The sequence below is a fragment of the Mucilaginibacter antarcticus genome, from assembly GCF_042686155.1.
GTDB lineage: Bacteria > Bacteroidota > Bacteroidia > Sphingobacteriales > Sphingobacteriaceae > Mucilaginibacter > Mucilaginibacter antarcticus.
In genome coordinates this window covers 1-55,759 of sequence record NZ_JBHUON010000027.1, presented here as the reverse complement: position 1 = coordinate 55,759, position 55,759 = coordinate 1, and the positions used below count along the sequence as shown (strand labels likewise).

At 41.4% G+C, this 55,759-nt stretch carries 37 protein-coding genes and 1 pseudogene; 24 read left to right on the top strand and 14 right to left on the bottom strand.

Annotation, left to right across the window (positions count from 1 at the left end; all coding sequences use genetic code 11):
* Window positions 1-231 precede the first annotated feature (231 nt).
* The 6 genes from ACFSYC_RS17515 to ACFSYC_RS17490 all read right to left on the bottom strand — a co-directional run bounded on the left by ACFSYC_RS17515 (window position 232) and on the right by ACFSYC_RS17490 (window position 13,256).
* Window positions 232-2,172 (bottom strand): outer membrane beta-barrel protein, encoded by a 1,941-nt coding sequence (locus ACFSYC_RS17515; RefSeq protein ID WP_377130143.1) that lies wholly within the window; start codon window positions 2,170-2,172, stop codon window positions 232-234.
* 105 nt (window positions 2,173-2,277) lie between these two features.
* Complete coding sequence (locus tag ACFSYC_RS17510; protein WP_377130142.1) at window positions 2,278-4,362, bottom strand: InlB B-repeat-containing protein; 2,085 nt, start codon at window positions 4,360-4,362, stop codon at window positions 2,278-2,280.
* A 115-nt stretch (window positions 4,363-4,477) separates the two neighbouring features.
* Entirely contained in the window at window positions 4,478-5,044 is a 567-nt protein-coding gene (locus tag ACFSYC_RS17505; RefSeq protein WP_377130141.1) for a helix-turn-helix domain-containing protein, read from the bottom strand.
* A gap of 564 nt (window positions 5,045-5,608) precedes the next feature.
* Window positions 5,609-6,376 carry a DUF4382 domain-containing protein gene (locus ACFSYC_RS17500; protein WP_377130140.1) on the bottom strand — a complete coding sequence of 256 codons (768 nt, stop codon included), beginning with the start codon at window positions 6,374-6,376 and terminating at the stop codon, window positions 5,609-5,611.
* 294 nt (window positions 6,377-6,670) lie between these two features.
* Window positions 6,671-12,148: a carboxypeptidase-like regulatory domain-containing protein gene (locus ACFSYC_RS17495; protein WP_377130139.1), complete on the bottom strand. Its 5,478-nt coding sequence runs from the start codon at window positions 12,146-12,148 to the stop codon at window positions 6,671-6,673.
* Between the two features lie 118 nt (window positions 12,149-12,266).
* Window positions 12,267-13,256, bottom strand: a complete 990-nt coding sequence (locus ACFSYC_RS17490; RefSeq protein ID WP_377130138.1) for a YihY/virulence factor BrkB family protein — start codon at window positions 13,254-13,256, stop codon at window positions 12,267-12,269.
* A gap of 373 nt (window positions 13,257-13,629) precedes the next feature.
* Here ACFSYC_RS17490 and ACFSYC_RS17485 point away from each other — a divergent pair, with 373 nt between their 5' ends.
* The 4 genes from ACFSYC_RS17485 to ACFSYC_RS17470 all read left to right on the top strand — a co-directional run bounded on the left by ACFSYC_RS17485 (window position 13,630) and on the right by ACFSYC_RS17470 (window position 21,783).
* Window positions 13,630-14,733 (top strand): sensor histidine kinase, encoded by a 1,104-nt coding sequence (locus ACFSYC_RS17485; protein ID WP_377130137.1) that lies wholly within the window; start codon window positions 13,630-13,632, stop codon window positions 14,731-14,733.
* Window positions 14,734-15,100: 367 nt separating this feature from the next.
* Window positions 15,101-16,633 carry a sensor histidine kinase gene (locus tag ACFSYC_RS17480; protein ID WP_377130136.1) on the top strand — a complete coding sequence of 511 codons (1,533 nt, stop codon included), beginning with the start codon at window positions 15,101-15,103 and terminating at the stop codon, window positions 16,631-16,633.
* Between the two features lie 8 nt (window positions 16,634-16,641).
* Window positions 16,642-17,085, top strand: a complete 444-nt coding sequence (locus tag ACFSYC_RS17475) for a response regulator (RefSeq protein ID WP_377130135.1) — start codon at window positions 16,642-16,644, stop codon at window positions 17,083-17,085.
* Window positions 17,086-17,121: 36 nt separating this feature from the next.
* Entirely contained in the window at window positions 17,122-21,783 is a 4,662-nt protein-coding gene (locus ACFSYC_RS17470) for a PAS domain S-box protein (protein WP_377130134.1), read from the top strand.
* A 292-nt stretch (window positions 21,784-22,075) separates the two neighbouring features.
* On the opposite strand, the gene ACFSYC_RS17465 is transcribed toward ACFSYC_RS17470, so the two are convergent.
* Window positions 22,076-22,219 carry a sensor histidine kinase gene (locus ACFSYC_RS17465; RefSeq protein ID WP_377130133.1) on the bottom strand — a complete coding sequence of 48 codons (144 nt, stop codon included), beginning with the start codon at window positions 22,217-22,219 and terminating at the stop codon, window positions 22,076-22,078.
* A 302-nt stretch (window positions 22,220-22,521) separates the two neighbouring features.
* Between ACFSYC_RS17465 and ACFSYC_RS17460 the strand changes: the two genes are divergently transcribed.
* The 4 genes from ACFSYC_RS17460 to ACFSYC_RS17445 all read left to right on the top strand — a co-directional run bounded on the left by ACFSYC_RS17460 (window position 22,522) and on the right by ACFSYC_RS17445 (window position 28,661).
* Window positions 22,522-24,483, top strand: a complete 1,962-nt coding sequence (locus ACFSYC_RS17460; protein WP_377130132.1) for a tetratricopeptide repeat-containing sensor histidine kinase — start codon at window positions 22,522-22,524, stop codon at window positions 24,481-24,483.
* 66 nt (window positions 24,484-24,549) lie between these two features.
* On the top strand, window positions 24,550-25,197 hold the full coding sequence (locus ACFSYC_RS17455) for a response regulator (RefSeq protein WP_377130131.1): 648 nt from the start codon (window positions 24,550-24,552) through the stop codon (window positions 25,195-25,197).
* Window positions 25,198-25,275: 78 nt separating this feature from the next.
* Window positions 25,276-27,066 (top strand): hypothetical protein, encoded by a 1,791-nt coding sequence (locus ACFSYC_RS17450; RefSeq protein WP_377130130.1) that lies wholly within the window; start codon window positions 25,276-25,278, stop codon window positions 27,064-27,066.
* A gap of 29 nt (window positions 27,067-27,095) precedes the next feature.
* Window positions 27,096-28,661, top strand: a complete 1,566-nt coding sequence (locus ACFSYC_RS17445) for an IPT/TIG domain-containing protein (RefSeq protein ID WP_377130129.1) — start codon at window positions 27,096-27,098, stop codon at window positions 28,659-28,661.
* Window positions 28,662-28,874: 213 nt separating this feature from the next.
* Here the strand turns inward: ACFSYC_RS17445 and ACFSYC_RS17440 are convergent, their stop codons facing one another.
* Window positions 28,875-30,662, bottom strand: a complete 1,788-nt coding sequence (locus ACFSYC_RS17440) for a hypothetical protein (RefSeq protein ID WP_377130128.1) — start codon at window positions 30,660-30,662, stop codon at window positions 28,875-28,877.
* A 155-nt stretch (window positions 30,663-30,817) separates the two neighbouring features.
* Between ACFSYC_RS17440 and ACFSYC_RS17435 the strand changes: the two genes are divergently transcribed.
* From ACFSYC_RS17435 to ACFSYC_RS17385, 11 genes are all read left to right on the top strand, one after another.
* Window positions 30,818-33,205 (top strand): heavy metal translocating P-type ATPase, encoded by a 2,388-nt coding sequence (locus ACFSYC_RS17435; RefSeq protein ID WP_377130127.1) that lies wholly within the window; start codon window positions 30,818-30,820, stop codon window positions 33,203-33,205.
* Entirely contained in the window at window positions 33,202-33,387 is a 186-nt protein-coding gene (gene ccoS / locus ACFSYC_RS17430; protein WP_377130126.1) for a cbb3-type cytochrome oxidase assembly protein CcoS, read from the top strand. Before ACFSYC_RS17435 ends, ccoS begins: the two co-directional genes overlap by 4 nt.
* A 58-nt stretch (window positions 33,388-33,445) precedes the next feature.
* The gene (gene ccoN / locus ACFSYC_RS17425; RefSeq protein WP_377130125.1) at window positions 33,446-35,569 is read left to right on the top strand and encodes a cytochrome-c oxidase, cbb3-type subunit I; all 2,124 of its coding nucleotides are present in this window, start codon (window positions 33,446-33,448) and stop codon (window positions 35,567-35,569) included.
* A gap of 12 nt (window positions 35,570-35,581) precedes the next feature.
* Window positions 35,582-35,773, top strand: coding sequence for a hypothetical protein (locus ACFSYC_RS17420; RefSeq protein WP_377130124.1), 192 nt, complete (start codon window positions 35,582-35,584; stop codon window positions 35,771-35,773).
* Entirely contained in the window at window positions 35,770-36,666 is an 897-nt protein-coding gene (locus ACFSYC_RS17415; RefSeq protein ID WP_377130123.1) for a cbb3-type cytochrome c oxidase N-terminal domain-containing protein, read from the top strand. Before ACFSYC_RS17420 ends, ACFSYC_RS17415 begins: the two co-directional genes overlap by 4 nt.
* A gap of 6 nt (window positions 36,667-36,672) precedes the next feature.
* On the top strand, window positions 36,673-38,046 hold the full coding sequence (gene ccoG / locus ACFSYC_RS17410) for a cytochrome c oxidase accessory protein CcoG (RefSeq protein ID WP_377130122.1): 1,374 nt from the start codon (window positions 36,673-36,675) through the stop codon (window positions 38,044-38,046).
* A 5-nt stretch (window positions 38,047-38,051) separates the two neighbouring features.
* Window positions 38,052-38,477 carry a FixH family protein gene (locus tag ACFSYC_RS17405; protein WP_377130121.1) on the top strand — a complete coding sequence of 142 codons (426 nt, stop codon included), beginning with the start codon at window positions 38,052-38,054 and terminating at the stop codon, window positions 38,475-38,477.
* A complete protein-coding gene (locus tag ACFSYC_RS17400; protein ID WP_377130120.1) occupies window positions 38,474-39,163 on the top strand; it encodes a sulfite exporter TauE/SafE family protein in 690 nt (229 codons plus the stop codon). Before ACFSYC_RS17405 ends, ACFSYC_RS17400 begins: the two co-directional genes overlap by 4 nt.
* 58 nt (window positions 39,164-39,221) lie before the next feature.
* A complete protein-coding gene (locus ACFSYC_RS17395; RefSeq protein WP_377130119.1) occupies window positions 39,222-39,953 on the top strand; it encodes a YoaK family protein in 732 nt (243 codons plus the stop codon).
* Window positions 39,954-40,294: 341 nt separating this feature from the next.
* Entirely contained in the window at window positions 40,295-40,753 is a 459-nt protein-coding gene (locus tag ACFSYC_RS17390; RefSeq protein WP_377130118.1) for a 5-fold beta-flower protein, read from the top strand.
* 26 nt (window positions 40,754-40,779) lie between these two features.
* A complete protein-coding gene (locus tag ACFSYC_RS17385) occupies window positions 40,780-42,804 on the top strand; it encodes a copper-translocating P-type ATPase (RefSeq protein ID WP_377130117.1) in 2,025 nt (674 codons plus the stop codon).
* Window positions 42,805-42,841: 37 nt separating this feature from the next.
* Here ACFSYC_RS17385 and ACFSYC_RS17380 read toward each other — a convergent pair whose 3' ends face one another.
* The 5 genes and pseudogenes from ACFSYC_RS17380 to ACFSYC_RS17360 form a co-directional block, all read right to left on the bottom strand.
* Window positions 42,842-46,030, bottom strand: a complete 3,189-nt coding sequence (locus ACFSYC_RS17380) for a chemotaxis protein CheB (RefSeq protein WP_377130116.1) — start codon at window positions 46,028-46,030, stop codon at window positions 42,842-42,844.
* A gap of 117 nt (window positions 46,031-46,147) precedes the next feature.
* Window positions 46,148-46,381: a hypothetical protein gene (locus ACFSYC_RS17375; protein WP_377130115.1), complete on the bottom strand. Its 234-nt coding sequence runs from the start codon at window positions 46,379-46,381 to the stop codon at window positions 46,148-46,150.
* Between the two features lie 413 nt (window positions 46,382-46,794).
* Window positions 46,795-47,118 (bottom strand): hypothetical protein, encoded by a 324-nt coding sequence (locus ACFSYC_RS17370; protein WP_377130114.1) that lies wholly within the window; start codon window positions 47,116-47,118, stop codon window positions 46,795-46,797.
* A gap of 281 nt (window positions 47,119-47,399) precedes the next feature.
* Window positions 47,400-47,771, bottom strand: a pseudogene (locus ACFSYC_RS17365) (response regulator); the annotation flags it as partial.
* Complete coding sequence (locus ACFSYC_RS17360; RefSeq protein WP_377130113.1) at window positions 47,764-48,954, bottom strand: PAS domain-containing sensor histidine kinase; 1,191 nt, start codon at window positions 48,952-48,954, stop codon at window positions 47,764-47,766. The gene ACFSYC_RS17360 and the pseudogene ACFSYC_RS17365, both read right to left, overlap by 8 nt.
* Before the next feature lie 215 nt (window positions 48,955-49,169).
* Between ACFSYC_RS17360 and ACFSYC_RS17355 the strand changes: the two genes are divergently transcribed.
* The 5 genes from ACFSYC_RS17355 (at window position 49,170) to ACFSYC_RS17335 (ending at window position 55,427) form a co-directional block, all read left to right on the top strand.
* Window positions 49,170-50,360, top strand: a complete 1,191-nt coding sequence (locus ACFSYC_RS17355) for an acetate/propionate family kinase (protein ID WP_377130112.1) — start codon at window positions 49,170-49,172, stop codon at window positions 50,358-50,360.
* A 3-nt stretch (window positions 50,361-50,363) separates the two neighbouring features.
* Window positions 50,364-52,748 carry a phosphoketolase family protein gene (locus ACFSYC_RS17350; protein ID WP_377130111.1) on the top strand — a complete coding sequence of 795 codons (2,385 nt, stop codon included), beginning with the start codon at window positions 50,364-50,366 and terminating at the stop codon, window positions 52,746-52,748.
* Window positions 52,749-52,805: 57 nt separating this feature from the next.
* On the top strand, window positions 52,806-53,264 hold the full coding sequence (locus ACFSYC_RS17345; protein ID WP_377130110.1) for a hypothetical protein: 459 nt from the start codon (window positions 52,806-52,808) through the stop codon (window positions 53,262-53,264).
* A gap of 13 nt (window positions 53,265-53,277) precedes the next feature.
* The gene (locus ACFSYC_RS17340; protein WP_377130109.1) at window positions 53,278-54,090 is read left to right on the top strand and encodes a DUF6544 family protein; all 813 of its coding nucleotides are present in this window, start codon (window positions 53,278-53,280) and stop codon (window positions 54,088-54,090) included.
* Between the two features lie 299 nt (window positions 54,091-54,389).
* Window positions 54,390-55,427: a zinc-dependent alcohol dehydrogenase family protein gene (locus tag ACFSYC_RS17335; RefSeq protein WP_377130108.1), complete on the top strand. Its 1,038-nt coding sequence runs from the start codon at window positions 54,390-54,392 to the stop codon at window positions 55,425-55,427.
* A 73-nt stretch (window positions 55,428-55,500) separates the two neighbouring features.
* Here the strand turns inward: ACFSYC_RS17335 and ACFSYC_RS17330 are convergent.
* Window positions 55,501-55,759: hypothetical protein (locus ACFSYC_RS17330; RefSeq protein WP_377130107.1), on the bottom strand; the 259-nt coding region annotated here is incomplete at its 5' end.

Below are 55,759 nucleotides of genomic sequence, written 5' to 3'. Positions count from 1 at the left end.
CCTGGTCGTTACAGACAAATTTGTTATTAGCGCCTCGGGAATGAAGCCTAAGAGCTGTTTTACATTGATGGTATGATCTTTAAATATGGCCATATCTGATATTCAGATATCTATATCAAATAAAACCAAATCCTTCAAAACAAAAAAGTCGGAAGATTAATCTTCCGACCATGACTGGCCTTTCAGGTGGCTTTTTAGTTTACAAGCTATTGTACTTGTATTAATTTTTACTTACTTAATAATATCAATGATAACCGTACGGTTATAAAAGCGCTCTTCAGGTAAGCTGTTATCAAACGGCGAATGACCGGTATCTGCACCGAAACCAGATGTGTCAAACTTAACATTACTTATACCCTTTGCAGCTAACGCAGCTTCAATAACCTTTTGGGTTTCTTGCGCACGGCTTTCAGATAGTTTTTGGTTGTAAACCGGTTCGCCAATAACATCGGTATGGCCGTGTATTAACACATTTGCGCCATCAGTAATCAATGGTGCTACCTTGTCTGTTAAAAACTTTTTGTATGACGCTATGGTTGTTGCTTTATCAAAGCTAAACATAATGCTGTACTTAAGTCCCTTTAAAACAGTTTCATCCTGGCGTGTTAAATGCACAGTATTTTCCTTTTTAACAGCAAGGCCGTTAGTGGTTTCGCCCGTCATGGTTACTGTATAATCGCCGGTCGGGCTATTGCCTAATATGGTATTACCCGGTATACTTACCATGTCCGCATAATAAGGGCCATAGTGTTGTGTAGTACCACTGGTTGATGTCACGTCAACAGACCATGATTTAAGTAACTGCTTAGCAGAATCAACCGTTAAAACAACGTGGCTGTCAAGCGGATCGGCCTGTGAATTGGTGTATTGTACAGGTTTCATCATGCCACCGCCAACTTCAGCCAGTAATGCTGTTGATTTGCTTTCAATATCAACTCTGCGATTTTCTGCACTTAACAGGTCAAGATCTTTTGTACCACCTATTTTTTCTGACGGTGGGTGCGGTTTAAAGCTGCCTTGTACAGCAATGCGCGAGCCATCAATACCAAATACGTTAACCAGGTAATCTTTTACAGACGATGCCATTGCTTTACCATCTGCAGGGCCGGCGGCCGATGCTCCGTTTAAAACAATAACTGCGCCTGGATTTAAACGCATTCTGTCGCCAACAACATTTAAAATGTTATGGTAAACATTTAGCTGGCCGGCAGAACGGCCCGGCGTATTTGTAGATTTTGGCTGTTGTAATTGCATTTCATTAAACGCCGTAGCTTCACTATTAGTGAGCAATATATACCTGCTCGGTATAGACGTTGATGCCGCATCAAAAAATACTGCATTAAGTAATGGCAGTGTTTCGCTTACCTCGCGTGCAGCAGCAGTTTTAGGTGCGCGCACAGCTAAATTAAACTCATGCGCCCGCGGTGTTACCACCATTGGCAATGGCGCAGCCTCTCTTACAACTGCCTGATGTGCCTTACCAAATTTTAATGCCATGCCTATCCGAACAGTTTGAATGGTCATACTTTCAATACTGCGGGGTTGTTGGCCAAAATATGGTTGGTATGAAATAAAGGGCGACAAGCTAACCTGGTGTAGGTTTGATGGTTTTGACATCATGATATCATAACCCATACCCACCTGGCCAGAAAACTGGTATTGTTTGGTGTCGCTAAAATCAGCAACAGTATTTGGTTGTTTTAACTGCGTATATTTAAAATCTTTATTGATGTTGTATGCCACGCGCGGACCAGCAAAAAAGTACAGGTTGTTTGATTTAAAACCTAAACGCAAGCTGGGTTCGATAGAGATATAGTTTAAATCTGAATGTAAGGTAACCGGGCAGTTGCAGGGTGCAACAACATCGTCAAATTTTGCCCCGCGGCCATCATAAGCCAGGTTTAACATCAGGCCCCAAATTGGCGTAGGGCGATATTCTATTAAAAATGATGCGTATGGACGCACGCCAAATGCTTTATGCAAAGCAGTAGGTGCAATTAAAGTGTTGTTTAATGTTTGGGTTGTACCGTCATAAAAATTAACATTGGCCGCACCGGATACGCCTACCCACCATGTAGGCGGGGTGTTTTGTCCCTGTACATTGCTACAGGCAAAAATTAAAACCATAAAAGCTATGGTTAATTTTTGTAATGATATATAAGTTTTTAACATAATATTTTGATTTGAAATTAATGTGGAGTTATGTAGATCAATGACCACCCTCATCTCAAAAAACTTTTCGAAATGAGGGGGTATTGATTAAGCAATAGCGATATCTTATGGATTATTAATGGTAGTGTTTACCATGGTAACCGAAGCTACCAATGATATTGCCCTGCCATTAAGCACGGTTTGTACCGTGTTGCCCGCTGTAGAGAAAGTAACACCAGCTGATGATATAATAGTACCTACCATAACACCGCCACCGGCGCCATTAATTGTAGCGGCAGTACCTACATACCAATACACATTTTCTGGTTTAGCACCACCTGTTAATATAATACTGCGTGCGCCCAAAGGACCTGCAATACCTACTGTTAACGATGTGGGTGCCTGGAATACCCATACGGCATTTGGATTGCCTTGCGCGTCAAGCGTAAGGTTGCCGTTAGTGATTTTGAACGTACCGCTTGCAGATTTGTAGGTGCCTGGTGTTAATGTCAAGCCTCCTAATTCGCCTGCACCCGGATCAGTACCACCTGGCCTGTTAGCCGGCGATATACTGATATAGAATGCATTGGCCGCAGCCAGCGCAAGTGTTGCAATGTTGAATTTTGGTGCCGTACCCGGGAATGGAGGGGCAGAATAAAGGCCGCCTGTTACTAAACCCACGTTTAACGGTGTTTCTGTATAAACATCACCGGTTAGGCCGTCATGGAAACCTGTAATTGCAGTAGAAACCGCTGTGGTACCTAATGAACCGTTATTGATTACTGTATTTATGCCCTGATTTGTTACACCTGCCGTGCCGCCAAAGGCGCCAAAGATAGATGAGAACAACGGTGCCACGGCCGGGGTGGCTATAAAGTTTGCCGTAATGTTTTTATTGCCATTCATGTTAACAGTCAATGGGTTTACACTACCACCGGCGTCTCCGCTCCATGATGAGAATACAAAACCGGTATTAGGCTTTGCTGTAAGCGTAACCAAGCTACCCGAAAGATAGGTAGCCGTGTTAGGGTTTTTATCAACAAGGCCATTTACTGCGGTAACATTTAGCGTGTATGCGTTTTGAGTAAAGTTGGCTACCAACGTACGGTTATTAGTTAACGGGAAGGTGTAAGCCGCACTTGTTGATACAATTACGTTATTATCTGTCCAGTTTGTAAAGGTATAGCCGGTATTGGTAATAGCGGTTGCTGTTACTGACGTGCCCGACGGGTAAGAGTTTGAGCCCGTTGTTGAACCGCCTGCAGGTGGCGCCGACGATAATACTAATACAAATTGAGAAGCCGGAACTAAGGTAAAGTTAGCTACCAATGTTTTGTCTGCAACCAATAAAAACGTATAAGTAGGGCTGGTAGAAACTACGGTTCCGCCAACTGTCCAGTTAACAAAGCTATAGCCGGCTGTAGGGGTAGCCACTACAGTAACATTAGTACCCGCGTTATATGAGCCACCGCCCGTTGTTGTGCCGCCTGGTCCAGGATTTGAAGAAAGTACTACCGCGAATTGACCTACCGGAACGACTGCGAAGTTCGCAATCAAAGCCCTGTTGCCCGCCATTTTAAACGTGTAACTTGAACTTGTTGATACCACGTTACCGCCTTCTGTCCAATTGGTAAAGATGTAACCTGCATTAGGTGTGGCCGTAACCGTAACACTAGCACCTTGTGCAAATGTTCCTGCACCACCTGTAACACCACCAATAACCGGGTTGGCTGATAATGTAACCTGTGGTATTGTAGTAAAAGACCAAACGTTATCATTTGTTAATGCTGTACGGAACCTATCAGCGGCGCCTGTGGTTATCGTTGCTGTGTATACGCTAAACGGCGCTAATGCAACCGTTGGAGTAAAAGTAAATACCGCCGGGTTTGATGTAGTTTTAATTTGACCGGCTACCACTGTTGCGCCTTGCTTAACTATGAATGTTTTGCTATTAATAGTGGTGCTATCCATAGCGGTATTAAAAGTTGCTGTAATTACTTTGTTAAGCACTACATCCACTGCTTTATCCATAGGGTCAGTTACCACAGTTGGGCAAACGCCCTGTACAGCTGCAAACTTGTCTTTTTTACAGCCTGCTGTAAAAAGTAACGCAAGCAGGGCCAGGTACCACGTAGCGTTGAGTAATTTTGAATAGCCATTACCTTTACGTAGTGGCGATTCAGTTAGGGGTGGGGTAAAATTTTTTTTCATGTTATCTTATTTAAAAAACATAGCTGTATGAAGCCCTTTATTGGGCAAAATTTAGCACGATACAAACATAGCCCCGTAATAAGGGCCAGCTGTTACATAATTTTTCTAATAAGTTTTATAATTCACACATTGGCGAAGGTAACAGGCCGTTGCATTCCAGATGTTTGAAGCGTGAGGGGGTGATGCCGGTTACTTTTTTAAACTGCGTTGATAGATGCGCAACACTGCTGTAGTGCAGTTTCCAGGAAATTTCAGTAAGGTTAAGTTCTTTATTGCAAATCAGTTCCTTTACTTTTTTTATCCGGTTAGTTATTACGAAATTTTCTATAGTTGATCCCTGTGTTTCAGAGAATACGTTAGCAAGGTAAGTATAATCGAGATTAAGCTTTTGACTTAGGTAGTACGAGAAATTAGTTTTTAAAATAGTGTCAGGCTTGCTAAATATTTCTAAAACAGCGTGCTTGATCTTTTCTATCAGGATAGTCTTTTTATCATCAATTAGTTCTAACCCCGCCTTTTGTAAAGCAATTTTTATTTTTTCCATTTGCACAGCAGATACGGGTTCGCAGGTCTCAAGCCAACCCGGTCCAATAGTCGTACAATGGATATCAATATTTTCAAGTTCAAATTTCACTACCAGTTGGCAGCTAATACAAACCATTTTTTTTATAAACAGTTTCATCTGTATTGGGTGTGCAAAGCAAGTGCCCCCATTTGAAATTATGTTTTTTGAGTAGGATTAGCTTAATTTGGTAATACATAACTCACTGGTAATCAATTATATATTGCCTTTTTAGTTGATGTTTTTCGACTCTAGCAATTGCTAAATAAATGCCTTGCAATACAATTTATAAACCTCTTAATTATTAAATAATGTATGGCGAAAGTATTAATCGTTTAAAGAATAATTCGGTAGATATTCTTGTTTTCGTTATAGTTTTTGAACTTAAAATAAATAAATACAACCAAGGGCTATAATTGCCTGCCGACATAAGGTGTGCTTTTGCTTACTATAACAGATTAATGTATCTTTTTAACTAATAATACGACCCAGGCTTGCAGGTGCCAGGAAACTGGAACAGCGCTTTAACTCGTTAAAATTACCGGATAACAAAATCTAGCTCGAAAGAATAGAAGTTGTCAAATGATATGTAAAGTAGACCATAAGCGCTGGCTTTAAATTAACTTAATAAAAAAGGGAGCTAAACTAGCTCCCTTTATCTGTTTGAATATAATGGGGGTATTATTATTGTGAAATGCTGATAGTGCCCATGTCATTTATGGCGCCTTTGCTTACGGTAACACCATTTACAATTTTAGCAGCATATGGGCTAACCGGTAAAAAATGAACGCTGTAAGTGCCTGTAGGAAGACCCGGGAAATAAAAGCGGCCGTTTACATCTGTCAGTGTACCTACAGTATCTGTACCCATAATAGCCAGCACTTTAGGAAATGATAAAGCCGGGTTTACACTGCCTGAGATTACACCCGACACTGCAGTAGCTATGCCACGTATAACCGGTTTAAGTATATATTTACCATTACCGGTAGTTACTATAGACTGAGCTGCATCAAAGTCGAGCAATAGGGTGTAGCCAACGCCTGCAGTCAGGTTATCGTTAAATTTCAATTTAACACCTGATGTTTGGCCACTTGGGGTAGTAAGATCATATGCAACACCGTTAATTACCACTTTATTGCCGGTTGGGTTCAATACCAAACGTACTTGTTGAATAGTGCCGGCAGGGATGTCTTGTTCAGCCAATACAGTATCCTTGCCTAAACGGAACCGCAAAATGTCAATGGGCCCGCCACCCACATTTAGGGTATGCTCGCCGTTGCCTGTAACTACAACAACACTTTTTATACTAAGTATTACAGCATCGTACGCGCCGGGCGCGTCGGTCATCTTAACCGTAACACGGGATGAAGTTGTTGAAGCGTTATCGTTCTTTTTGCAAGAAGCTAATCCCAGACCTGCAAGAGCTAGTGTCAGGAACATTAATTTTTTCATAATCGTTGTGTTTAAATATTGTGAATGTTAATGTAGCGGGTAGTCCATTAACCTTGCCAACCAGGGTGATGTACCGATGAAGGTATCCTATGTATCGACAAACGATGCTGTAAAGGAGGAACTACGTAGATAAAGGGAGCAGGTTACTAATAAGTGGGCCGAAGTGTATAGAATAGAAAACTGCCGGTATTTAGCCGAAGTTATAGACGCCTGTTGTTTCTCTGCGTTATAAAGAGCCGACTATCGCTATCAACAAACAAACCAGAAAAAAGATAAAGTATAAAATTATAGCCTTCATGGTTTAGTATTGCCGATGTTTAACTTTATCATACCGTCGCCCACATTTCCATTGCCATCCATTCCCGCAATTTTAATGGTGTACTTGTCTACACTGTCTGATGTGTAGAAGGATACGGTGGCTTTACCTTCATTATCGGTTATGATGTTAGGTTCCCAAAAAATGGTTGGACGATCATCTACTTCGGTCACCGGTAGTTTTATGTGGTATTTCGGGCTGTAAAATTGCTGAGGATACAACAGAGGCAGCGGCCGGTAAGTAACAGTACCGGTTTTGGGTAATAAATACCAACCGCGGCCGTTTTTGGTGGTAAGGTGTACACCCACAGAAGGCGGGATGTCGGCGGTACCCGGAAATGCCGAAAATTCAAGGCCCGTTAGGGTAACTATCTTTATATCACTCAATTCGGCAATCAATTCTTCCACCGAATAGCGGTCATCAATATGTAAGGGTAAAGGCCAGCCATCTATCATAACGGATACAGGCTCTTTATTCCTCATCATCATAGCCCTGCCCGCATAGTGTCTCGACCAATTATTGGCTACCCTAAGTCCCGGAATTTTTTGTTTTAGTAACTCGTAAATGTTTGATGTGGCCGATTCCTTAATGTCTTGTTCGTCATATACAAAATCTGCTTCACCGTCTGAAAAAGAATTTTTAATGATTTTGGTTTGCTTTATTTTAACCTCTTTTAGCACATTGCCGGTTATAGGCCGGTTCGCGTCTTCTTCCTTTTCAATTTTACGTTTTATGGCGCCTATAATACTACTGTCGCTGTTAACATACCAGGGCACCACCGGCATTTTATAAGGGGCTACGGCCGGCGGCACAAAGTTTTGTACGTTGATGTTGCCAAAGCTTATCTTCTTCCCATTTTTATTGTTGGCCTGTATAAAAAACGATCCGCTGTCTATTACAGGCAGGTTTTTAAAAATGTAGATACCGGCCGAGTCGGTACGCGTAGATGCCAGGAAAAATGGTTTTTGCGACGAGATAATAACCTCATTGTTGATAAGTGGTTTCTTACTGACGTTTGACACCAGCCCGGTTATTTTGAGGCTTTTCTCCACCTCGAAAGCTGGCTTTTGTGGTGATGCCAGCACGGCGGACCAGCTATAGCCCGTCCACCCCTGGGTAAGCATGAGGTTGTCTAACGCCTGCCACGCTTTTTTATCTTTACGGTTGATGTAATAGCCCGGATCTTCTATGTAGCCGTTTAATTCGGCGTTAAGCAGTAAGCTGGTCGCGATATCGTTATTGCCCAGGGTATCTGGCCTAACCTGGTCGTTATCCGTAACGGCTAACGAGAAATTACCCTTTACCGGGAAACCCTGCTTATCCTTAATCTCAATATTCAGATTTACACTATCACGCTTGGTATAAGTGGTTTTATTAGGAACAATTTTAATGTTTAACCGATCATGATGGTCAATAAATATCGCTCGTTCGTTAAGCGGCTGCGCGCCTTTAAACAGGGTAAAACGCGCCATGCCTGTTGGTAAAAGGTTTTTTGCCACAGATATATCAGTTTGGCTAGCCTTAATCGCCTGCGAATAATAAATGGTACCGCTTGATGTAACCACCAAATAGCACGAATCGTTAAAGGCAAAATTGGCCGTATGGCTCAGGTTTACGCTGATCTCGTCGGCTTGCTCGGAGTTAGTGATGTGTATTACAGTACCGTTTGGTTTTATCAGCGGCAGCTCGAAAGCTTGGTTATTTGGTTGTGTTAAGCGGGCGGTGTATGTATGCCCGGTCTGCGGCGTAAATTCAAACGAACCCATACCATTATGCAGGGTAGCGAAGTTGGCTATCTGATTAGCTGCCTCGTCAAATATAGCGCCGGTTACCGCTGTACCCCTGCCATTATCGGCCAGCGCCTTGAAGCCGACGGTGGATTTTAAACCGGCTACAAGGTTACCCCCCTCCGGTAAAAATTGCAGGTCTATTTTTTTTATGATGGTTAACGGCACTTGCATTATTTTGCCTTCGTCGGCTTTTTCAAGGCTGGCAATTTGAACATGCATGCTACCCACGTCGGTTTTTTCTTTTAACAGTTGGCTAAATTTAATACTGCCGTCAATACCGGTCTGATGGTTCTCTTTGTAAATGTAATGCCAGTCGTCAAAGAGTTTTACCTGCATTTTTTTAAGCGCCACCGGCGAGAAAAACTTATCCGTATGGTTAAGTTTGATATCTACCAGCACCTGGTCCTGAAGGCCTAGCTTATTGATTGATGCACCCGAAGTAACCAGCCATTTGGTGTTTGATAATGTGCCCAGGTAAATGCGCTGTTTAAAAAGATAATCGTCCCCAAAATTTTGCATCCAGTTGGTGTAGGCGCGCAGGGTTAAAGCCCCCACTCTGAATATTTTTTTTGAAAGCGGTATTTGCCCCCAGGCCATGCCATCTTTAATAGGTAAGCTTACCCGCCGTACGTTTGAAAGGGTATCATCGTTGAATTCGACATACAGTAACCCGCTCATACGCGATGGCCGGTTTTGGCCGTCAACCACGTAGGCTTTAAACCACAAAGTGTCGCCTATATTGTAATATGGCTTATCGGTTTGCAGGTACACTTTTTCTACCGGCAGGCGTTTATTATAATCATTAAATGGCGTACTGATGTAGCCCATTTTGTTACTAGCTGGGCGAAGGGCAGGGGCCACCACTTCGGCAGGGCTGCTATCAACGGTATAGCGATAAACCTGGCGGCCCAGTTCGCCGTCGGCATTTATACCTTCTACGATGATCTTATAACTGGCCGGACCATCGGCATTAAAGAAGTTAAACGCGGTTTTGCCGTTGGCGTCGGTTTTTAAATACGGGTTCCAATAAACGGTTGTACGCAGGTCAGGTAACTTGATTGAGCCCAGTTTATCATACCGGGGCGAATAAAACTCGCGCACCTTATTGAACCCTTTAGGGCTAATGTTAGCAACGCTTGGATTGTAGTTTTTGCGGACATAGTCACGTTTAGTATATATCAGTATAGCAGGACCTCTTAATATATGTTGTAGGGCTGTGTTGGTTGTTACCAACTCAAACTTGTAAATTGACTCTGGCTGAACCTGAAAGCCAGTAAGGATCTCTACCACCTCATCCGGGTCTATAATTTCTCTGCCATCAAGATATAACTTCATTGGTACCAATACTCCTCCTTTAGTCAGATCCCTTGCCCATGGATAAGTAGGTATATTAAGATGCGGCATAATTCTTACGCCTTTTAGTCTATGCACTAACCAATCGCTTATGGCTGTTTTTACAGTGTCCTCGGGCCGCATCATTATGGTTTGATCGGATAAGCCCTCAGGAATCTTCACCATTTGGTTAGCGTAGGGCGGCGGGGTAGGTTTGCGCGCTTTAATCCGTACCTCGCGCAGTCGGTGCACTTTGTCCAACTGACCGGTCCGCATGTAGATATCATCCAGCTTTTTGCCATTATCAATGTATTCTTTTAAGGTGCCGGTAACATCGGTGCTTACATCGCCACGGTTAGGATTCGGTGTTATTGCCTGTTTACGCACACTATCAACTAATACTTTAACTCTATCACTGCCTTTTGCTCCGCGAGCTTGCACCGCAAATTTCAGGCTGTCGGTCAAAAATATACCATCAAAAACAAATCTGCCATCAGCCCCGGTTTTGGTAAACTTAGTTACACCAGCTACAACCGAATTTAAAATTACATCAGCATTTGGCAATAATTGGTTGGTTAAGGTTGCTACCCTACCGGTTATTTTAGCACCGAGTCCCTCTACCTCAAATTTAGGCTTAGCCCGGGTAAGGCTATCTAACGTATTCCAAACAAAACGGCGGTAGCCCTGGGTAAGCATCAGGTTGTCTAAGGCTTTGTTTACCTCCTCTGTTTCTTTAGTGAAATAATAGTTAGGGCGTTCTATATACCCTTTCAGATCAGACGAAAGCAAGATACTAGAAAAAATAGTACTCTCCTTACTCTCCTCAACAGGCATTTTTCCTTCGTCTATCACCGTCACAGAAAAATTGCCTGTTGTAGGTTTGCCTTTACTGTCCTTTGCTGCAAGCTCTATTTTAACATGCTCTTTGCCTTTATAATTGTCTTTTGCCGTCTTCATATCCAGCTCCATCAAATCTTTACTGCGGATGAAAGCTATCCGCTCATTGATGGGCTGCCCGGTATTATCAAACAAGGTAAATTGAGCAATCCCGCTGGGGAAGTCTTTTTTAGTAAGCCAAACAGATGTAATTGGCTTGGTTATGTTTAAAGTAGATGAGAATATATTCTCGCCGCCGGTATGTGCTAACAGGCTAACACTTTGAGGTTGTTTTATCAGATTTGCCGATGCGTTGATTCTAATAAGTACGCTATCCTTACCCGGTTGATATACGCTTAATGTATAACCTTCATCAGCAGCTTTAGGTAAGGCCATGGTTTTAATGCCACCATCGGGCATAGTGACTTTTGCCAGGTACCTTTTGCCAGCCTGTGGTTTTAACATAAAGCTACCCATACCTGCATGCAGGGTACTTATTTGGGCCACTACTATATCGGTATCATCAACCACAACGCCTTTTATGCTGATGCCAAGCCCGTCAACGCCGATAGCTTTAAAGCCTATTTTTGATGCTATACCGTTAACAATGCTGCCACTTTCGGGGAAGAACTGGACATCGCTTTGCGCCTTCTCTGCTTTTATCGCGAAGTCTCTGGTGATTGGATAGTTATTAGCGCTTTCAATAGTAGCACGTATGTATGCCCCTGTTAGGTTTGTTTTGCCTGCATTATCAATTTTTATGCTTGCACTTCCTAAGGCATCGGTTTTAATATTCTGGGTCCAAATGGTTTTGTTGCCGATTACGATCTGGTAACGCAGGTTGCGTTCGCCTAAAGCCTTCCCCTGGTCGTCGGTGAAGTGTAGTAGGGCGGTAAGTTGTTGCTTACCCTCATTATCCCGATATTGATAATCGGCTTTAGCTATTAAGTTGTTGCTTAGTAAGTCACCCACGGTAAAAGTGCGGTCAAAAAAGTATTCTGGCCCGGCATTGCGCATCCATTGGGTATAAGCGCGTATGCGGTAACTACCTTGCTTGTAATCGTCAACCAACACAAAGTCGCCCATTACCATGCCAGCGGTTACCGGCAACTTGAGAGATTTTACCAGCGAGTCGCGCTCATTTATCAAATCAACATAAACTGCACCGCTCAATTTAGAAAGCTGATGACGGCTGCCAATAGTTACATACCCCTTAAACCAAATTGTATCGCCCAAGGCGTAATAAGGCTTGTCCATGTGCACATAGACTTTTTCCTGCGGGATAGTGTCCCTCCAATGTTGGAGTGCTGTAATAAGCTTATCAAAGGGCGCATCGTCATGCCCGGGAATGAAAGAAAGGAGTAATATGGTAGAACACATTAAACTAAGCCTGAAGATCATTTTTTTATTGATCTTCAGGCAAATAGATCGTATCCGTAGCGCACGACTATGAATCATGATAAGGTTTAGGTATCGGTTGCACTAATGTAAATAGATTAATACATAGGCTGCAACAGCGAAACCCGTAAACCCGGTTAAAACTGACTTATAACGTCAGTTTTAACCCAATTATGTCTTATTCGTCGGTGTTTTTTTTACCGCCTTTGCGGCTCTCGCCAATTTTATGCTGGGGTGGAATTTTTTTTACATCCCTTTCAACTTCCGTTTGCTCAATGTGTACCGCAAATTCTGCAGGCTCAATTTGCACACCATTAAAATCGGCGTAGGCCCTCGTAAACTCGGCGCCAAAGTATAAAATTGCTGCAGTATAATAAACCCACAATAATATTACTATTAACGATCCGGCGGCGCCGTAGGTAGAACTGGTGCCCGAGCCGGATATGTAAAGGCCGATAAGTAAACGACCTATCATAAACAGTATTGCGGTAAAAATAGCACCCGAGCGCACATCGCGCCAGCGGAGCTTAGCATCAGGCAATACTTTAAATATAACGCCAAATAAAACCGCAATAACACCAAAGCTGATGACAAGATTTATTGCTTCAAACAACACGACCGTGATATCTGGTAAAAACGTTTTCAGTCTTTCTGATAGCACTAACAACACGCCGTTTACTACAAATGATACTAACAATAAAAAGCCAAGGGTAATTATCATAGAGCCCGATAGCAGCCTATCTTTCAAAAGTTTTATCCAGCCTTTTTTTGGTTTAGGCTTTACTTTCCATATCAGGTTGATAGATTCCTGTATCTCGCCAAAAACTGAAGTGGCACCAATAACCAGCGTTATCGCCCCAATAATAATAGAAATGGTTGATTTGCCAGACAGCTCAAGGTTTTTAATCATGTCCTGTATCTGTTTAGCAGCTTCATTGCCCACCAGTCCGTTTATCTCCTCAAAAACACGGCCTTGTATGGCGTCTTTGCCTAAAATGGCGCCTGCCAGCGATATAAGTAAAAGAAGGAGCGGGGCCAGGGAAAATATGGTGTAATACGCTAGCGATGCACTATATTTAAGGGCAAGGTCGTCGCCGAAGCCTTTAAAGGCCGCTTTGATTATTGTAAACCAATCTTTCAGGGTTTGTATGCTAAAAAACTTTTTCATCAGGGTTTTAACAAGCTATAGCAGATATGGTTCGTTACAATCGTACTTTTTAGTAAGTGGTTATCCATAGCATTTGTGGAATTAAACCTCAATTACCCGGGATACTGTAACCTAAGAGGCGACATTTTTTATATTGACTTATAGGAGATTTTATCCGTCACGTCGTTAGTGAACGACGTAGCATTGGTCATGGATCGGGACCGTCATTAACTTTAACCGGTAGGAAAGAATAGCCATAGTCGTGATGAGACTTCTTTTATATCTTATCTTTTTGTAAGTTACGATCAGATAAAGAATTATCAAAGGCGAGTTAATAAGTATACGACATTGGTTCAAAAAAGGCTAACACATACTTACCATAGCAACTTCACAAATGGACGAGATTAAAGATTCTGCCAATCTATATTCAACGCAATCATTTGATATGGATCTTTTTGCGAATGTGTCACCAGATATGATCTGTATTGCTGGGTATGACGGCTTTTTCAAGAAGGTTAACCCGGCAGTTTTAAGGACGCTGGGCTATACACAAGAAGAGTTGTTCTCGAAACCAATAAATGACTTTGTTTATATGGCCGATAAAGTAGCCACTATAGAAAGCCGAGAGAGCGTTAAAAGAGCTATTCCTTTAATAAATTTTGAAAATCGATACGTAACCAAGTCAGGCGAGATAATATGGCTGTCGTGGACATCAATAGGAATAGAAGAACAGCAATTGGTATTTGCAATAGCAAAAAACATTACGCACAATAAGCTGCTTGAACAGGATAGGCACGCTCTACTTACTACCCTAACAACCACAAATAACGAGCTTAAGCAATTAGCATATACAACCGCGCACGATCTTAGGTCCCCTGTAAGTAATCTATTATCGATATTCGGCATGCTCGAAGCTGAAAAGGTAGACAACCCTGACGTAGTTGAGTTAATAAATATATTAAAACAATCAACAGAGAATCTTCGAGATACCTTAAACAATTACATAGACATTTTAATACAGAAAAAAAGTTTAAATATACAGGTAAGCCCCGTAAGTTTTTCGGAGTCTTTGAGGACAATCCAAACATCATTAAATTCATTGCTATTAGATACCAAGACAAATATTTTCGCAGATTTTGCAGATGAAGATGTGATAGTTTTTAATAAAGCTCACCTTGAAAGTATATTCCTCAACCTAATATCGAACTCGATTAAGTACGCAAAGCCTAATACCTACCCTCAAATTAATATACGCAGCCGCAAAGTAAATGGAATCGTTACCTTGATATTCAAAGACGATGGAATTGGGTTAGATATGGAAAAAGTAAGAGGACGGATTTTTGGCTTTAATCAAACGTTTCATGATAACAAAGACAGCAAGGGGATTGGCTTGTATTTGGTATACAACCACTTAATAAATTTGGGAGGGCATATTGACATTGACAGCCGTGTCAATGAAGGCACTACATTTACGATCACTTTTAAAAAAGCTATTTAAGACAAATTTGAATGCTATTTACAGTGGATTAGCGTCAGGGAATCAAGAGAGCTATCGCTCGACCTTGTCATTAAGCTTAGTAATCTCCTTATCTTATAGAGCGCTAGTGGAATATGAAACTGACAACCTCAAATATATATAACACGACATAGCGAATTGTTGAGTGTTTAACTTAACCTAAATGAAAGAAGTATTTTCCTTGTTGGTTTTGTAATACAGATATACCAAAATAGCTTATCTTTAGATTGACACTGTCATACTGTGGCTCTATAATCGGCATAATTGCGCAGGCTTAAAATCTATCATTGAGATTCACCTGGTATTCGTATCTAAAGAGTTGTTTTGTATTTTTATCTAACTTTTAAATATGGCCAAAAGTAAAAAAAGCAACCTTCCTACAAGTATCAACCTGGGATTTGATTTAAAAAAGACGGATAATAAACTTGAAGCGGATTGGTTGACTATAGACGAACAGCAAACCCAGGATCTCTTATATGCTAAAAAAGAGATTGCATATCAAAACCGTGAAAAAGAAGATCGGGCAGCCGAATTAGTAGTTGCCAATAAAGAGTTGGCTTTTCAAACACACGAAAAAGAGAATCGGGCGGCTGAATTGATTATTGCCGATAAGGAACTTGCATTTCAAAATAGAGAAAAAAGAAACCGGGCGGCCGAACTGCTCATAGCTAACAAGGAACTGGCTTTTCAAAACACTGAAAAAGAAAGAAAGGCAGCAGAGTTGGTCATAGCGAATGCAGAATTGGTTTTTCAAAATACAGAAAAAGAAAATCGTGCTGCCGAACTGCTCATAGCTAACAGAGAACTGGCTTTTCAAAACACTGAAAAAGAAAGAAAGGCAGCAGAGTTGATCATAGCTAATGCAGAATTGGTTTTTCAAAATACAGAAAAAGAAAATCGTGCTGCCGAACTGCTCATAGCTATCAAGGAACTAGCATTTCAAAACACCGAAAAAGAAAGTAGAGCAGCAGAGTTGATAGTTGCTAATAAAGAACTTGCCTACCAAAATGACGAAAAGGAAAAAAGAGCTGCCGAACTCATTATTGCAAACAGAGAGCTGGCTTTCCAAAATGACGAAAAGGAAAAGCGTGCCGTCGAACTGGCGACATCAAACGAAGAACTAATACGTGCAAAGTCGGAAATTGTCGAGCTTAATGTTGGCCTTGAGCAAAAAGTTGCCGAACGAACTTCGGATTTGGAGGTCGCCAATCAGGAGCTAGAATCTTTTTCGTACTCTGTATCACATGATCTGCGTGCGCCGCTTAGGGCAATAAATGGGTTTGGCCAGATATTACTTGAGGATTTTGCACACGCGCTAAACACGGAGGGACAATCTGTACTGGAGGAAATTATAACAAATTCAAAAAGAATGGGACTGTTAATCGATAACTTGCTGGAGTTTTCACATTTAGGAAAGCAAAGCGTATCTGTAGCGGACGTAGACATGAAAGACATGATCACTGCTGTCGTAGCGGAACAACAACTGCAGCAGATCGATCGAACCGTCACAGTACATATTAAGGATTTGTTGAATATCAAGGGCGACCGGAATATGCTTAAACAAGTGTTCATAAATCTGGTCTCCAATGCTTTTAAATACTCAAATAAAGTTGAAGCCCCGGTTATCGAGATCGGATCATTCCAGGAAAACATTCATGCTACCTATTACGTAAAAGATAACGGTGCGGGTTTTGACATGCGTTATTACGATAAACTGTTTGGCGTTTTCCAAAGATTGCATAGTAATACAGAATTTGAAGGCACGGGTGTTGGCTTGGCCATTATACACCGAATAATCTCCCGACACCACGGCAAGGTATGGGCAGAGGGAAAAGTTAACGGTGGAGCATGTTTTTATGTCTCGCTGCCAATTAATAATTAAGCTACGAAATGATGTATACCACAATAAATGACATCCTTTTGGTAGAGGACAACAAGTCGGACGCGATGCTAACTATGCGGGTGTTAAAGAAGCACAATCTGGCAAATAACCTCATTCACTTAGCTGACGGCGCGCAAGCATTAGATTATATCTTCGGCGAAGGAGAATTTGAGGGAAGAAATATTGAAGATAGGCCTCGTGTCATTTTTTTAGATTTAAAAATGCCCAAGGTTAGCGGACTTGAAGTGCTTAAGGTTTTAAAATCCGACGAGCGGACGAAACAGATACCCATCGTTATGATGACCTCATCCAAAGAGGAAAAAGATATCATTGAAAGCCATAAGCTTGGGGTAAACAGCTATGTGGTTAAGCCGGTTGGGTTTGAAAATTTTTCAAAAATCATCGCCGAACTTGGCTTTTACTGGCTTGTTGTCAATAATACTCCGCATTAGTCAAAAAATTGTATTGTTTGAGCACGGGCTTATAAGATGGAAAATAAATTAAAGATCCTTCACCTGGAAGATTCCTCAAGTGATGCGCAATTAGTCTACAGGATATTAAAAAAAGGCAATTTTGAGTTTGAACTATTATTGATTGAGACCGAAGAAGGATATATAGCTGCTTTAGATGAATTCGTTCCGGATCTGATCCTTTCCGACCACTCGCTGCCTTCCTTTAATTCTCATAGGGCCCTAACAATTTTTCGGGAACGGAAGCTAAAAATCCCGTTCATTCTAATAACATCTAATGTTTCGGAAGAATTTGCAGTAGACGTAATAAAAAAAGGGGCGGACGATTATATTCTAAAAGATCGCCTTGAACGCTTGCCGTCTGCCATCCAAAATGCTTTAGAAAAATACAGGCTTGAGATAGAAAAGCAAAGCCACTTATTTGAGCTCATCAAAAACGAAAGACATTACAGAGCGCTAATTGAAAATGGCGCTGATGTCCTGGTCGTGCTTACTGCAGAAGGTAAGCCTAAATATGTTTCACCCTCAATTCAACATGTATTAGGTTATACAGAGGATGAGGCTTTACAATTGAACTTGTTTGAGACCCTGCATCCCGATGATTTTGAACCAGCTACCTCAAAGCTGGCCGATTGCATTACAAAACCGGGTGTTCCAATACAGGGATATGAGGGCCGAATTAAAAACAAAAACGGCGAATGGGTGTGGCTTGAGGCCACGTTGACTAACATGCTTCACGATCCAACGATCAACGGCATCATCAGTAATTTTAGGAATATAACTGAGCGCAGGTTAGCGAGTGCAAGCCTTATAAAAAGCCAGTTATTTAATAAAACCCTCCTCAGTTCGTTAGATGCGCATATAGCGGTAATAAATAGCTATGGTACTATAATAGCGGTAAATAAAGCCTGGGAGGATTTTGCCATAGAAAACACGTCCGACACTATTTTGCTTGCTTCTGAAGGCAACAATTATTTCGAGGTTTGTGAAAAAGCTGCCGCTGATGGTGATAAAATTGCAGAGCAGACGTTAAAAGGGGTCCGAGCGGTTTTTCTAAAAGATGTAGAAAGTTTTAAAATAGAATATCCCTGCCACTCAGCAACCGAAAGGAGATGGTTTGTAATGAATGCAACCAGGTTTGAAGGTGATGATGCTAATATTGTAATATCTCATCAGAATATCACGGATCGAAAATTAGCAGAAGAAAAAGCTTTCCTTAGCGAATTAATGTTTCGTGGACTCATTGAAAATAGTTCAGATGGGATGGCGATCCTTACGGCTAATGGTAAACCGAAATATGTATCGCCTTCCATCAAGAATGTTCTAGGATATACTGAAAAGGAAGGCATGGGTCTTGATCTAGTGGGCTTGGCTCACCCAGATGACGTTCCACTGCTGCTAAGCCTTATGCAAGAGGTGATTGCGAATCCTGGCATGTCAATAAAAGGCGGGGCAACACGCGTTCGCCATAAAGATCAAAGCTGGCGCTGGGTGGAAGGAGTAATTACTAACATGTTGCATGATCCGGCTATCAATGGCATTGTTGGCAACTTCCGGGATGTAACGGAACGGATAATGGCAGAGCAGGCTATAAAAGACAGCGAATCGAAATATCGGTCGTTTTTCGAAAATAGCATGGACGGCATCCTCCTGACAGTGACTGATGGTGAAATTTTCGCTGCTAATCCTGCAGCCTGCGCTATTTTTCAAATGACAGAAGAGGAGATTTGCCAGAAAGGAAGATTTGGTCTTGTAGACAATGACGACCCGCGTTTAGCAATAGCTATAAAGAAAAGGCAGCAGACCGGAGCCGCGAAAACCGAAATTACCCTGGTGAGAAAAGATGGGAGTAAATTTCCCGGTGAAATCACCTCTGCTGTGTTTGCGGATAATTCAGGCCTCCAGCGTACCTCTATGATTGTTAGGGATATTTCTGAACAAAAACTCGCGGAAGCGAAAGTTTTACATGCCAACCGGCTATATGTGTTCATAAGCCAGATCAACCAAACAATTGTACATGTTAAAGATGGTCAAACGTTGTTTGACGAGGCGTGCCGGATAGCGGTCGAAATTGGTAAATTCAAGATGGCCTGGATCGGTGTTCCACAAACAGAAGGAAGGATTAGCTTAGTTGCCAGCCACGGTTCGACGCCTGCGCAGCTTGAATTTTTTAGTGAATACCCTTATGAGCCGGGAGGGCCGATAGATCGGGTTTTGAGAGGCCAGAATTATGTAGCCGTTGCAAATATAAGAGCGGAGGTTAAAACTATGTTGAGTGAGGTTGCTGGTAAGGCAGGATTCAATTCTGTGATCGTGCTCCCTATAAAGAATGGGGAAAGACTGGTGGCAACTTTTAATATTTACTCGACAGAACTCGACTTCTTTAACACGCAAGAGATAGCATTACTAACAGAAGCAGCAGCGGACATTTCATTCGCACTAGGGGTCCTTGAAAAAGAGAAATTGAGATTACTTGGGGAGCAGCAATTGTTGATAAGCGAAAAGAAGCTAATTAAGGCGCAAACTATTGCTAAACTGGGATATTGGGAGTTAAATTTAAGTAATAATACCCTATTTTGGAGTGATGAGACTTTCCGGATTTGGGGGCGTGACAAGGATGCGTTTGTTCCAACTTTAGAATCGCTGATCGACACCGTCCACGCAAATGACAGGCAACTTTTTATTTCACAACAGGCTGTATCGTCTGTTGGGACTACTAAACTTGATATCGAATACAGGATCGTCATGCCGGATAACTCGATCAAGTGGGTGAATGATAAGGGGAAGTTTGTAATAGAAGGCAATGGAGAGGTTAAGCGGTTCGAAGGTACCGTACAAGATATAACAGATCGTAAAGTTGCTGAGGAACAACTAAAAAAATCTGAGTTTCAATACAAACAGATAGTAGAAACGGCCCAGGAAGGAATTTGGTTGATTGATGACAACGATGAAACTACTTTTGTTAATGAAAAGTTAAGCCAGATCTTAGGATACACCAAAAGCGAGATGCTCGGCAAGAAAATATATGATTTTCAAGATCAGGAGGGGAAAGCAATTACGTCGAAGGCATTGTTAACTAGGCGAACCGGAGTATCTGAACAAAGGGAACTTAAACTTTTATCAAAAGCCGGAAAGGAAGTTTGGACCAGTATCTCTGCTAATCCTTTCTTTGATTTAGATGGAAATTATAATGGCTCGTTAGCAATGGTTTCTGACATTACAGAGGCGAAGTCCCTGCGACTGCTGTTAGATAAGGCAATTAAAATTTCCCGGATGGGCACTTACGAAATGGACCTTATGCAAAATAAGCTTTATTGGTCGGAGATGACTAAAGAGATCCACGAACTACCCATCAATTTTGTTCCCAACATAAAGACTGCCATTGATTTTTATAAGCTAGGGCCTAGCCGCGATGCGGTCAGCAATGCTGTGGCTAATGCAACAAAGAATGGAACATCCTTCGATCTAGAAGTGCAAATTGTCACTGCCAAAGGCAATTTGCGATGGGTGCGAACCATTGGGCAGGCGGATTGTGTAAACGGAAAGTGCCTACGACTCTATGGAAGCTTTCAGGACGTGGACAAGGTAAAAAGCAGTGAGCTGGAGGTACTGAAAGCATACGAAGAGAAAAATGGCATTCTGGAAAGCATTGGCGATGCCTTTTTTGCGGTAGACAAAGATTGGACAATTACCTATTGGAACAACAAAGCCGAAACTGTATTGCAAAAGGATAGGAAAGATTTGCTGCATAAAAATCTTTGGGAGATATTTCCGGATGTGGTTGGCACAACTATGTATTCAAACTATCATGCAGCTCTTGCGGAAAACAAAGCACGTCATTTCGAAGCATATTACGAAGCGATGGATATATGGTTCGAAGTCAGCGCTTATCCGTCTTTTAATGGGCTTTCAGTGTTTTTTAAAGATATTACAGAACGTAAGACTTCAGAAACGAAGCTTTACGAATTAAATGAAAACCTACGGAAATATGCCAATGAACTGCTGATGTCTAACAAGGGCTTAGAACAGTTCTCTTACATAATATCACATAACCTTCGTGCTCCGGTTGCCAATATATTGGGGTTAATGGAAATCTTACAGGACGATGACAATGATCCGGCAACAAACCAAACTGTTATGAGTGGTTTAGTTACAAACGTAGAAAGGCTTAACGAAGTTGTAATAGACTTGAATAATATCCTTAGTGTTAAAAGTCATATAAACGAGCTTAAGGAAGTCTTTCTCTTGACAGATATCTTAAAGAACATTCAATTGAGTATCCAGAGCCTTATCGAGACAGAGAATGTAATAATAGACTTGTCTGGGATTGTAATAGATGAACTTTATTCGCTAAAGTCTTATCTCCATAGTATTTTTTATAACCTTATTACCAATAGCATAAAGTACCGCCGTCCGACAAAAAGTCCTGTAATTAAAATAAAGAGCTGGAAGGAAGACAAAAAACTGTTAATTACTTATGTCGACAATGGACGCGGAATTGACGTTATAAAGAATAAAGATTATATTTTTGGCCTTTATAAGCGATTCCACACAGATACCGAAGGCAAGGGCGTTGGCCTATATATGATAAAAACCCAGGTGGAAGCTTTGGGAGGAACGGTGTCGTTGAAAAGTGATGTGGATAAAGGAGTGGAATTTACATTTGAATTTGTCTTATAGCTAATTATAAGGTTCTTTTAAAATTAGTGATGCATTAGATGTCATTTTTGAATTGCTTTGACAACCTCTTTTAATCCATATGTATTTATAGCTGGTACAAGTTCGCCTTCTTTAGTAATGGCATGCCCTGCCGCCGGTAGTGTAACATAAAAACTTGTGCCGCTAAGTGCATTGCGTCAATAGCTAATTTTACCATTTTACGTATCCTTACTAAGAGCGACGCCCAATCCAACTCCCTTCTACCTCGGCTACACCAGGACTTGTCGTACTGAGGTAGAAGATATCATACCGATTACTTAACTGGCATCCCCCTGCCGCTGTCTTGTACGGTTATAAAGCAATACTCCTGACCCGACTTCGCTGTTATAGTTATTTTACCGCCCGGAGCGGTGAACTTGATTGCATTAGTTACATTTCTGATTATAAGCTGTAACATATCCTCATTACCGAAGACCGCAATGGTAGGTCGATGGAGACATTTCTTTTCTTGCTAGCAGCAATATTGATGTTTTGCATATTATTTATTAGTAATGGATAGCATAGTTTATCCTTATGGACGACATTATCCTTATGCGGTAACAAATTCATATTAAATAAGTTATTAACTTTCATTACGTTTACCGATATCTGAAGGTAATGGTAAACTTTTCATCTCTAAAAATGTATAGGCTTTTCGCAGTTTTATTTTGCTTGATATTATCAACTAATGTGTTTAGCCAAAGTTCTATAAAAGATAGCTTGCTGAACTTAATTGCAAAAGCCAAAACAGATACCGCCAGGGTGAAAATATTGAATACTTTAAGTTCCGAAATGGTTGAAGCAGATACGGCACTCGCTCATCGCTTTGCAAATCAGGCATTGGCAAAAGCCGAAGCAATAAGCTATTATAAGGGCATGATCGAGGCTTATTATAACATTGCCTATATATATGAATTGCTTTACAAACAGCCGGTGGCCGAGCGTTTTTATTTGAAAGGGATTACATTGGCCAATGAAAGACAACTGATCAACCTGGCGGCAAACGGTTATCAAAATTATGCCGTCCTTTTAAAAAAACAACGAAAATTTAAACTGGCTTTGCAAACCAACGTAATGGGTATGCAACTTTACGAACGGCTAAAAGATACCGCACACCTGGCAATTATTTATACCAACGTCGGTAATTGCTACTCTAATTTAAATCTGCCGCAGCTGGCAGTAAGTTATCATATTAAGTCACTGCAAATTAGTCAGCAACGCGGCAATAATGTTGGCATTACAAAAGCTTATAATAACATTGCCATCGTTTATGAAAGGAACGGGAACTTTGAAAAAGCGCTGGAAAACTATCGGCGAATGCTTGGGCCGGCGGTAGCTACCGGCAAAAAAAACTTATTGGCGGTCGTCAATGGCAATATCGGCTCAGCCTACCAAAATTTAAAGCAGTCGGCAAAAGCTATACCCTACATTGCAAAGGCAATACAACAGCAGATCGCGCTTGGCGATAAAGCAAGAGTAGCACTTAATTTAAATAATATTGCAGCTGCTTATAACGACCTGCATCAATATAAAAAGGCTTATAAAGCAAGCTTGGAAGGCATAAAATATGCGCGCGAAGCAGATGATAAAGAAAGTCTGGGTTATGCTTATTTAACAGCCGGGACCGCTGCTGCCGGATTGCAAAACTACAAGCAGGCGCTGGTTTTTATGGATACGGTACAAAGATTTGCAATGGAAATGGACATGGTGCCGCTGAAACTAAGTTACTACCAGCAAGCCGGCAATGTTTATAAGGCTGTAGGTAACTACAAAAGATCGCTTGAGTTGTCGGAAATAATGGGTGCTTTGAAGGATAGTACATATAATGCGGAAAAGCATGAGCAGATAGCCGCCCTACAAGAACAATATGAATCGCAGAAAAAAGATAAACAGCTGGCCCAAAATGCTTTGGCCGATGCGAAAAATAAAGACCTATTAACCCGTAACCACAGGGTAGTTATAGGCCTCATAGTTTCGATTCTTATTTTGATTACTATAGCCACATTGGTAGTAAGAAATATGCGACTAAAGGGCGAAAAGCTAAAATCAGAAAAAGCCTTGGCTGCATTTGAGGCTGAACAGGACCTTTTAAACGAAAAGCTTCGGATATCCGGCGAATTGCATGATAATATTGGCTCACAACTCACCTTTATACATTCTTCCATCCAAAATATGCGTGGCATGCCGGATGGCGCTCAACAATCGGGGTTAAAAGAAACGGAGGAGATTGCCGTAAATACGATCCGGGATCTTCGGCAAACTGTTTGGTTTATTAATAACTCCAGCTTTACACCCGATGATTTTGCAATCCGCTTACGCGAATATATAAAGCCATACCAGTTATTGGGAAGCACGGAGATTATCATTAATAATCATATCCCTGAAACTGTATCCATAAGTTCGGCAAAGGCTACACATTTGTTTCGCATTGTACAGGAGGCGATTAATAATGCTTTGAAATACGCCAATGCCGGTACAATAGAAGTGAAACTGGAAGCACATCGTTCAGGGAATATAACGGTCACTATTCATGATGATGGACACGGTTTTGACACCCAATTGAGCTCTGCGGGATTTGGATTAAGAAACATGGAAGCCAGAGCACAAAAAGCAGGAGGAGTTGTTGAAATTACCTCAGCTGTAGGAAAAGGCACTACTGTGAAGGTGAACGTACCCGGATAATATGTATTTATGCGTATTGATGGAAGAATATGATCTGCTGATGTTTGGAGATCAATAAAATAAAAAATGCCGATAAAAATTGCCATTGCCGAGGATAATAGCTTTGCGCTACGCGCCTGTGTTAATAAAGTAAGTTGCCAGCCAGATTTGAAGCTGGTGGCTACAGCTTTTAATGGTAAAGAGCTACTTGAAGAACTTTCCAGGCATAGGGTTGATGTTATTTTAATGGATATTATGATGCCTGGCATGGATGGGATAGCCTGTACTCGTCAGGTAAAACAACTTCATCCGCAGATAAAGGTAATTATGCTCACAACTTTTGATGATGATCAGAACATATTGAACGCTATCATGGCTGGGGCATCAGGTTACCTGCTCAAAGACGAAAGCACCGAAGGGGTAGTAAATGCTATCCGGGATGCGCTTGGCGGTGGCGCGCCAATGTCGGCAGGCGTTGCATCCAAAGTGCTTAATCTGCTTCGTAATCCGGCACCCCAAAGCGCCGTGGACATACTAGAAAATTTTGGTCTGAGCAGCCGGGAGATAGAGTTGCTTGTACAATTAAAAAACGGCTTAAGTTATGAGCACATTGCCGAAAACCTTTGTATAAGCCATGGTACGGTACGTACGCATATCAATAATATTTACCGCAAGCTGCAGGTTAATAATAAAGTGAACGCGCTATCTAAAGCGACGGCTAACCGCTTGATCTAAGAGGTCAAAATACGTATTTCGTCGTATTTACCAGGTAGTACCTAAGTGGTTTATTTGTGTTATTAAATAACACAAATCATGACAAAGAAATTTTACCTCTTATTTATATGCTTACTCACAATAAGCATTTGCGCTAACGCGCAATTTGGCAAACTTAAAGGAATGCTGGGGGGAAAAAAAGACACCGCCCAAAAATCGCAAACAGATACCACTAACAAGGTAGAAAAAGAAAAACCGGGCGGTAGCTTCTTTAGTAAGGCCATTACCAAGTTAGCTAAGGCCAGCAGCGGCCTGGTCATGAGCGCTACAGGCGCTTTGATCACCACAGCGGACCTTAGCCAGGTTACGCCAATGGTTTACAGCAGTGTAAACATGTACCCGGCATCGGTAGGTACAGCCGAAATGGGTTTTTATAACGGGTGGAAATCGGGCGGCAACTTAACTACACTTTTCTTTACCCAAAAAGCAAAAATGGGTGTGGCTAAAATAGATGGTACCGTAACGATTAATGGCCAGCCGGCAGATTATGCGAGCACTGGAGTCTATACGACTTTCAGCAATAACGACGGTAAACCTGCCGTAATCTCCATTACCACTAAAAACGGTCAAAAAGCTAATTTTACTGTCCCAATGTCGCCGGCTACGGTTAAGATAAAGACGATCAATGGTCAAGCTGGTGATAATATATCTGCAGATTTGACTCAGGATATGGTTATAGAATTTGAAAAATTACCAGGTGCTGAAAATGTACCAATGAGGGCAAACATTGTAATTACCCAAATAGGCATCAGGGGCTTTTTTAATGTAGCCAATTTTAAAGGGACGGATAAACTCGTTATCCCGGCCGCAGCTTTTCGGAATATCAACATCACACCCGGTGGCAAGGCATTATTTAGTTTTAAAAACTGTTATATTTCAATAGACCGGGTACAGCCTGTTAAAACCACAAATGTATCCGGCGCGTTTGCGCCAATTGAATTTTCAGCGGTCGCTCAAGATGGTCGTTACATCACACTTACCAAAGAACCCGTGCTAAACACCGGCTTAACCGCCAAAGGGGAAGAGAAATTCAGTAACGGCGAGGTTGAATACAACTTTTTTAAACCTAACGCTTTTTTAAGTCGCCCGTTTGCACAGATAAAAAACGTTGGCGTAATGTCATTTGCTGTACGGGGGACCACTTATGTTAAAGGACCGTCTTCTTCAAGTTCGAGTTCATACTCTGTAGGATCTACTACCTATACCACAACAACAACAACTGAGACCTGGGCACAATTCCCTTCGGTATCACAATCGGTTTGGGACGGGCTGCTGGATAAGTTATACGCCGAATTTACTGCCACTGGCGCCCAGGAATTGGGCGCCAGTGTGGTGCCTGTAAACAACGTAACAAGTTCTGCCGCTTATCAGGACCTGCAACCTTTTACTAAAGATGACGAGACCACCAGTGTAAGCTTTTTCCACTCATACCAAGATACTAAAATGCTATCTGCATTTATTCCTATTGCCGAGGGTTTTAGTTCAAACTCGGCTAATGTGAGGTTGCTTAAACAATCAGGAACTGAAGCTTTAATGAAATTTACTTTTGATATGCAGATCGCAATTGAAAAAGGTAAACCTGTAATGATCCCCAAATTGGCTTTCGAGATGGTAGGCGGTAAAAATGGGGATACTTTCGACACCAAATTTTGCACCGCTAACATTGTAGGTAAGGGGGTACGCTATCCGGCCGGAACTATAACCGTTGCCGATATGCAAAATATAATTCGCGATGCAGATCTGCTCGCGGCATTCCGCAAAGGACTACAGGAAATAAAAAACAAAGAAAAGCAGAATGGCGATTACGAAATAGTTTGGGCCTTGCAATAAATATTAACTCACTAATAATATAAACAAACATGAAAAAGATAATTTATACGATTGCGCTATTGATGGTCATCATCACCGCTTGTAAAAAAAGTACGGATAACATAGAGCCGACCGTAGAAACCCCGGTTATTACTAGTATCCAGCCTAAAAATCCAAAACCAGGAGACTTGGTAACTATCACAGGTACCGCCTTTGGCACAGTATCAAACGATGTAAAAGTGAGCATTGGCAGTAAGGCCATTAACATCACGTCGGTTAGTAATACCGAAATTAAGTTCACCCTGCCCGATGGCGTTACCGAGGCAGATTTGAGTGTGTTGATCAAAAATGTGACCGCAAAAAACACCGATGTACAAGGAGCAAAGATAAGTCCCCAAGTGCCTTCGGCTGCGGTACCGACCTTTTCCAACATAGCGCCGGCCAGTGGAAAAGCAGGCGATGTTGTTACCCTGACCGGTACCAACTTTAGTACGGTGTTGAGTGAGAATGTAGTGAAATTTGCGGGAGTTCCGGCTACGGTAAAAACCGCTAGCGCTATAACTCTCACAGTAGAGGTGCCAGCCAGTGTAGCCACTGGGGCCGTTACCATACAGGTTAAAAATGTTACCACAGTAATGGCCAACGGCTTTGCAGGCATATTCACTGTAGCTACAACAGGTGGCAATGCGGGCACGCCCGGTCAAACCACAGTTTTGAGTAATATACTAACACTTACCACGCACGTTACCACGGATGCAGAAGGCAACCTATTCGTTTTGTCGCCGCCGTATAATTATGGCATACCGCGTCTGGCTCGCATCAGTAGTGACGGCAGCAGTACCAAATTATTTACCCCGGCAGAGTTCGGTTATACGGATGCCGATTACATGGGAGTGATTGGTGTAACAGCCGATAAAGCTGGAGCTATCTATGTGCTTACGTCCTCGTTGCTCAAGCGGGAAAACAAAATCTGGAAAATAGCGTCCTCAAGTGCTGCCCCGGTGCTATTCCGTACGCTTAGCAATGATTATAATTTTAGTAATAGTTTACCTGAGTTCAACCTCGCTGTTACCAGCACCGGCGAGTTCTTTTTCATCAGCCACGATAGCCCTCCAACTGTCTACAAAATTGATAACATTGGTAAAGTATTGTCGTATCTATTTGCCAGCAATCCAAATAACTTTGACGGAGTAAAATATGCCACACCAACTGATATAGCTGTTGATCAAAACGATAACTTATACGTTTCTGTCAGTGAGGTTGGTTTTAAAGGCATTTATAAATTTACTCCGACTAAAGTAAAAAGCGTAATCTATAGCAGCACAGTTAATATCAATGCCCCTGGTGCACTTGCCTCCGCTACCTTTAAGGCGATCAGCACCATATCCCTGAATGCGGACGCTACCGCAATTTATATTGGCGATATTGAAGATGCCTACATCAGTAAAATGGATCTTACGGCAGGACAAGTTACCCGTATTGCTGGGGTAGGGCCGGGTATGTATGCCTCTCCAACGATAGGTGCCAATTCTATAGTGAGGGTTTACCCTCTCCGTATTCATTACGACTCACGGAATCAAGTAATCTATTCGCTATTGCAAAAGATAAAATTATAATAGTTGAATTGAGAGCGTAGCCTTACGAGAGGGCTGCGCTTTTTATTTTAACTTGTATATAGCCTTTAATAGTTGACAAATTATAGCTCGTTTAAGCCGGAGGATTAAGTCCGGCAATAGGGCTTCAACGGTAGCATAGTTCGCTAAAGCCATTTTACATCTCAAAGCATCGTTAAATTCAGTTTCAGTTATTCTGGCAATATAGTTTATTCGCTAATCAGTGATAAGCAATGAATTTAGTTTGTTTTCTGATAGGACAAGCTCGTTGCAAATTGTTTGCATTAAATCAGTAGTCTGCCCGGGCAATTGTGAAAACAGCTCCTTATAATAATTTATCCCATCTTGTAACTGTATTTTAAACTTGCCTAGTTGCTTGCTCTTTTTATCATTCATGTTCTTGACATGCACCTGCAAATCGGTTTGCAAATAATCTATATACAGGTTTAGCTCTTTAATAAAAACATGGGGCCTTTTAATTTTACCCAGCAAATCCATTTTGCCGTAAATGTGTTTAACCATATCCTCTAAAGAATATACCTCATTAAAATAAGCCAAATTAGGGCCCGGGCATATAGCCACTGCAATATTTTCTTTTGGTTTATTTATACCATATTTAAGATAGGTAGATGAACACAAACCTTCACACAAACATAGTTTTTCTACCACCGCCTCGTACTGCTGTTGGTACTCGTCTTTTGCTAATGATAATGTTTGGATTTGTTGTATTTTTAAATTTTGATATTGTCTGGAGGCAGTGCAAATGGGTTTTTCAGTGAACTCGGTATTGGTACATAAATATTTTTTAGTGCACGGGCTACCGGGTTGGCCTTTCTCTAACCTTTTAATTCGTTGGGTATTTGCGCTACTCGGTTTAAAATTATTAAACAGTATGCCTAAGGGTGACGCGTCGCTTACATAATAATCGTCCTCGCCGGCGGTGCTTAATTGGGTCAAGGTTTCTTTGTCTACATTGGTTACTTCAGGCACTAGCAAAAACGGGCTACCCCAACCAGTACCATCGAGTTGATAATGTTTAATTAAAAATTTATTTTCTTCACTGGTACCTATGCCACCTTGCACGCTAAAACGCTGTGATGGAATAGCACTATATTCTATATTTTTAAGTTTTAAAGCGGTGCTATATAACTGGTACAGTTCATCTAGCATAAGACTTCTTTTTTCTCTAAACTCTTTCAATATTGGCCCCAATAAAAAACCTTCGGTAGCAAAAGCGTGGCCGCCACAATTCAAACCTGATTCAATCCTGAATTCTGATACCCATAGTCCCTTTTTAGCTAAAAATTTAGCCTGTATAAAAGCTGACCGAAAATCACTAACTTTTAATGTGATTTTTTTATTTAATGAACCGGTTTTATCCGGGAAAAAGCAATCAAATTTTTCCAGGTAGCTGTATAACCTGGGATTCATACCTGCTGACAAAACTACTGATGATTGCAGATTACTCTCTGCAAAACTTCTCAAGGAGGCCAGCGCGTCTGTGTTTTCATCGCCCATGTATTCCCCATCAGCTGTAAAATTCATTTTATCAACCTTGGCCATTATGTTTACGTCAATACTGCCTTTTACCATTTTACGGCGTAGTATATTCTGAAAAATAGTTTTCCTCTCACAATCAGGATATTCCATCATTAATTCATACCCTTGTTTGAGCTGCGAGTTCTCAGGCAGTAATTCGAAATAACGACATAAGTTACTCCCTGCATCGAAGGCTTCAGCTTTTAAATTTTCAAACTGTGTGTTAACGATGTCATTAACCAGGTTTAAATAGGCCGTAATACGCCTTGCCCGGCTATCAGGCGATGACTTTTTAATAGCGACATAAGGTTCATTATTCTTTTTTGTATGATAGTCACGCATGCGTTCAATCAAATCATCATCTACTATAGAGATTGCAGATGAGATGCCATATTGGGCAACTTTGAGAGGGGTATCAATAGAAAAACCTAATCCTAATACCGGGATATGAAATGTATGGCTCATAAGAGTATGTTATAATTCATTTTACATTACTGCATTAATGGCAAAACTAAGCACCACTTAAATTATAAAAATTGACGAGCATCACATTTTGGTAACTTTTTGGTCATTCTTTATTCTCTTATATCACTGCAGTTTTGGGCGAAACATAATTGGGTATGATCAGAGGGCTTACACTTGAAAAAACTATTTGTTACCATTGCGGCGATGATTGTGAGACAGTCGCTTATACTATAGATGATAAGCACTTCTGCTGCCACGGTTGTAAAAGTGTTTATAAGCTACTATCGGCGGGCAACCTCTGCAATTATTATAGCTATAATGAGCATCCCGGCGCAACAAGGTTATGCCCCGATAAACGTTTTGACTACCTGGGCGAGCCTGCCATAGTTGACGAATTAATAGACTATAAGGATAAATACGTTACCATAGTAACTTTTTACATTCCGCATATACATTGCAGTTCGTGCTTGTGGCTGTTGGAGAAGTTGAACAAAATTAATTCGGCCGTACATTATTGCCGGGTTGATTTTTTAAAGAAGCAATTGAACATACGTTTTGATCATGAGAAAATTAGCTTGCAGCAACTAGTTGAGCTTTTATTTGATATTGGGTACGAGCCATTAATAAACCTGCAAGACGTTGTTAAAAAGCAGAACGCCGTAGATAAAGATAACCTTGTATCTAAAATTGCAGTTGCCGGGTTTTGCTTTGGCAACGTAATGCTGCTTAGTTTCCCGGAGTATTTTGGCCTGACAGTTTTTGAAGGGTCATTTAAAAATTTCTTTGGTTGGGCCAACATATCGTTTGCTATCCCCATAGTACTTTATAGTGGCAGGGGATACTTTGTTTCGGCTTGGCAAAACCTTCGCAATGGAGTTTTAAATATCGATTTCCCGCTGGCTTTGGGCATAGCAGTATTATTTATACGTACCCTTGCCGAAATACTTACCCATACAGGTGCAGGTTTTGCTGATACCCTTTGTGGTTTAGTATTCTTTTTATTAATCGGTAAGTTTGTTCAGAAGAAAACCTATCACCATTTGTCATTTGAACGCGACTACCGATCTTTTTTTCCGGTAGCTGTACATATAATCCAAAATACGGTAGAAAAGCCAATTCCGCTCGCACAATTAAACATTGGTCATCGTATAGTGATACGTAATAATGAGATCATTCCTGCTGATGCTATTTTGTTAAAAGGACACGCCCTGGTTGACTTTAGTTTTGTAACGGGCGAAGCTGTGCCGGTAAATAAAACATTGGGTGAAATAATTTATGCAGGGGGACGACAAACCGGTGAGGCCATTGAATTGGAAGTCATTAAGCCTGTATCGCAAAGCTACCTTACTCAATTATGGAACAATGAGGTTTTCACCCGCAAAAATGATAAGCGTATGCAAACTTTTAATGAAAAGGTTAGCAGATACTTCACCATTATATTACTATCAATCGCTTTTGCATCATTGATTTTTTGGTTACCAACCGATATAAAACGAGGGTTAGCCGCATTTACCGCGGTATTGATTGTGGCCTGCCCATGCGCACTTGCACTAAGCACCCCCTTTACCATGGCCGCGGCATTAAGCATTTTTGACCGTAACCGTTTTTATTTAAAAAATGTAGCAGTTGTAGAGCAATTGGCAGATATAGATACCATAGTGATGGATAAAACAGGCACAATCACCACCGGCACTAGTCACAATATCAAGCTGGAAGCCAAACTATCTGATGAACAAAAGCAATTAGTTTATAGCGTTTGCACTAACTCTACACACCCCCTTAGCCGCATGATATGCCAATATCTGGGCAATATGGAGCCACTTGCCGTAAGTGGCTATAACGAAGTTGGGGGTAAAGGAATACATGCATTTATCAAGGAGTATTTAGTGCGTGTAGGCAGTTCAAAATTTGTTTTAGATTGTGTTGAACAGGCTCCGTCCAATACCAAGGTGCATATAGCCATAGATGATAAATACCTGGGCTTTTTTTCTTTTTCGCATCAATACCGTGAGGGATTAAAAAGTATATCAGCGTTAGCAAGCAACTATGATCAGTTTTTATTATCAGGCGATCAGGATTATGAGAAAGCTGATCTGAAACAATTCTTTTCAGAAAGAAATATGCGGTTTGATCAATCGCCACAAAGTAAGCTGGATTTTATACAATCACTACAACAACGTGGCGCTAAAGTAATGATGATAGGCGACGGATTAAATGATTCGGGTGCACTCAAACAAAGCGACCTGGGTATTGCCATAACCGACAACGTAAATAATTTTTCTCCCGGAAGCGACGCTATACTCGACGGACAGTCATTTGATAAGCTCCCATCTTTTTTAAAATTTTCAAAAGATACTGTGGTTATAATTCATCTGTCGTTTTTTATATCACTTACCTATAACCTGGTAGGTTTAAGCTATGCTATAACGGGTAATTTATCGCCGTTAACTGCGGCTATTTTGATGCCATTAAGTACGGCCACTATTGTTTCATTTACAAGCCTGGCTACACGCTTTGCAGCAAAAAAAAGGAAATTGATATGAGCATTATTTACTTCCTTTTTGGCTGTAGCGTTCTACTTGCTCTGGTTTTTTTGGGCGCATTTTTTTGGGCGCAGTCGGATGGTCAGAATGATGACTTATATACGCCTTCTATACGCATATTACTTGATGACGAGGAGGATAAAAGTCCTTCAAAAAGTGACCAATATCACATAATAGACTAATTGTCATCACCTTGTCACGCGTTCAATACCAATAGTTTTACAGCAATAAAATCATCATATGCAACCCGAAAAATTTTACTATGATAACAAGACCGTCCGAAACTTTGGTATAGCCACTGTGGTCTGGGGTATTATTGGAATGACTGTTGGCCTGATTGCGGCCATACAATTATTTAAGCCTGGTATGAACATGGGCAACCAATATACCACTTTTGGCAGAATACGCCCGCTACATACCAACGCGGTAATATTTGCCTTTGTTGGCAACGCAATATTTATGGGCGTATATTATTCGCTGCAGCGGTTGCTTAAAGCGCGGATGTTTAGTGATGCGTTAAGCAAGATCCATTTTTGGGGATGGCAGTTGATAATCGTCTCCGCAGTAATAACCCTTCCTTTAGGATTAACCACTTCCCATGAATATGCCGAACTTGAATGGCCTATTGATATTGCGATTACCATTATATGGGTAGTTTTTGGTATCAACATGTTTGGCACCATATTTAAACGCCGCGAAAGGCACTTATATGTAGCTATTTGGTTTTATATAGCCACGTTTGTTACAATAGCCGTGCTGCATATTGTTAACTCATTTGAGTTGCCAGTTTCTTTATTTAAAAGCTACATGGTTTATGCCGGTGTGCAGGATGCGTTGGTACAATGGTGGTACGGACACAATGCGGTAGCCTTTTTCCTGACTACCCCGTATTTGGGTATGATGTATTACTTTCTACCTAAAATGGCTAATCGCCCAATCTATTCTTACAAGCTAAGTATACTACACTTTTGGTCGCTCATATTTATTTATATATGGGCGGGGCCGCACCATTTGCTATATACACCTTTACCCGGTTGGGCACAATCATTAGGTGTTGCATTTTCTATAATGCTAATAGCACCAAGCTGGGGTGGTATGATCAACGGTTTATTAACCCTACGCGGTGCATGGGATAAGGTCCGTGAAGATGTTATCCTGAAATTTATGGTGGTGGGCTTAACGGCCTACGGCATGGCGACTTTTGAAGGTCCTCTTTTATCATTAAAACAAATAAACGGCATAGCCCATTTTAGTGACTGGATAGTAGCACACGTACACGTTGGCGCTTTAGGCTGGAATGGATTTTTAACATTTGCCATTTTATACTGGTTAATACCCCGCATTTATAAAACGGAGCTGTACTCTAAAAAAATGGCTTCATTCCATTTTTGGGTGGGTACACTAGGCATATTGTTTTATGCCGTACCTATGTATTGGGCGGGCTTTACTCAAGGCTTAATGTTAAAGGAGTTTACTGCCGAAGGGATGTTAAAATACCCCAACTTTTTAGAAACTACTTTGCGCATTATCCCGATGCACGTAATGCGCTCAATTGGCGGTGCATTATATCTATCAGGTGTTATTGTCATGGCCTATAACCTGCTGCGTACCGCAAAACAAGGCAGCCTGGTTGCTAATGAAGCAGCACAAGCAATGCCGCTTGAACCTGCACATACTATAGCAAAAGAGGGCGCATGGCACCGTAGGCTCGAGCGCAGACCCATACAGTTTATGGTATTGGCGTTAGTAGTAATATTAGTAGGTTCTGTAATTGAACTGATGCCTACCCTAACTATATCATCAAACATACCAACCATAGCAAGTGTAAAACCCTATTCGCCATTGGAGTTACAGGGCCGTGACCTTTATATACGCGAGGGTTGTGTTAATTGTCATTCGCAAACGGTAAGGCCGTTCCGTTCAGAAACGGAACGCTATGGCGAATACAGTAAAGCCGGAGAGTTTGTGTATGACCACCCTTTTCTTTGGGGATCAAAAAGAACCGGGCCTGATTTAGCACGCGAGGGTGGTAAATATGGTAATGCCTGGCATTATAACCACTTGATGGATCCCCGGTTGATGTCGCCCGGCAGTATTATGCCCGAGTATGGCTGGTTGCTTAACCAAACATTGGATACTACAACCACCATAGCTAAGATCAATGCCATGCGCACTTTAGGAGTTCCGTATGCTGCCGGCTATGAAAAAATTGCTAACAAGGAATTGAACAAACAAGCCCAGGGTATAGCAGATGATTTAGCAACCAACCATATTAAGGTAAAAAGCGATAAAGAAATCATAGCCATTATTGCCTACCTGCAACGTATGGGTATTGATATTAAAGCAAACAAAACCGCTAATTAATTAAATACTATCATGTTTAAACAATTTACAGAAGACATATCAGGAAACCAGGTTTACCTGATATCATCACTGGGCATATTTTTAATATTTTTTATTGTGGTTACCATTATGTTAATGCTGTTGCGTAAACAATATATTGACCACATGAGCGATTTGCCACTACATGACGGAGACCATGATGCAGCTAACAACTTACTACCATGAAGTATTTGATCAACCTAATTTCATTGGCGTTAATTTTTGTGCTAACACCCGCCTATGCTGCCGATGATAGCCTGACATCCGCTGATACAAAAAATTATATTGGTTTAGGAGTTATTGTATGGGCCTTATTACTGCTACTGGTTGTATTGTTGGTATTGCTGCGCACCTTTAAAATATTAACCAGGATCATATTAAAATCAGATGGCTATACTGATGCAGAGATAATAGCCGAGATGGCGCCAGTTAAAGCGGCAAAGAAACCCACACAGCCTAAAAAAGAGTTTTGGAACAAGGTGCTCTCCCTACGGCCGCTAGCTGAAGAAAAGGACATGCTAATAGAGCATGAGTATGATGGTATAAAAGAGCTGGATAACCCAACGCCGGCGTGGTTCATGGTATTGTTTTACAGTACTATAATTTTTGCAGTTGGTTATTTATTAATATACCACGTATTTGGCATTGGCCAACTACAGTATGATGAATATAAAACCGAAGTAGCCCAGGCAGAAGTTGTTAAAAAGCAATACTTAAGTAAAGCGGCTAACCTGATTGACGAGAATACAGTTAAGCTACTTACCGAACCAGGTACTATTAAAGCGGGCGAGGGGATATTTAAGCAAAATTGTGCCGCATGCCATGGCGATAAAGGGCAAGGTGTAGTAGGGCCCAACCTGACAGATGATTATTGGCTGCACGGCGGCAGTATTAAGGCTGTGTTTAAAACCATTAAATATGGTATTGCAGCTAAAGGAATGCCAACATGGGAAAAACAGTTGTCGCCTAAACAGTTATCAGATGTATCTAATTATGTAAAAACCTTACACGGCACTAATCCCCCTAATGGTAAAGAACCGCAAGGTGAAAAGGAAGAAGAAAAATTAGCTTCAAATTAAAGTAATATGCTAAGGTTGCTGGAGGGGAAGGAAACGAATGAACGCAAGTGGGTATATCCGCTTATACGTAAAGGGGTATTATATAAATGGCGCAGCTGGATTAGTTATGCTTATTTGATCTTCTTTTTTACAGGTCCGTTTATACGCATAGGTGGCCAACCTTTATTGCTGTTAAATGTAATTGAACGCCAGTTTGTAATATTAGGTCAGGTCTTCTGGCCTCAGGATATTTTTTTGTTCGTGCTGGCAACATTGGTATTTATAGTTTGTGTGGTGTTATTTACCATAGCCTTTGGTCGTATTTTTTGCGGTTGGATATGCCCGCAAACTATTTTTATGGAAATGGTCTTCCGTAAAGTGGAAGAATGGATAGAGGGTGATGCTAATAAGCGCAAAAAACTGGACGCCGGGCCATGGACCAATGAAAAAAGGTTGAAAAAATCAATTAAACATGTTCTGTTTTTTGGTATATCTTTTTTGATAGCAAACACGTTCCTGGCTTACATTACAGGAAGCGAAAATTTAATTAAAATAATTACAGAGCCTATTAGCCTGCATTTAGTTGGCTTTGCTAGTATCATCGTATTTACCATTGCATTTTACCTGGTTTATACACTGGTGCGCGAGTTGGTTTGTACCGTAATTTGCCCCTATGGCCGCCTGCAGGAAGTTATGCTGGATAAGCAAACGTTGGTTGTAGCCTATAATGATGTGCGCGGCGAGCCACGCGGCAAACTTTCGCGGAACGACAATGACTTGCTCAATTTAAAAGGTGATTGTATTGATTGTGGTTTATGCGTATCTGTATGCCCTACGGGTATTGATATCCGTAAAGGCACCCAAATGGAATGTATAAACTGCACCGCTTGTATTGATGTATGCGATGAGGTGATGGATAAGATACATAAGCCAAGAAGGTTAATAGGTTTTTTCTCTGAGAATGGTATTCGCAATAATGAAAAACTATCCTTTAATGGCAGGATGAAGGGCTATAGTGCGGTAATTATAATTATGATGAGCGTATTATGTTATTTTATTTTTAGCCGCAGCGATATGGATATGACCGTGATGCGCAGCGCGGGAATGCTTTATCAGGAACAGCCCGGCGGATATATTAGTAATATTTATAATGCTGAAGTTATTAATAAATCAAACCACAACAAGGTTATAACCATTAAGGCCGAAGATCCGTCTATAAAAATAAAATACATTCAGGCTCCGGGAATTATTAATAAAGGCAGCGGAGTAAAAACCATGTTTTTTATAATGATGCCAACTTCAAAAATATTACAGCCTAAAACGACTATACGATTACAGCTAATAAGTGATAGGCAACTGGTACAAACCGTAAGTACAAATTTTGTAGGACCGATAAATTAAAAATCATGAACTGGGGAAAAGGAATTATAGGCGGGATGATCATATTCATGCTGTTTATTATATCAATGTGTGTGTATATGTTTTCGGTACCGGCTGATGAATACGATGAAAAATATTATGAAAAGGGGTTAAATTATGACCAGGATTATAACCGAGCCAAACAGGTTATTAAAGATAAAGCCGAACCTAAAATTGAAGCGGATAGCTGCTGTATAGAGATTACTTTTCAGCAGACTATCATAGGCCAAGTAAAATTAACCAGGCCTTCAAGCAATATAGCAGATAAAATTATTGCTATTAACAATAAAAATGGCCAACCTGTTCAAATATTAACGGCAAATATGCCCAAAGGAAAATGGCAGTTAACATTTGAATGGATTAGCAATAACAAAGCTTACCTGTATCAAAAAGAAGTATACCTTGACAAATGAACGATAACGAGGTAGCATTTTTTATTGGCTTGTTTGGCAGTGTCCACTGTGTGGGCATGTGCGGGCCCTTGGCTTTGGCCATTCCATCTTATCAAAACAACAGGTGGTTAATTGTTTTTGAGAAACTGCTCTACAACTTTGGGCGCATAATTACTTACAGTTTATTAGGGTTACTAATTGGTATTATAGGTAAGCAATTATGGATTTATGGTTTGCAACAAGGCGTTAGTATATTAAGTGGTGTGCTTATTATCATGGCAGGCCTATCCCGCATCTTTAAAGTTTATTTACAGCCTATCCGATTTTTTTCAAAACCCGTAGTGTTGTTTAATAAACTATTACATTACGCTTTAAAGCAACGGACCGGGCATTTATTTATTGGTATGCTTAATGGCTTGCTACCCTGTGGCTTTGTGTACCTGGCCATGGTAGGCGCGCTCAATACGCCATCATCATTTACAGCAGCACAGTATATGTTTTGGTTTGGAGCGGGTACTTTGCCCTTAATGCTCCTGGCTACTATAGGATCGGGTTTTATGGGTTATAGTTTTCGCAGGCGGATAAATAAAGCAATACCCTATGTAATGGTATGTTTGGGCTGCTGGTTTATTCTTCGCGGTTTAAATTTAAATATCCCCTATCTGAGCCCTGCGAAGCCATCAGCAGATAGCGCGATTTGTCAGTAGTAAACGCTGTAATAATGTCGCATATTACTTATGCGCATTACTAACTTAATACCGGATTATGTTAAGACACCTTGGCACCAAAAGAACCTACCTGCATAATGTAAAATTAGCCTCATTGCTCGGTATAACTGCCGGCTTTATAAATGCTGCAGGATTTTTAGCTTTTGGTGTTTTGACTACAAATGTAACCGGCCATGCGGCTTTATTTTCCGAAGGTATTGTCATGCAGCAATGGCAAACGGTACGTGTTATTGCCCTTTGGATGCTTCTTTTTTTGGCGGGTGCATTTATATCCAGTCTCATTCTCTCCCGCGTCGGAAAAAATCGGCAATACTCCTATGTGATACCCATAGTTATTGAAATTATAGTACTGCTTGGGGTGGCGCTGTTGGGCCATAAGTATGATAATAGTCCGATAGCTAAAGAAATTTTTGCAGGCAGCCTGCTGTTTGCAATGGGCTTGCAAAACTCGCTCGTATCTATGGTGTCGGGCTCGGTTGTGCGAACAACCCACCTTACCGGCACGTTTACTGATCTAGGTATTGAATTGGCACAGTATATCCAAAGAAAGCCCGAGGATCGTCCGGCCATATCAATCCGAATAAAGCTTCACTCAGCTATCATTTCTTTCTTTTTATTTGGCGCTCTTGTCGGTTCATATTTATTTCGGCTTTATAACTTTTATGCTTTTTTAGTCCCGGTTATTATACTTGTTTATACATTGGTATATGATGTTTTTCGCATAACACTTAAACGTTATTACAGACATTTAAAAACCCACGGTGAATAGCTATAAAAAGCTTTAGATCATCTTTCGCAAGCTTGCATCATATTCAATTAAAGCAATTACACCCGCCTTAATAGTATAAAATTAGCAATTATAGCAACCATAATTGCCACTCCAGCACATTGGAACGATCACACAAGGCTCCATAATATAGTACCATCTTTATTATCAACTAAACTTTCGTTTGTCCGTCGATTGTATTTTGGATTATCGTATTGATATCTAGTGGTATGTAGCTCAGAATGACAAGCGTCACTTGTGAACCTGTTTGTGGTCAGCTAAATATCACGCTGAATAAAGGATTTTTATGATAATTAACACTTACTTCCACTAAAAAAACGATCATGAAAAAATTGCATCTCCTATTAGTTATGGTAATAACGCTCACAACCAGTGTTGCAATGACCGCTTTTGCACAAAATGCCAAAGATCCGACCAGTAAAATTTTTATTAATGCAAAGGGTGGGATATATAACCATGCGGGAACGAAGCTTGGCTATATTGACAAAAATAATATGGTAAGAGATAACAAAGCCAAGGAGTTGTATTTTATCGACAAGGACGGAAATGTTATCGGTTCAGACGGTAGAAAATTAGGTAAGGCTAAAAAGAACGGGGCATACTATAATATTAATGGCGAGAATGTTTTGAACACAAAGGATATTGATAAGGAGAACTGCGCCATTTTAGACCCGCAGGGGCATAATTTGGGGACAGCACATAAAAATTATAAACTGCATGCTTGTGCAGCACATTGCTATTGGTTAATGAAAGCAAAAGAAAAAGCGGCGCAGAAAGTATAACTTCAATTGTCAATAAATTAAGACCTATGGATACGAGCAAAATGCACGAGGGTATGGATCACAGTAAAATGCATCATGGTAATGATGTACACAAAGGTATGTCGGAACATGATCACCACGCTATGATGATCGCAGATTTTAAAAAGCGTTTTTATGTAGTGTTAATACTTACCCTTCCAATTATGCTCCTGTCGCCCATGATACAACATTTCATGGGTGTTAACTGGGCTTTTGCGGGCTCTTCGTACATTTTGTTTGCCTTGTCCTCAGGGGTCTTTATTTATGGCGGCTGGCCTTTTTTAACCGGATTGCTATATGAAGTAAAGACAAAGAATCCCGGTATGATGTTTCTCATTGGCTTCGCCATTACCGTAGCTTATAGTTATAGTGTGGCTATTGTATTCGGGCTGAAAGGGATGGATTTCTTTTGGGAGCTGGCTACGCTTATCCTGATCATGCTTTTAGGGCATTGGATAGAAATGAAGTCTGTGATGGGTGCATCAAAGGAACTGGATTTATTGGTACGATTGATGCCGGCCGAAGCGCATTTGGTTATGCCCGATATGGTGCATGATGTAAAAACGGATACCCTTAAAGCGAATGATATTATACTGGTTAAACCGGGAGAAAAAGTCGCGGCTGACGGTATCATACTCGAAGGAGAGAGTTATGCGAATGACGCTATGCTTACAGGCGAATCAAAGCCGGTATTAAAAGTGAATGGCGATAAGGTTATTGCCGGTTCCATCAACGGTAACGGTTCATTCAAAGTAACAGTTTCCCATGCGGCCAAAGATTCGTATCTGTCCCAGGTAGTTAAGTTGGTCGACAATGCTCAGAAATCCAAATCTCAAACACAGTTATTGGCAGATACAGCGGCCAAATGGTTAACCGTGATTGCTCTGGTTGCGGGCATCTGTACGTTTTTATACTGGTATTTAACCGGCCAGACTTTGGCTTTTGCCATGGAAAGAATGGTAACGGTGATTGTTATTTGCTGCCCTCATGCCTTGGGATTGGCTGTGCCGCTGGTAGTTGCCAAATCAACCGCCCTGTCAGCTAAACATGGCTTACTCATCAAGAATAGGACCGCATTTGAAAATGCAAGAAAGATTACCACCATTGTATTTGATAAAACGGGCACCCTGACTGTAGGTAAATTTGAAGTATCGAAAGTTGTATCATTAGATAAGGACATTAAGGAAAATGAATTGATCCGACTGGCTTCAGCCTTAGAGCAAAAATCAGAACACCCTATTGCAACGGGCATCCTGAAAAAAGTAAAAGAGTTGAAACTACCGATCCCGGAAGCCGGAAATTTCAAAGCGATTACAGGTCAAGGCGTTGAAGCGATAGTAGAAGGCAAAAAGCTATTGGTGGTTAGTCCCGGTTATCTAACAGAAAATAAATTAACGCTGCCGGATGGTTTTACCGCTAATGACACGGAAACCGTGGTATTTGTATTGATCGACCAAAAATTGGTGGGGTATATTGCCTTATCGGATGAAATACGACCGGAATCAGCAGATGCCATTAAAACCCTAAAGGCTGAAAACATCAAATCCATACTGCTCACTGGTGATAATACAAAGGTAGCAGCCAGCGTAAGTAAAACGTTAGGCATGGATACCTTTATTGCCGAAGTGCTGCCACATGAAAAGTTAGAGAAGATCAAAGAACTTCAAAGTAAAGGCGAGTTTGTAGCGATGACCGGGGACGGCGTTAACGATGCCCCGGCGCTGGCCCAGGCAGATATTGGTATAGCTGTAGGTTCGGGAAGCGATATAGCCGCCGAAACGGCAGGGATTGTTTTAGTGAACAGTAATCCAAAAGATATCGTTAGCCTGATTTTATTCGGCAAAGCCACTTACCGCAAAATGATACAGAACCTGATCTGGGCAACCGGTTATAACGTAGTAGCCTTGCCACTAGCAGCAGGGGTGTTATATAACCAGGGTGTGTTACTAAGTCCTGCAGCGGGTGCGGTTTTGATGACGGTGAGCACGGTGGTAGTTGCCATCAATGCCAGTATGTTAAAAGTAAAGGCTTAATACATACCTCATGCTGCGGTTTATAGAGGGGCGGTAGTTACTTAGTAATTGTAACCGGAAGAGGTAAAAAAATGCTGAAAGTGCTGCCTTGGCCTATTTTACTTTCAACAGTCATATCGCCATTGGCCGCATCTATAATTTTTTTAGCCAGATATAATCCTATGCCCTGTCCTTCCATCTCTTTATTTACCCTTCCGTACATGCTGAAGATGATGTCTACTTGATTTTCAGCTATCCCAATTCCATTGTCATTAACAGAAATAATAATATTATTGGCGTTCTTTATTGTCGCAATATGAATCAAAGGGCTGCTTCCATTTGTAAACTTGATTGCGTTAGCTACCAAGTTAAAAAGGATACTTCGCAGGTTCTTTTTAGAGAATAAAACTTGTTTAACGTCCAAACTTTTGGTAATAATAGCGCCTGTTTGTTTGATCCTGCTTTCAAGGCTCCATTCCACATTGGCAATGATCTCTTCCAGATTTACCATTTCCAGGCTGTGCATATCCCCTTCAATCCTGGCGATGACAGAAATGTCATTAATCAGCGTTCGGAATTTTTTAACAGATGAATTAATAATTGTAATAAATTTAGATAAACCCGGATCTGTAATTTTGATTAGGTTCATCACCCCAATACTGGTTTCGATATTGGCTAACGGCGCCAGCAGGTCATGAGATGCGGTGTGAACAAAGTTATCCAAGTCTGCATTAATTCGTACCAGGCTTTCATTTTTCCGGTCCAACGCTGACTGAGCGGTTTTTAATTCTGTGATATCGTTAAAGGTCACTATCGCGCCATTCTTTTTCTGATCGATCAATTGCACATAAGGCATAGTCATGATCTGGTACCATTTGCCATTATTAGTTTCAATTTCTTTGGTGATGATCGTGCCTTCGGCTAATACTTGTTTGATATCATCAATGATGGTCTCAAATTTGATATTAGTCGAGATATTACTCAGCGGCCGGCCGATGTCTGTTTCCAGCAGGTTGATCTGTTTGACCGTGCCTGGCGAAAATTTCATTAGTAATAGTTCGTTGTTAATGAACAATTGCCCGTTGACGTTGCTCCGGAAATAGTTATTTAGGTCGTCATTGATCTCTAGTAATTCTTTATTCTTTAACTGATAGTCCGCATTGATGGTATGCAATTCTTCGTTTACCGACTGCATCTCCTCGTTCGTGCTTTGCATTTCTTCGTTAGCCGAAATCAGTTCCTCATTGAACGACTGCATGTTCTCATTCGATGCATCCAACCTTTCATAGGCAGAATGCAGTTTCACCTGTAGCTCCTTCAGCTCCTCCTCCAGGTTAAGCGTATACTGATCAAGGTATATTTTTTCATCATAACCAGTTTCGACTTTTGTTGTATCATCCTGCTGAACGTCCTCGCAGATCGTCACTAACAATAATTTTTGCTCATTCTTATTAATTTTGAGGCGACTTATCGATAAGGTAACCTTTACAACCAAACCTTCGTATTTGATCTTTATACCGCTTAAAGTAGCGGGCTGGTCCATTTTAGCAACTTTTCGCTTCAGTGTGCTAAAAGCGACCATGAGCGGCTTGGGTAATAGTTCAGAAAGATTTAAATTGAAATGCTGCTGCAAGAGATATTTTGTGCTACCATATGACTTAACGACTAAGTTGTTTTCATCAATGCATACCGACAGATAATCCCGTTCATGGGCAAGTTGAAAATTCATCGCCTCTGATACTGAATTGCTTGTGTTTAAGGTATTTTCCTCACGCTGTATTACAGGTGTCCGCTTAATATCCAGTAATTCCGGAAGCGTAAAAGCATCAAAGCTAACTTCCCGACGTGTTTTCAAGTTCTTGTATATCTTCCATTTTTTATTCGCCACCTCCAGATTCTTGATGATGGGCATCGGGTTTTCACTCGATCCTAAAAATAAGTACCCATCCATTTTTAACCCAAATAGCATCATAGAAAATATTTTCTTTTGCAGAATCGGGGTCATATAGATCAGCAAGTTTCGGCAACTAATTAAATTCATATTGCAGTATGGAGGGTTTTTCACCAGATCATGCTGGGCGAAAATTACCATGTTGCGTATTTTAGGTCTTACCCGATAGCAATCGCCTTCTTTAATAAAATATTTTTCCAGCCGTTCTTCAGATACATTTTTTGCAATATCCTTGTTGTAAATGCCCTTTACGGCAAATTCCATGGCCACATTATCAATATCAGTCGCAAATATTTTGACAACTATATCCTTATATTTTCCGTTAAGCTGTTCCGCGACTAAAATAGCCATCGAATAGGCTTCCTCACCCGTTGCGCAACCGGCAACCCAAATTTTCAATTCTTCACCAGGCGCAACTTTATCAAGAACTGTAGGTAATATTTTCTTTTCAATGAAGGTAAAGGCCTCTTTATCCCTAAAAAAGGAAGTTACACTGATCAGAAAGTCCTTAGCCAGCGCCTCAACCTCATCAGTGTTAGATTTCAGGAAGTCGAGATATTTCCCCAGTGATAAAAAATTCCCCTGGATTGCTCTGCGTTTGGTTCTTCTAAGTATGGTAGGCAGTTTATAATCCGAAAAATCAAGAGGTGAGCTCTCTTTTATCAAATCAATGATTGCTGTGATGAATTTTTCATCCTGAGGGTGTTCTGTAAGCAGATCGAAACCCTCTTTTACATAATCTTCAATGGCATCCGGCATTACCGCCGGCTCCAATATAAAATCTACTACACCGGTCGCTATTGCATGAGCGGGCATACTGCTGAAATCGGTTGTATCAGGGTTGCGTACAATGACCATCCCGCCGGCTTTTTTTATATTTTTCACCCCTTCGGTCCCGTCAGACCCCAAACCCGAGAGAATTATACCTATGGCTTTATCTCCGTAATCTTCGGCCAGTGAGTTAAAGAAAACATTTATGGTAAGATGCGGACCTTTGATGTTTTCCTTATCGCTCAGGCGCAAACGACCACCTTTGATGGTCATAAACTTATCATTGGGGATCAAATATACCTGGTTGCTTTCTATCGCTACCCCATCCTCCGCTTCCGAAACCACCAGTTTACTATGTTTGCCCAATAGCTCTACCATCCGGCTTTTAAAATCAGAAGACAAGTGCTGGATGATCACATAAGATACACCGTCTAAGGGGGTATGATCAAAAAAGCAATTAATTTCTTCCATCCCTCCGGCAGAAGCGCCGATAGCAATGATGTGATGGGGGTTAATAGTATGCATTGAGATGGGCTAAATAAGATTAAAGGGAAGCAATATTGATTTTGACAGGAGAAATCAGCATATCAAATGTACAACTATTAAGCAGCAATTTCTTTTTCTAAGCAGAATAACAGTTATTTAACTTAGACGCTTTTGAACTTCAAAATCCTGCTGGAAGTAGAAAGAGTTGTCATTATGTTGCCACTCTAAGATCAGCTTCCATTTTCCTGACTGGCAAGTGCCGATAGGTATCTCCAGTAAACCGTCATTATCAATCAATATCACTTCGTTGATGGACAAAACCTTATTTAAATGAACCAAACTGGCCTTGCCCTTAAACGGATGGCTAAAATTGAATTTCAGGAATTTCATAAATACTTATTGACCAATGTGGAACAAATATGCTTAGGATACACCGGCAAAAACATGACACCGCGCATTAAATAATTTGATGTAGGTCATTAAGGCGTTTCCAATAAAGGGCGTCAAACCCCGCAAGTGAAGCTACGGTTTACGCGATGTAACAATGTCTCCGGTATTCAGAAACGGTTAATCCCCCTTCGGAAATGTAACCGTTAAGGCAACCCGTTTGATCACTTCCGGGAACAATACATTGACAACGTCATAAACGTGGCAAATTCATTACCGGGCTGGAATCTTACTTGTCATCAATATAATCCGGAAATTCTTTTTTTAACAAATCGAATAATTCCTTTCAGCGCGTAGTGGCCGTACATTTACAATAGTTTCATGTCGTTTACTTTTTAATTAATTTTTTAGGTGGATCAAGAAACCTGCAAAAGCCAATTATCCTTATTTGTACGGTCAAGGTCTTTGATCATTTGTTCTGCAATTCCCTGCAACTCATCAATGCTATTACTGGCACCTCTGGTTATTATATATTTAATACCTACTGCGTATAATTTATGTGTAATGTCTTTGGAAATTTCGAGTCCGTTGGGCAGGATGATGGCTTCTTTGCCTTCCGCATAATGAATCGTATCCACACCCAGCGGGTTAGCAATGAGTGTGATTTTATGCTTTTTTTTATTGGCTTTGGCAAAGTATTCTTTCTCAAATGCCTGAACACTATAAGCAACCGCTTTCATAAGTATTGTATTTATCTACAAATTTAAGCTTGGGAAACGAAAAATGCGTGCGCGGCGTTGCAGATAAAAATGACACTCGTCAGTTTTTCATTTTGGCGAGACGGTCTAATTTCAATAATGGTTATTACACGCCCTTTTTTGTCAATTAAGCGTTTGTCCTTAAAATCGGATAATGTCCGGTTCACGACTCGGTTGCCATACCGGTTAGCGCGGCTTGACCATCTTCCTTGCTGATTAAGTGGTAGAGCCGATCAAGTTACTTGCTATAAGCTTTTATCTATCTCTTGCTTTTTAAGACGTGTATCAATCGCATTTAGCAATTCCATATCATCAAACGGCTTTGTTAGATAGTCGTCCGCGCCCATATCCATGCCTTTGCGCAGATCAAGCCGTTCCGCCCGGGCAGTTAAAAAGATAAAAGGAATATTTACTGTTTCGGGATTTTTATTCAAGATGTATAATACCCCATAACCGTCCAGTTCAGGCATCATAATATCGCAAAGTATTAATGCAGGTTTATGCTTTGCTGCAAGTTCAACCCCCGCTTTGCCATTGGAAGCTTCATAAACTTTGAAACCCGCAAGTTCCAGAACTTCGATGACATTTTCACGGATATCGTCATTATCTTCAATAATAAGCAATGTTTTACTCATGATTCGGAAATGAAATTGTAAATAGTGTTCCTTGGTTTACTTCACTTTTAAAATCCACCGTCCCATTCATCAAACCAGCGTAACGAGTTACAATGTTTAGCCCCAAACCAGTACCGGGTATTGTGCCCGTATTATGTGCCCGGAAAAATGCTTCAAAAAGGTGTTTCTGATCGGCTTCTGGAATGCCTATGCCATTATCTTTTACAGTGATGAGGCAACGGTCATCGTTAATCTCCGTATTAAAATCGATAAAAGTGTTTTCGCCAGAATACTTTATGGCATTGGTGATGAGATTGTTGATACAATTCTTCAGTAGATTCTGGTCTAGCCGGACCATGCTTTGTGTGCCTTGATGAAGGTAGATGATATTCTGGTTTTTTTTTGCCATTACCTGCATTTCCTCTGTGATCTCCTCAGCAAATTTAACAAGGTCAAAATCGGTATAGGTCACCTCTTCTTTACCGGCTTCTAGCTTTTCGAGAGAAAGAAAGTCGTTTAAGATGGTAGTAAGGTTAGCGACGGCCTTTTTAATTTTTCCGACGTGCTTTGTAATATGCTCACTTTTAAGCGGTTCAGCGTATTTTTCAATAAGCGAAGCGGATAATTTAACCGAAGTCAGCGGGGTCCGGAACTCGTGGGATGCCATGGAAACAAAGCGACTTTTCAATAAACTTAATTCTTTTTCTTTATCCAGCAGGACATTCATTTCCTCTTGAGCTAGTTCCAAAGCCTGCACGGTCTTTTTAAGGGAATGTGTACGTTCCTCTACCTGTTCTTCCAAATGTGCCGCGTAATCTTTCAGCTTGCCCTCGGCTTCCTTTTCCTTACTCAGGTCGTGAATAAACCCGGTGAAAATCCGGCGCCCAGAAAATTGAACTTCACTTAATCCCAACCGAAATGGAAAAATTGTGCCATCCTTCTTGAGCCCCAATACTTCTCGACCAACGCCCATAATATTTGCCCTGCCCGTAGTCTGGTAGCGCAAAATAAAACTATCATGCTGGCTCTTATCAGGATCTGGCATCAACATACTGATATTTTCTCCTATCACCTCATCCGGCTCGTAATCAAACAAGGCACATGCTGCAGGATTGATTAGTTCTACTGTTCCACTTTCATCAATGGTAATGATACCATCTATCGCATTTTGTATAATGGCAATTAATAGCGCGGTATTTTCCATAAATAGTGGGGGAGTTAATTTAAATGATCGCCGAAATAATTGTCAGCTAATCAAAGGCCTATACCTGAGCAATTGCAGCTAATTTAATGATTTTCGGTGTTATAAGCGATGAAAAACGGTTTTTGTTACTGTCAAAAGAAATAATGACGGCCATCACTTCCAATCGGGGCGGAGGTCATTTAATAATGAATGCAACTTGAGTAGGTTTGTTTTTGATGAAAGTCCGATCAGACAAATATATTTTAGTGATCAATTGCGGCTCTTCGAGTCTTAAATTCAGCATGCACCATTTTAATGACGCTGAGTTGAAAATATCAGGGACGATTAACGGCATTGGTGACAGAACCTCTTTTTTTATTTTAGAAGATAATCAAGGGCAGGAAACTTCGCATAAAAAGGTCAATTTTGATAATATGGAAGGGGCAGTTGAGGCTTTTATTCAATGGCTCGAAAGCCAGCCCTTTTCTGTTACCGCTATCGGCCATCGGTTGGTACAGGGTGGGCCGGATCACCGCGACCCGGAAATAATCACAACTAAGCTTTTAAAGCGGCTTGATGAATTTATTTATTTGGCGCCCAACCATCTGCCCGGCGAACTAAAAACGATCAAAGCTTTTCAAAATGCGTTTCCCCGCATTCCGCAAGTGGCTTGTTTTGATACTGCATTTCACAAACCTCTACCTCTAGTTGTCAAACACTATCCATTACCTAAAACCTACCAACATAAAGGGCTGATCAAATATGGCTTCCATGGATTGTCTTACGCTTATATTCTGCAAAAGCTGGTGGCTGAAGATCAAACGACCTTAAACAAGAAGATCATCATCGCACACCTAGGGAATGGTGCCAGCATGGCCGCTGTGGAAAACGGAAAATGCCTGGATACCACTATGGGTCTTAGTCCCACTGGCGGCTTGGTGATGGGCACCCGTTCGGGAGACCTTGATCCAGGCGTGATCATCTTCCTGTTGAAACAATACCATTTAACCATCACCGAACTAGACGATCTGCTTAGTAAACAATCCGGGATGAAAGCTATTGCCGGAATAAGCGATATGCAGGAACTCTTAGCAAAAGAAACTATCAAGCCAAAGGCTGCTTTGGCCATACAGATATTTTGCTACCACGCCAAAAAGCAAATTGGCGCTTTGGCAGCGGCACTGGGAGGATTGGACCTGCTGGTTTTTACAGGGGGCATAGGCGCTAATTCACCTGTTATACGAGAGCATATTTGCCGGGATCTCAACTTCCTGGGTATTGAACTTAACCAAAGAGCCAATAACAAAGGCCAGGAAACAATTTCTTTAAATACCAGCCGTGTATCGGTTCGATGTTTAAAGACTAACGAAGAGTTGATGATTGCAAAAGCAGTGCATCATGTTTTAAATCATAGTATCAAACACTAACTTATGGAAACCGTGTTAATAAATATAGAAACCGAAGCCATAGCACCGGAATTGCTTCAAAAAATTGATGCTTATTGGCGGGCTGCTAATTATCTTTCAGTAGGGCAGCTTTATCTGCGGGATAATCCATTGTTGAAAAAACCTTTAAAACTAGAGCATATTAAAAACATGCTTTTGGGGCATTGGGGCACCACACCGGGGCAAAATTTTATATATACGCACTTGAACAGGATTATCAACAAGTATGATCTGAATATGCTTTATGTATCCGGGCCAGGGCATGGGGGGCCAGCTGTAGTTGCAGGCACATATTTGGAAGGAACTTATACTGAGGTTTATCCTCACATTTCACACGATGAGGCCGGGCTTAAAGAACTATTTACCCAATTCTCGTACCCGGGTGGAATTTCCAGTCACGCCTCGCCGCAGGTTCCAGGTTCCATTCATGAAGGCGGCGAGCTGGGCTATTCCTTAAGCCATTCCTTCGGTGCCGTGATGGATAATCCCGACCTGATCGTAGCCTGTGTTGTTGGCGATGGCGAAGCCGAAACAGGCCCCTTGGCCACCGCCTGGCATTCTAATAAATTTCTGAACCCGCTTAATGACGGAACCGTTTTACCCATTTTACACCTCAATGGCTATAAAATATCCAACCCCACTGTATTGGCACGGATACCGCATAAGGAATTGTACCAATTATTTAGCGGTTATGGGTGGAACCCCATATTTGTAGAGGGCGACGACCCGGAAACTATGCATAAGGATATGGCTAAAGCGCTTGACTATGCCGTTGACCGGATAAAGCAGATAAGATATGAGGCGGAACATCCAAATGGCGAACGCCCGCGCTGGCCAATGATCATATTAAGGTCCCCCAAAGGCTGGACGGGGCCAAAAGAAGTAGGCGGCTACAAAATTGAAGGGAATTTCCGTTCGCACCAAATCCCGCTTGCTGTTTCAGCATCAGCGCCACCAGAGCATTTGCAACTTTTAGAAAGCTGGATGAAAAGTTACCGGCCAGAAGAACTTTTTGACGCATCTGGAAAACTAAGGCACGAACTAGCTGAACTTGCGCCCAAAGGGAACCGGCGCATGGGCGCCAACCCACATACAAATGGCGGACAATTGCTGCGTGACCTGCTCATGCCCGATTTTAGAGATTATGCGGCAACGGTTGCTAATCCTGGCGTAAATGGCGAAGGTGATACATATGTTTGCGGCAGGTTTCTGCGGGATGTAATAAAAGCCAACCAGGCAAAAAGAAACTTCCGGATCTTCGGCCCGGATGAAACGGTGTCTAATCGCCTTGATGTGGTATTTGAAACAACCAACCGTCAATGGGATGCAGCTATTGACCCACATGATGAATTCCTAGCCCCGTCAGGAAGTGTTATAGAAATGCTGAGTGAACACCAATGCGAAGGCTGGCTTGAGGGTTACTTGTTAACCGGCAGGCATGGCCTGTTTAACTGTTATGAAGCATTTATCCATATTGTAGATTCCATGTTTAACCAACATGCCAAGTGGCTGAAAACCACATTGGAAATACCGTGGCGCAGAAAGATCGCATCTTTAAACATCCTGCTAACCTCTACCGTTTGGCGGCAGGACCACAATGGATTTACCCACCAGGATCCCGGATTTATTGACCATGTGGTTAACAAGAAAGCCGGGATCGTGCGGGTTTATTTACCGCCGGATGCTAATTGCCTGCTTTCGGTGATGGATCATTGCCTGCGCAGCTACCATTATGTTAACGTCATTATCGCAGCCAAACACGCCGCGCCTCAGTGGCTGAATATGACCGAAGCGGTGGAGCATTGCACAAGGGGCATTAGTATCTGGAATTTTGCGAGTAACGACCAAAATTGTGAACCGGATGTGGTCATGGGATGTTGTGGCGACGTCCCGACTCTGGAGACGCTTGCAGCCATTTCCATTCTTCATGAACATTTACCGGAACTAAATATCAGGGTGATCAATGTTGTAGACCTTTTTAAACTTCAAAATAGTTCAGAACATACACACGGCCTTTCAGACAATGACTATAATGAACTATTTACGACCAATAAGCCTGTAATTTTCGCTTTTCATGGTTATCCTTATTTAGTTCATCGCCTTACTTACAATCGTGCCAACAATGTAAATATGCACGTGAGGGGGTATAACGAGGAGGGAACAATTACCACTTCGTTTGATATGACGGTGCTTAACCAACTTGACAGGTTTCATTTGGTAATGGATGTAATAGACCGCTTACCTCAAACCGGTAGCAAAGGAGTTTATCTGAAACAACTTTTGCAGGATAAGCTGATCGAGCATAAGCAATATATTAAAGCAAACGGTAAGGACATGCCGGAGATATTGAATTGGAAATGGAAGAGTTAGCAGCCAACGGTGCTGAAGGTTTCAGTAACTGTACGCGCTAATAAAAGTTTCCAAATTATGAGCACAAAAACAGCGAGGAATACACTAATGTTCTTATTAGCTGCACTTGGGGCAGGGGCAATATTTGGCGGGGCGGTACTGATCATTTCGCCATCAGGCAAGTTATTCGGAATGCCGCTGTACCTCTTGAAAAATTCGCCGTTCCTTGATTTTTTGCTTCCCGGCCTCATCCTGTTCCTCCTGCTTGGTCTTGCTCCCGGCCTGCTTGTCATCGCCTTATTAAGAAAAACGGAAAGCGCATTTGCAGAAAAGTTCAATATGTTTAGTGATATGCGCTGGCAATGGGGCTATACCATCTATATGGCCTCTATACTGATCGTTTGGATTCAAGCAGAAATGTTTTTTATGCAGGCGGTACACTGGTCGCACGCTTTATATATGGTTTGGGCCATGGCTATTATTTATATGGCATTATTGCCACAGATCAGAAACCTATACCGGCTCAAACACTCGTAAAACCCAAAGGATTATGGTTATATCACTCTCTATATTCGCCGTCCTAGTCCTGTTTTATTTAGCACGAAAAGTTTATCTGTCCAGGCAATATGGCGACGAAGTTATATCGCTTTTTGCTAATTCAAAGACCATTGCTGAACAACTATTTGATTATGCGCAGCTATCCGGAATGCCCGAACCTGTACAACGTTATTTTAAGTATGCGCTGAAGCAAGGCCAGTCGTATATATCTTACGCCAGAATAAAACACGATGGCCAATTTAAGACAGGAGCGGATAAAGATTGGGTAAACATTCAAGGCGAACAATACGCTACTACACAAAAGCCTGGTTTTATTTGGAAAGGCACTACGACAATGTTTACGGCCCGTGATATATATATTTTGGATAAAGGCCGATTGGTTGTCGAACTCTTCGGGCTGATTAAGATCGCTGGTGGTAAAGGCAAGGCATACGATCAGGGCGAATTGCTACGGTGGCTTGGGGAAAGTGTCTTATATCCGACTAACTTACTGCCCGGCAGAAACCTACAATGGTCCGCTATTGATGCCCACACCGCTAGATTAACTTTCAGTTACAATGATTTAACCTTGTCTTACAGGGTTACGTTTAACGATGCCGGAGAAATCGTTGAAATGGAAACGAAGCGTTATATGGATAGTAGCCATTTAGAAACCTGGATCATAAAAATGGCAAACTATCGGGAGATGAATGATGTAATGGTGCCAACTTCCTTTGAAGTAATCTGGAGATTAAAAGAAGGCGATCTCTGTTACGCTAAATTTAACGTAAATGAGATAGAGTACAATAAACCTGAACGTTTTTAAAAAGTTTCTGATGGAACCCTGTTTCACCATTTAATAGTTTCTGGCACTTAGGTAGCGAAGAAGCGCTTCAGAAAACGCGGACAACCAATTGATGGCTTTGATTGGATATTCATTATCGTTATTACTTACCGCGTAAGCGCTGAGCTATCCAAAGGTGGTTTACAGAAAAATAAATAAGGCCTTGATCAAATAATGGATTCATGACATAAAACATTTTTAGCGATGATGCGCGACATTTTTAAGGAAGAGAGTGCGTGTACATTTGATACAGCTTATTCCAGCTACTTAAATAATATCTGATGAAAGCATTAGTGTATCACGGCCCCGGTAACAAAGCCTGGGAAGAAAAATCAAAACCCAGTATAATTAAACCAACGGATGCTATCGTAAAAATCCTCAAAACAACGATATGTGGAACAGATCTGCATATTATGAAGGGTGATATGCCTGAAGTGGAAGCGGGCCGGGTCTTAGGCCATGAGGGGGTCGGGATTATAGAAGAGGTTGGGAATTCCGTGGGTAATTTTAAAATAGGCGACCATGTGATTATCTCGTGTGTAACGTCCTGCGGAAAATGTGAATATTGCAAAAAAAGCATGTACTCCCATTGCGCGGATGGCGGGTGGATATTGGGTTATATGATTGATGGATGCCAGGCCGAATACGTCAGAATACCCTACGCCGATAACAGTTTATACCTGATCCCGGCGGGTGCAGACGAAGAAGCCTTAGTGATGCTGAGTGATATTTTACCCACCGGTTTTGAGTGCGGTGTATTGAACGGCCAGGTGAAGCCCGGTGATACAATTGCCATTGTCGGCGCCGGTCCGGTTGGCATGGCGGCGCTTTTGACCGCTCAATTTTATACCCCGGCCGAGATCATCGTAATCGACCAAGATGATAATCGTCTGGAAGTTGCCAGAACTTTTGGTGCCACGCATACAATCAATAGCGCCAAGGTAAATGCTATCGAAAAGGTTATGGAATTAACTGGCTCGAAAGGTGTTGATACCGCCATTGAAGCGGTTGGTGTACCGGCGACTTTTGAACTTTGCGAGGAGATCATCGCGCCGGGAGGGCACATTGCCAATATAGGTGTTCACGGAAAAAGCGTCAGCCTTCACCTGGAAAAACTTTGGGACAGGAATATCACCATCACTACCCGTTTAGTAGATACGGTTACAACACCTATGTTGCTAAAGACTGTGCAATCAAAGAAAATACAGCCGAAAAAATTGATAACCCATCGTTTCAAACTAAATCAAATGATAGCGGCCTATGACACTTTCGGTAATGCTGCTGAAGAAAAAGCTTTAAAGGTTATCATCGAGGATTAACGGCTATGCAACCTGGGTATTTCAAATACATTTTTTTATCTCTTTTGCTAAGTGCGTCCCTGGTTGGTTGTGGTCAGCAGAGCACAAAAACAAACCTGACCGACCCATCGGCCAAAACCTGGGATAAAACGATCCCGGGAAGTTTTAGCGGACAATCGAAACTCATTTTTGATAGTTTGGCTATTGCCCGGTTTTTTAAAATATACCCTGATGTGAAGGAATATAGAGTGCCGGTTTGATATTCCGGGGATGTTGACCACCTGATTCCGTGGCAAAGTGACCATGCAATTAGCTGGCGAACGATAGCAGCGAGAGCTGTAAAAACGTTTTCA

Bases quoted from the DNA above. Each gene is read 5' to 3' on its own strand.
- ACFSYC_RS17395 (WP_377130119.1), top strand. From the start codon at position 39,222: ATGTTAAGACACCTTGGCACCAAAAGAACCTACCTGCATAATGTAAAA.
- ACFSYC_RS17505 (WP_377130141.1), bottom strand. From the start codon at position 5,044: ATGAAACTGTTTATAAAAAAAATGGTTTGTATTAGCTGCCAACTGGTA.
- ACFSYC_RS17360 (WP_377130113.1), bottom strand. From the start codon at position 48,954: ATGGAAAATACCGCGCTATTAATTGCCATTATACAAAATGCGATAGAT.
- ACFSYC_RS17355 (WP_377130112.1), top strand. From the start codon at position 49,170: ATGAAAGTCCGATCAGACAAATATATTTTAGTGATCAATTGCGGCTCT.
- ACFSYC_RS17350 (WP_377130111.1), top strand. From the start codon at position 50,364: ATGGAAACCGTGTTAATAAATATAGAAACCGAAGCCATAGCACCGGAA.
- ACFSYC_RS17340 (WP_377130109.1), top strand. From the start codon at position 53,278: ATGGTTATATCACTCTCTATATTCGCCGTCCTAGTCCTGTTTTATTTA.
- ACFSYC_RS17440 (WP_377130128.1), bottom strand. From the start codon at position 30,662: ATGAGCCATACATTTCATATCCCGGTATTAGGATTAGGTTTTTCTATT.
- ACFSYC_RS17445 (WP_377130129.1), top strand. From the start codon at position 27,096: ATGAAAAAGATAATTTATACGATTGCGCTATTGATGGTCATCATCACC.
- ACFSYC_RS17420 (WP_377130124.1), top strand. From the start codon at position 35,582: ATGTTTAAACAATTTACAGAAGACATATCAGGAAACCAGGTTTACCTG.
- ACFSYC_RS17375 (WP_377130115.1), bottom strand. From the start codon at position 46,381: ATGAAATTCCTGAAATTCAATTTTAGCCATCCGTTTAAGGGCAAGGCC.
- ccoG (WP_377130122.1), top strand. From the start codon at position 36,673: ATGCTAAGGTTGCTGGAGGGGAAGGAAACGAATGAACGCAAGTGGGTA.
- ACFSYC_RS17385 (WP_377130117.1), top strand. From the start codon at position 40,780: ATGGATACGAGCAAAATGCACGAGGGTATGGATCACAGTAAAATGCAT.
- ACFSYC_RS17405 (WP_377130121.1), top strand. From the start codon at position 38,052: ATGAACTGGGGAAAAGGAATTATAGGCGGGATGATCATATTCATGCTG.
- ACFSYC_RS17495 (WP_377130139.1), bottom strand. From the start codon at position 12,148: ATGATTCATAGTCGTGCGCTACGGATACGATCTATTTGCCTGAAGATC.
- ACFSYC_RS17500 (WP_377130140.1), bottom strand. From the start codon at position 6,376: ATGAAAAAATTAATGTTCCTGACACTAGCTCTTGCAGGTCTGGGATTA.
- ACFSYC_RS17390 (WP_377130118.1), top strand. From the start codon at position 40,295: ATGAAAAAATTGCATCTCCTATTAGTTATGGTAATAACGCTCACAACC.
- ACFSYC_RS17465 (WP_377130133.1), bottom strand. From the start codon at position 22,219: ATGTTACAGCTTATAATCAGAAATGTAACTAATGCAATCAAGTTCACC.
- ACFSYC_RS17450 (WP_377130130.1), top strand. From the start codon at position 25,276: ATGACAAAGAAATTTTACCTCTTATTTATATGCTTACTCACAATAAGC.
- ACFSYC_RS17335 (WP_377130108.1), top strand. From the start codon at position 54,390: ATGAAAGCATTAGTGTATCACGGCCCCGGTAACAAAGCCTGGGAAGAA.
- ACFSYC_RS17480 (WP_377130136.1), top strand. From the start codon at position 15,101: ATGGCCAAAAGTAAAAAAAGCAACCTTCCTACAAGTATCAACCTGGGA.
- ccoS (WP_377130126.1), top strand. From the start codon at position 33,202: ATGAGCATTATTTACTTCCTTTTTGGCTGTAGCGTTCTACTTGCTCTG.
- ACFSYC_RS17510 (WP_377130142.1), bottom strand. From the start codon at position 4,362: ATGAAAAAAAATTTTACCCCACCCCTAACTGAATCGCCACTACGTAAA.
- ACFSYC_RS17475 (WP_377130135.1), top strand. From the start codon at position 16,642: ATGATGTATACCACAATAAATGACATCCTTTTGGTAGAGGACAACAAG.
- ACFSYC_RS17370 (WP_377130114.1), bottom strand. From the start codon at position 47,118: ATGAAAGCGGTTGCTTATAGTGTTCAGGCATTTGAGAAAGAATACTTT.
- ACFSYC_RS17435 (WP_377130127.1), top strand. From the start codon at position 30,818: ATGATCAGAGGGCTTACACTTGAAAAAACTATTTGTTACCATTGCGGC.
- ACFSYC_RS17415 (WP_377130123.1), top strand. From the start codon at position 35,770: ATGAAGTATTTGATCAACCTAATTTCATTGGCGTTAATTTTTGTGCTA.
- ACFSYC_RS17485 (WP_377130137.1), top strand. From the start codon at position 13,630: ATGGACGAGATTAAAGATTCTGCCAATCTATATTCAACGCAATCATTT.
- ACFSYC_RS17490 (WP_377130138.1), bottom strand. From the start codon at position 13,256: ATGAAAAAGTTTTTTAGCATACAAACCCTGAAAGATTGGTTTACAATA.
- ACFSYC_RS17380 (WP_377130116.1), bottom strand. From the start codon at position 46,030: ATGCATACTATTAACCCCCATCACATCATTGCTATCGGCGCTTCTGCC.
- ACFSYC_RS17455 (WP_377130131.1), top strand. From the start codon at position 24,550: ATGCCGATAAAAATTGCCATTGCCGAGGATAATAGCTTTGCGCTACGC.
- ACFSYC_RS17345 (WP_377130110.1), top strand. From the start codon at position 52,806: ATGAGCACAAAAACAGCGAGGAATACACTAATGTTCTTATTAGCTGCA.
- ACFSYC_RS17470 (WP_377130134.1), top strand. From the start codon at position 17,122: ATGGAAAATAAATTAAAGATCCTTCACCTGGAAGATTCCTCAAGTGAT.
- ccoN (WP_377130125.1), top strand. From the start codon at position 33,446: ATGCAACCCGAAAAATTTTACTATGATAACAAGACCGTCCGAAACTTT.
- ACFSYC_RS17400 (WP_377130120.1), top strand. From the start codon at position 38,474: ATGAACGATAACGAGGTAGCATTTTTTATTGGCTTGTTTGGCAGTGTC.
- ACFSYC_RS17515 (WP_377130143.1), bottom strand. From the start codon at position 2,172: ATGTTAAAAACTTATATATCATTACAAAAATTAACCATAGCTTTTATG.